The sequence below is a fragment of the Arthrobacter rhizophilus genome, assembly GCF_026241105.1.
Taxonomy (GTDB): domain Bacteria; phylum Actinomycetota; class Actinomycetes; order Actinomycetales; family Micrococcaceae; genus Arthrobacter.
Window position 1 is genome coordinate 1 of sequence record NZ_JAPFFT010000018.1, and the last position, 56939, is coordinate 56939.

The 56939-nt window shown below is 64.2% G+C and carries 53 protein-coding genes (1 of these 53 running past the window's edge); 30 read left to right on the forward strand and 23 right to left on the reverse strand.

Annotated features, from left to right (window positions below):
* Positions 1-99 precede the first annotated feature (99 nt).
* Together OOZ51_RS15005 and OOZ51_RS15010 are read left to right on the forward strand one after the other, a co-directional pair.
* Complete coding sequence (locus tag OOZ51_RS15005) at positions 100-579, forward strand: hypothetical protein (protein WP_265980591.1); 480 nt, start codon at positions 100-102, stop codon at positions 577-579.
* Complete coding sequence (locus OOZ51_RS15010; RefSeq protein WP_265980592.1) at positions 557-823, forward strand: DUF7218 family protein; 267 nt, start codon at positions 557-559, stop codon at positions 821-823. The genes OOZ51_RS15005 and OOZ51_RS15010 overlap by 23 nt, the downstream gene beginning before the upstream one ends.
* Before the next feature lie 153 nt (positions 824-976).
* Here OOZ51_RS15010 and ku read toward each other — a convergent pair whose 3' ends face one another.
* Entirely contained in the window at positions 977-1849 is an 873-nt protein-coding gene (gene ku, locus OOZ51_RS15015; RefSeq protein ID WP_265980593.1) for a non-homologous end joining protein Ku, read from the reverse strand.
* A gap of 38 nt (positions 1850-1887) precedes the next feature.
* Here ku and OOZ51_RS15020 point away from each other — a divergent pair, with 38 nt between their 5' ends.
* Positions 1888-4521 (forward strand): ATP-dependent DNA ligase, encoded by a 2634-nt coding sequence (locus OOZ51_RS15020; protein WP_265980594.1) that lies wholly within the window; start codon positions 1888-1890, stop codon positions 4519-4521.
* A 91-nt stretch (positions 4522-4612) separates the two neighbouring features.
* Here the strand turns inward: OOZ51_RS15020 and OOZ51_RS15025 are convergent, their stop codons facing one another.
* Positions 4613-4873 carry a hypothetical protein gene (locus tag OOZ51_RS15025; RefSeq protein ID WP_265980595.1) on the reverse strand — a complete coding sequence of 87 codons (261 nt, stop codon included), beginning with the start codon at positions 4871-4873 and terminating at the stop codon, positions 4613-4615.
* 72 nt (positions 4874-4945) lie between these two features.
* On the reverse strand, positions 4946-5173 hold the full coding sequence (locus tag OOZ51_RS15030; protein ID WP_265980596.1) for a hypothetical protein: 228 nt from the start codon (positions 5171-5173) through the stop codon (positions 4946-4948).
* 484 nt (positions 5174-5657) lie between these two features.
* Here OOZ51_RS15030 and OOZ51_RS15035 point away from each other — a divergent pair, with 484 nt between their 5' ends.
* The 7 genes from OOZ51_RS15035 to OOZ51_RS15065 all read left to right on the forward strand — a co-directional run bounded on the left by OOZ51_RS15035 (position 5658) and on the right by OOZ51_RS15065 (position 16633).
* Positions 5658-6461, forward strand: a complete 804-nt coding sequence (locus OOZ51_RS15035; protein ID WP_265980597.1) for a putative protein N(5)-glutamine methyltransferase — start codon at positions 5658-5660, stop codon at positions 6459-6461.
* 254 nt (positions 6462-6715) lie between these two features.
* On the forward strand, positions 6716-8302 hold the full coding sequence (locus OOZ51_RS15040) for an MFS transporter (protein ID WP_265980598.1): 1587 nt from the start codon (positions 6716-6718) through the stop codon (positions 8300-8302).
* Between the two features lie 90 nt (positions 8303-8392).
* Complete coding sequence (locus OOZ51_RS15045; RefSeq protein WP_265980599.1) at positions 8393-12103, forward strand: nitrate reductase subunit alpha; 3711 nt, start codon at positions 8393-8395, stop codon at positions 12101-12103.
* Positions 12103-13812, forward strand: a complete 1710-nt coding sequence (gene narH, locus OOZ51_RS15050; protein ID WP_265980600.1) for a nitrate reductase subunit beta — start codon at positions 12103-12105, stop codon at positions 13810-13812. The genes OOZ51_RS15045 and narH overlap by 1 nt, the downstream gene beginning before the upstream one ends.
* Complete coding sequence (narJ, locus tag OOZ51_RS15055) at positions 13809-14429, forward strand: nitrate reductase molybdenum cofactor assembly chaperone (protein WP_265980601.1); 621 nt, start codon at positions 13809-13811, stop codon at positions 14427-14429. Before narH ends, narJ begins: the two co-directional genes overlap by 4 nt.
* Before the next feature lies 1 nt (position 14430).
* Complete coding sequence (gene narI, locus OOZ51_RS15060; protein ID WP_265980602.1) at positions 14431-15288, forward strand: respiratory nitrate reductase subunit gamma; 858 nt, start codon at positions 14431-14433, stop codon at positions 15286-15288.
* A 61-nt stretch (positions 15289-15349) separates the two neighbouring features.
* Positions 15350-16633, forward strand: a complete 1284-nt coding sequence (locus tag OOZ51_RS15065) for an MFS transporter (RefSeq protein ID WP_323054762.1) — start codon at positions 15350-15352, stop codon at positions 16631-16633.
* Between the two features lie 62 nt (positions 16634-16695).
* Here the strand turns inward: OOZ51_RS15065 and OOZ51_RS15070 are convergent, their stop codons facing one another.
* Complete coding sequence (locus tag OOZ51_RS15070; RefSeq protein WP_265980603.1) at positions 16696-17208, reverse strand: hypothetical protein; 513 nt, start codon at positions 17206-17208, stop codon at positions 16696-16698.
* 167 nt (positions 17209-17375) lie between these two features.
* On the opposite strand from OOZ51_RS15070, the gene OOZ51_RS15075 reads away from it, so the two are divergent.
* Genes OOZ51_RS15075 through OOZ51_RS15085 form a run of 3 tightly spaced genes read left to right on the forward strand, consistent with a single transcriptional unit; the run spans position 17376 to position 19840 of the window.
* On the forward strand, positions 17376-18065 hold the full coding sequence (locus OOZ51_RS15075) for a response regulator transcription factor (RefSeq protein ID WP_265980604.1): 690 nt from the start codon (positions 17376-17378) through the stop codon (positions 18063-18065).
* Positions 18062-19429 (forward strand): sensor histidine kinase, encoded by a 1368-nt coding sequence (locus OOZ51_RS15080; protein ID WP_265980605.1) that lies wholly within the window; start codon positions 18062-18064, stop codon positions 19427-19429. The genes OOZ51_RS15075 and OOZ51_RS15080 overlap by 4 nt, the downstream gene beginning before the upstream one ends.
* 9 nt (positions 19430-19438) lie before the next feature.
* Complete coding sequence (locus tag OOZ51_RS15085; protein ID WP_265980606.1) at positions 19439-19840, forward strand: VOC family protein; 402 nt, start codon at positions 19439-19441, stop codon at positions 19838-19840.
* Positions 19841-19855: 15 nt separating this feature from the next.
* Here the strand turns inward: OOZ51_RS15085 and OOZ51_RS15090 are convergent, their stop codons facing one another.
* From OOZ51_RS15090 to OOZ51_RS15105, 4 genes are read right to left on the reverse strand one after another with little or no spacing between them, the layout of a single operon-like run.
* Positions 19856-20320: a Clp protease N-terminal domain-containing protein gene (locus tag OOZ51_RS15090; RefSeq protein WP_265980607.1), complete on the reverse strand. Its 465-nt coding sequence runs from the start codon at positions 20318-20320 to the stop codon at positions 19856-19858.
* A gap of 7 nt (positions 20321-20327) precedes the next feature.
* Positions 20328-20531, reverse strand: coding sequence for an RNA polymerase sigma factor sigma-70 region 4 domain-containing protein (locus tag OOZ51_RS15095; protein ID WP_265980608.1), 204 nt, complete (start codon positions 20529-20531; stop codon positions 20328-20330).
* Positions 20532-20562: 31 nt separating this feature from the next.
* Positions 20563-21105 (reverse strand): GNAT family N-acetyltransferase, encoded by a 543-nt coding sequence (locus tag OOZ51_RS15100; protein WP_265980609.1) that lies wholly within the window; start codon positions 21103-21105, stop codon positions 20563-20565.
* On the reverse strand, positions 21102-21557 hold the full coding sequence (locus OOZ51_RS15105) for an SRPBCC family protein (protein WP_265980610.1): 456 nt from the start codon (positions 21555-21557) through the stop codon (positions 21102-21104). Before OOZ51_RS15105 ends, OOZ51_RS15100 begins: the two co-directional genes overlap by 4 nt.
* Positions 21558-21721: 164 nt before the next feature.
* On the opposite strand from OOZ51_RS15105, the gene OOZ51_RS15110 reads away from it, so the two are divergent.
* Positions 21722-22786: an FUSC family protein gene (locus OOZ51_RS15110; protein ID WP_265980611.1), complete on the forward strand. Its 1065-nt coding sequence runs from the start codon at positions 21722-21724 to the stop codon at positions 22784-22786.
* Here OOZ51_RS15110 and OOZ51_RS15115 read toward each other — a convergent pair.
* The 7 genes from OOZ51_RS15115 to OOZ51_RS15145 all read right to left on the reverse strand — a co-directional run bounded on the left by OOZ51_RS15115 (position 22752) and on the right by OOZ51_RS15145 (position 30747).
* Entirely contained in the window at positions 22752-23528 is a 777-nt protein-coding gene (locus OOZ51_RS15115) for an SDR family NAD(P)-dependent oxidoreductase (protein WP_265980612.1), read from the reverse strand. The two genes, OOZ51_RS15110 and OOZ51_RS15115, sit on opposite strands and share 35 nt — an antisense overlap.
* 328 nt (positions 23529-23856) lie before the next feature.
* On the reverse strand, positions 23857-24237 hold the full coding sequence (locus tag OOZ51_RS15120; RefSeq protein ID WP_265980613.1) for a hypothetical protein: 381 nt from the start codon (positions 24235-24237) through the stop codon (positions 23857-23859).
* 318 nt (positions 24238-24555) lie between these two features.
* Positions 24556-26226 carry a sigma-70 family RNA polymerase sigma factor gene (locus tag OOZ51_RS15125; protein WP_265980614.1) on the reverse strand — a complete coding sequence of 557 codons (1671 nt, stop codon included), beginning with the start codon at positions 26224-26226 and terminating at the stop codon, positions 24556-24558.
* A gap of 65 nt (positions 26227-26291) precedes the next feature.
* Entirely contained in the window at positions 26292-26648 is a 357-nt protein-coding gene (locus OOZ51_RS15130; protein ID WP_265980615.1) for a GNAT family N-acetyltransferase, read from the reverse strand.
* The gene (locus OOZ51_RS15135) at positions 26645-27991 is read right to left on the reverse strand and encodes an acyltransferase family protein (protein WP_265980616.1); all 1347 of its coding nucleotides are present in this window, start codon (positions 27989-27991) and stop codon (positions 26645-26647) included. The genes OOZ51_RS15130 and OOZ51_RS15135 overlap by 4 nt, the downstream gene beginning before the upstream one ends.
* A 144-nt stretch (positions 27992-28135) precedes the next feature.
* A complete protein-coding gene (locus OOZ51_RS15140; protein ID WP_265980617.1) occupies positions 28136-29332 on the reverse strand; it encodes an amidohydrolase in 1197 nt (398 codons plus the stop codon).
* Positions 29329-30747 (reverse strand): MFS transporter, encoded by a 1419-nt coding sequence (locus OOZ51_RS15145; protein WP_265980618.1) that lies wholly within the window; start codon positions 30745-30747, stop codon positions 29329-29331. The genes OOZ51_RS15140 and OOZ51_RS15145 overlap by 4 nt, the downstream gene beginning before the upstream one ends.
* 148 nt (positions 30748-30895) lie before the next feature.
* Here OOZ51_RS15145 and OOZ51_RS15150 point away from each other — a divergent pair, with 148 nt between their 5' ends.
* Both OOZ51_RS15150 and OOZ51_RS15155 read left to right on the forward strand, forming a co-directional pair.
* The gene (locus OOZ51_RS15150; RefSeq protein WP_265980619.1) at positions 30896-31897 is read left to right on the forward strand and encodes an Lrp/AsnC family transcriptional regulator; all 1002 of its coding nucleotides are present in this window, start codon (positions 30896-30898) and stop codon (positions 31895-31897) included.
* A gap of 305 nt (positions 31898-32202) precedes the next feature.
* Complete coding sequence (locus OOZ51_RS15155; protein WP_416346389.1) at positions 32203-35094, forward strand: aminotransferase class I/II-fold pyridoxal phosphate-dependent enzyme; 2892 nt, start codon at positions 32203-32205, stop codon at positions 35092-35094.
* A 238-nt stretch (positions 35095-35332) separates the two neighbouring features.
* Here OOZ51_RS15155 and OOZ51_RS15160 read toward each other — a convergent pair whose 3' ends face one another.
* From OOZ51_RS15160 to OOZ51_RS15170, 3 genes are read right to left on the reverse strand one after another with little or no spacing between them, the layout of a single operon-like run.
* Positions 35333-35725: a DUF1304 domain-containing protein gene (locus OOZ51_RS15160; protein ID WP_265980620.1), complete on the reverse strand. Its 393-nt coding sequence runs from the start codon at positions 35723-35725 to the stop codon at positions 35333-35335.
* 35 nt (positions 35726-35760) lie between these two features.
* Positions 35761-36660, reverse strand: a complete 900-nt coding sequence (locus OOZ51_RS15165; protein ID WP_265980621.1) for an NAD(P)-dependent oxidoreductase — start codon at positions 36658-36660, stop codon at positions 35761-35763.
* Positions 36661-36683: 23 nt separating this feature from the next.
* On the reverse strand, positions 36684-38186 hold the full coding sequence (locus OOZ51_RS15170) for a four-carbon acid sugar kinase family protein (protein WP_265980622.1): 1503 nt from the start codon (positions 38184-38186) through the stop codon (positions 36684-36686).
* A gap of 130 nt (positions 38187-38316) precedes the next feature.
* Here OOZ51_RS15170 and OOZ51_RS15175 point away from each other — a divergent pair, with 130 nt between their 5' ends.
* Both OOZ51_RS15175 and OOZ51_RS15180 read left to right on the forward strand, forming a co-directional pair.
* Positions 38317-39138: an alpha/beta fold hydrolase gene (locus OOZ51_RS15175; RefSeq protein ID WP_265980623.1), complete on the forward strand. Its 822-nt coding sequence runs from the start codon at positions 38317-38319 to the stop codon at positions 39136-39138.
* Between the two features lie 28 nt (positions 39139-39166).
* Positions 39167-39868 carry a FadR/GntR family transcriptional regulator gene (locus OOZ51_RS15180; RefSeq protein WP_265980624.1) on the forward strand — a complete coding sequence of 234 codons (702 nt, stop codon included), beginning with the start codon at positions 39167-39169 and terminating at the stop codon, positions 39866-39868.
* 179 nt (positions 39869-40047) lie between these two features.
* On the opposite strand, the gene OOZ51_RS15185 is transcribed toward OOZ51_RS15180, so the two are convergent.
* Positions 40048-40932: a LysR family transcriptional regulator gene (locus OOZ51_RS15185; RefSeq protein ID WP_265980625.1), complete on the reverse strand. Its 885-nt coding sequence runs from the start codon at positions 40930-40932 to the stop codon at positions 40048-40050.
* 127 nt (positions 40933-41059) lie between these two features.
* On the opposite strand from OOZ51_RS15185, the gene OOZ51_RS15190 reads away from it, so the two are divergent.
* From OOZ51_RS15190 to OOZ51_RS15220, 7 genes are all read left to right on the forward strand, one after another.
* Positions 41060-42511, forward strand: a complete 1452-nt coding sequence (locus tag OOZ51_RS15190) for an aldehyde dehydrogenase family protein (RefSeq protein ID WP_265980626.1) — start codon at positions 41060-41062, stop codon at positions 42509-42511.
* 2 nt (positions 42512-42513) lie between these two features.
* Complete coding sequence (locus OOZ51_RS15195) at positions 42514-44232, forward strand: hypothetical protein (RefSeq protein WP_265980627.1); 1719 nt, start codon at positions 42514-42516, stop codon at positions 44230-44232.
* Positions 44229-45221, forward strand: a complete 993-nt coding sequence (locus tag OOZ51_RS15200) for a membrane dipeptidase (protein WP_265980628.1) — start codon at positions 44229-44231, stop codon at positions 45219-45221. Before OOZ51_RS15195 ends, OOZ51_RS15200 begins: the two co-directional genes overlap by 4 nt.
* The gene (locus tag OOZ51_RS15205) at positions 45214-45957 is read left to right on the forward strand and encodes a hypothetical protein (protein WP_265980629.1); all 744 of its coding nucleotides are present in this window, start codon (positions 45214-45216) and stop codon (positions 45955-45957) included. Before OOZ51_RS15200 ends, OOZ51_RS15205 begins: the two co-directional genes overlap by 8 nt.
* 8 nt (positions 45958-45965) lie before the next feature.
* Positions 45966-46334 carry a RidA family protein gene (locus OOZ51_RS15210; RefSeq protein ID WP_265980630.1) on the forward strand — a complete coding sequence of 123 codons (369 nt, stop codon included), beginning with the start codon at positions 45966-45968 and terminating at the stop codon, positions 46332-46334.
* Positions 46335-46367: 33 nt separating this feature from the next.
* Complete coding sequence (locus OOZ51_RS15215; RefSeq protein WP_265980631.1) at positions 46368-47756, forward strand: MFS transporter; 1389 nt, start codon at positions 46368-46370, stop codon at positions 47754-47756.
* A 265-nt stretch (positions 47757-48021) separates the two neighbouring features.
* Entirely contained in the window at positions 48022-48231 is a 210-nt protein-coding gene (locus OOZ51_RS15220; RefSeq protein WP_265980632.1) for a dodecin, read from the forward strand.
* Between the two features lie 94 nt (positions 48232-48325).
* Here the strand turns inward: OOZ51_RS15220 and OOZ51_RS15225 are convergent, their stop codons facing one another.
* The 3 genes from OOZ51_RS15225 to OOZ51_RS15235 all read right to left on the reverse strand — a co-directional run bounded on the left by OOZ51_RS15225 (position 48326) and on the right by OOZ51_RS15235 (position 49849).
* Positions 48326-48598, reverse strand: a complete 273-nt coding sequence (locus OOZ51_RS15225; protein WP_265980633.1) for a hypothetical protein — start codon at positions 48596-48598, stop codon at positions 48326-48328.
* Positions 48595-48801, reverse strand: a complete 207-nt coding sequence (locus tag OOZ51_RS15230; protein ID WP_265980634.1) for a hypothetical protein — start codon at positions 48799-48801, stop codon at positions 48595-48597. The genes OOZ51_RS15225 and OOZ51_RS15230 overlap by 4 nt, the downstream gene beginning before the upstream one ends.
* Positions 48802-48946: 145 nt before the next feature.
* Entirely contained in the window at positions 48947-49849 is a 903-nt protein-coding gene (locus tag OOZ51_RS15235) for a helix-turn-helix transcriptional regulator (RefSeq protein WP_265980635.1), read from the reverse strand.
* 165 nt (positions 49850-50014) lie between these two features.
* On the opposite strand from OOZ51_RS15235, the gene OOZ51_RS15240 reads away from it, so the two are divergent.
* From OOZ51_RS15240 to OOZ51_RS15260, 5 genes are read left to right on the forward strand one after another with little or no spacing between them, the layout of a single operon-like run.
* A complete protein-coding gene (locus OOZ51_RS15240) occupies positions 50015-50860 on the forward strand; it encodes an aldo/keto reductase (RefSeq protein ID WP_265980636.1) in 846 nt (281 codons plus the stop codon).
* Between the two features lie 47 nt (positions 50861-50907).
* Positions 50908-51879, forward strand: coding sequence for an aldo/keto reductase (locus OOZ51_RS15245; protein WP_265980637.1), 972 nt, complete (start codon positions 50908-50910; stop codon positions 51877-51879).
* Positions 51876-52880: an NAD-dependent epimerase/dehydratase family protein gene (locus OOZ51_RS15250; RefSeq protein ID WP_265980638.1), complete on the forward strand. Its 1005-nt coding sequence runs from the start codon at positions 51876-51878 to the stop codon at positions 52878-52880. Before OOZ51_RS15245 ends, OOZ51_RS15250 begins: the two co-directional genes overlap by 4 nt.
* Positions 52881-52899: 19 nt before the next feature.
* Positions 52900-53730, forward strand: coding sequence for an aldo/keto reductase (locus OOZ51_RS15255; protein WP_265980639.1), 831 nt, complete (start codon positions 52900-52902; stop codon positions 53728-53730).
* A gap of 35 nt (positions 53731-53765) precedes the next feature.
* Positions 53766-54836 carry a lactonase family protein gene (locus OOZ51_RS15260; RefSeq protein WP_265980640.1) on the forward strand — a complete coding sequence of 357 codons (1071 nt, stop codon included), beginning with the start codon at positions 53766-53768 and terminating at the stop codon, positions 54834-54836.
* Positions 54837-54913: 77 nt separating this feature from the next.
* On the opposite strand, the gene malQ is transcribed toward OOZ51_RS15260, so the two are convergent.
* Positions 54914-56939, reverse strand: partial view of a 4-alpha-glucanotransferase gene (gene malQ, locus OOZ51_RS15265; RefSeq protein WP_265980641.1) — the 3' portion only. The gene runs 185 nt beyond the window's last position; 2026 of the gene's 2211 nt are visible here — the last part of the coding sequence; its start codon lies off the right edge, out of view — the gene reads right to left on this strand; its stop codon occupies positions 54914-54916.

Below are 56939 nucleotides of genomic sequence, written 5' to 3' on the forward strand. Positions count from 1 at the left end.
CCCAAACCCCACGCACTCCATACACCACCACCACCCCCCCCGCCCGCGCGCCCCCCCCCGCGGCGCCCCCCCCACTTTCCGGTCCAAGGGGTTAGGTCAATGCCGACTATCTCTGACCCGATTGTCCCCGCCGGCGCACCGCGTCCCCGGGCTGAACGAATCTGGTGCGGCACTTGCGGCACCAATGAGCACGTGATTCTTGATTCCATAGAGCCCCTCAAATCGCCGATGGCAGAGCTCGTGGATATCGCCTACATTTGCGCAGAATGCGACACTGCTTATGCCCATTCGGCTACATTCCAGGACGTCGCGGAGATCCTGAACCAGCGTGGAACGGTATCGGATGTGCTCCAATTCGGCGGCGAATACATCCATTGCGGCGAACCCATGAAAATTTCGGGAACCGGATTCCACAGCGTGTATGCGCCGATGTCCACCGAGGACCCCGCGATAGATCTTCTCGACGTGTACCTGGCGACAAAGGTGTTGCAATGCCGCTGCGGGTTCCGGATGGAGCTCCCCCTCATAGCCGGGACCTCGACCGAAGGAGGAACGCATGCCAAGCAAGAAGAATCCTAGCCTCAAAGATCCGGAACTCTACGAAACCCTCCGCGAGGACGGCACCTCCAAGGAAAAGGCCGCCAGGATCTCGAATGCCGCTGCCAAGGTGGGCCGCAAGGAAATCGGCCGGCGGGGCGGCACCTCGGGCGACTATGAGGACTGGACAGTGCCCCAACTCAAGTCCCGAGCCAAGGAACTGGGCCTCACAGGCTACTCAAGCAAGAAGAAGGCCGAACTCATCTCGGCCCTTCGAAACCACTAGGCCATCCACCGGACATGCTCTCCGCCCGGACCCAGGAATGGACATATTCGCATTATGTCCATTCCTCGCCTCGCACGAGGGACATGTCCACTGTTCCTCGGAGCGCCCAGAGGGACATGTCCAGTGCTCGCTGGAGCGCACGACGGCGCCGCGTCAGGCTTTCTTGACCCGCGCCCTGGGCTTGCTGGCCGCTTTGGCCGTCCCGACGTCGTCGGACTCCTCGCTGCCGGGGGATCCTTTGCCGCGCTTCTTCTCAAGGCTCCGCTTGAGGGCCTCCATGAGGTCGATGACCTCGCCGCCCACGCCTTCGCTTACTGTCACGCCGAACGTCTCCTCGGTGTCGATGGAGTCGCCCTTTTCGAGTTTGGCCGCGATGAGTTGGCGCAGTTGCACCTGGTAATTGTCGGTGTATTGCTCGGGCTCGAAGTCGCGCGCCATGGAGTCCACCAGGGCCGAGGACATCTCCAGCTCCTTGTCCGAGATCTTGACGTCGGTCTCCAGCGACGGGAAGTTGGCTTCACGTACCTCGTCGTCCCAGAGCAGGGATTGCAGCATCAGGACGTCCCCCCGCACGCGCAGGGCCCCCAGCCTGGTCTTCTGCCGGAGGGCGTACTGCACAATGGCCACGCGCTCGGTGTCCTGGAGGGTGCGCAGAAGCAGCATGTAGGCCTTGGGCGACTTGGAATCCGGCTCCAGGTAGTAGGGCCGCTCGTACATGATGGGGTCCAACTGCTCGGCCGGGACGAACTCCACTACCTCGATTTCGCGGCTGTTCTCCGCGGGCAGGGACTTCAAATCCGCGGAGGACAGCACCACCGTGCGGCCTTCCTCTTCGTAGGCCTTGTCGATATCCTCGTAATCCACAACAGAGGCGCAGATTTCGCACTTCCGTTGGTAACGGATGCGGCCTCCGTCTTTGTTGTGGACTTGGTGAAGACTGACATCGTGGTCCTCGGTGGCGCTGTAGAGCTTGACGGGCACGTTGACCAGCCCGAACGCGATAGAACCCTTCCATATGGCCCTCATGCACTAAGTGAACATCACAACTCGGCGGAGGTGAAGAGGTGGCAACCAGCCAAAAGGAACGCGTCAACGTTGAAGGCCATGAACTGACGCTCACCAACCTGGGCAAAATCATCTACCCGGAGACTGGCACCACCAAGGCCGAAGTGCTCGAGTACTACGCAGCCGTGGCACCGTTCCTGATCCCCGCCGCCGCCAACCGGCCCGCCACGCGTAAGCGTTGGGTGCACGGCGTAGGGACCACGGAGGACCCCGGGCAGATGTTCTTCCAGAAGAACCTGGACCACTCCACCCCGTCCTGGGTTCCGCGCGTCACCATCCAGCACCGGGACCACAGCAACGTTTACCCCCTCGTCAACAACCTCGCCACACTGACCTGGCTGGCCCAGATAGCCGCCTTGGAGATCCACGTGCCGCAATGGCAGGTGGACGCCGACGGAACCATGTTGCCGCCGGACCGCCTCGTCCTTGACCTCGACCCCGGCCCGGGCACAGGCCTCGCCGAATGCGTTGAAGTGGCCAAGCTGGCGCGCAGCATCCTGCAGGACATCGGGCTTGATCCCGTCCCTGTGACGAGCGGCAGCAAAGGGATCCACCTCTACGCCGGGCTGGATGGCACGCGCAAATGGGAGCAGGTTTCAGCGTTCGCACACGAATTGGCGCGATCGCTCGAGGCGGACCACCCTGACCTGGTGGTCAGCGATATGAAGAAGACCCTGCGCAACGGCAAGGTCTTGGTGGACTGGAGCCAGAACAGCGGAAACAAGACCACAATCGTCCCGTACTCCCTTCGCGGACGCGCGCACCCAATGGTGGCCGCACCGCGGACATGGCGGGAACTCACCTCAGCAAAGCTTGAGCATCTGGACTTCACAGCTGTCATGAAGCGCGTCAAAGAGGGGAAGGACCCTTTCGCCGGGGTGGCGTCCGGGAGCTCCGGGCACTCGCCCGTGCACGCGACCATCGGATCCAGAGACAAGAACGACGACGACGGCTCCCCCGGCGCGGCCGGCGCCAGAACCGCCGCTGGAGGCACCGGAGCCAGAACCGGGCTTGGAGGCACCGCCGTCGGAGGCATCGCTGTGAACCCGCGGTTGGCCAGCTACTTGGACAAGCGCGATCCGCAGCGGACACCGGAACCGTTTCCCGCCGTCGAACACCAACCGGGGTGGCGCCCGCTCCAGGCCGATGCGGAACCCAATCCCCCCGGCGGAATCTTCGTCATCCAGGAACATCATGCCCGCCGCTTCCACCTGGATTTCCGGCTGGAACACAACGGCGTCTTGGCGTCGTGGGCCTTGCCACGTGGGGTGCCGGACACTCCGGCCAAGAACCACCTCGCGGTGCGCACGGAAGACCACCCGATGGAGTATGCGCAGTTCGCGGGCATCATTCCAAAGGGCGAATACGGTGCCGGGACTGTCAGCATCTGGGACAGCGGCGTGTTCGAATGCGAAAAATGGCGCGACGGCAAAGAAGTGATCGCTACCCTCACCGGCAAGCCCGGCGGCGGATTGCACGGCATCCGCCGTTTTGCGCTCATCCACACTGGGGAGTCGCCATCGCAATGGCTGATCCACCTGATGAAGGACAAACCGGGCCACCGGACCCTGCTGTTGCCTGATGCCCCGTCGCGTTCGAGCGGCACTCCCAGCTACGCGCCCATGCTCGCAACCTCCGGGACTGCGGCCGATGTTTCCTCCGGCGACTGGTTGTTTGAGCTCAAATGGGACGGCTTCCGCGCCATCGTTTCAGGTTCGGGTGGCAAGATCAGGCTGACCAGCCGCTCCGGGGTCGACATGACCCCCACCTACCCCGAGCTATCGGATCCGCAGTACTGGCCGGACCACGACTTCGTGGCAGACGGCGAAATCGTGGCACTCAGCAAGAACGGCCGGCCCAGTTTCGAGTTGCTCCAGAAGCGGATGAACCTCTTCAAACCCGGCGACGTCGGACGCGCCCGGGCTGCGGTCCCCGTGCAGCTCATGCTGTTCGATCTCCTGTACGACGCCGGATCCCGCAGCAGCGCCGACAAAGGCGGCAGCGCCGAAAAAGGCGGCAGCGCCGAAAAAGGCGGCAGCGCCGACCTCACCTCCCTGCCGCTCGGCGAGCGCCGGGACCGGCTGGCGGCCTTCCATGCCGGGCTGACTGCCGCGGGCTCCCCCATCCATGTATCCGAAGTGTTGGAGCACGATCTTGCCGACATTCTGGCCAGCGCCGCGGAGCTCGGATTGGAGGGGGTCATGGCCAAGCGCGCGGATAGCCGGTACCAGTCGGGGCGGCGCAGCAGGTCCTGGATCAAGCTCAAGTTGGAACGCACGCAGGAAGTGGTGGTGGGTGGTTGGCGGCCCGGCGCCGGGGCGAGGCTCGGGACCATTGGCGCGTTGCTGGTGGGGATCCCCGACGGCGACAAGCTGCGCTACGCCGGCCGCGTCGGCACCGGTTTCAAGGACTGGCAACTCCGCGACATCCTGCAGCGCTTGGAGCGGCTCGACCGCCAGGATTCCCCCTTCCATGACATCCCGGCCGAGGACGCCGCCACCGCCCATTGGGTTGCCCCCGAGCTCGTAGGAGAGGTGACGTTCGGCGATTGGACCGGCACCGAGAGGATGCGGCATCCCGTCTGGCGGGGGTGGCGCCCGGACAAGTCCCCCGACGACGTCCAGCGCGGCTAGGCGCGGCTAGGCCAGCCATGACACGGAAAATGCCCTGCGCCACCAGAATTCCGGTCTCGCAGGGCATTTTCCGTGTCGCGGGCGAATATTTCTAAGAGGAGTGCGGCATCTGGGGACGGCTGGTGCGGTGGACCGCGGTGACCGCCGCTTGCTGGCCGACGCGGCCGTGGCTGGCTCCGCGGTCCTTAGGATGCTTGGTCTTGCCGCTACCGTCCGGCCAGGCCGCCCCTTGGGTTGAGCCCAGCGTGACGGCCACAGTTGCCGGGGCCGGCATGGGCGCCATATCCATGGACTCGACCAGGTGGCTGGCTACCTCGGAGTTGATTTGTTGCGCAACGCGCTTCGCAGCCATTGTTCTTCCTTTCTGCGTTGAAACGAAGGGATTTTCCATACTAGGTGGGAGCGGTCCGCTTGTCTGCAGGATCTACCAACGGACTTTCTTCTCGGACTTGGCCAGCTTGCCACTCGCTTGAGTGGGCTTGTGTCCTTTTCCGGTGCTTTGCCAGCTGTTCCCTGCCCCGCCACGGGACTTGCTGGCCAGCATCTCCTTCTGGGCGTCAGTCAGTTTCGATCTGACACCGGCAGCCGGGGTGTCAGTTTCCTGCTCGGCGGGTTCCTGCCCGGCGTCGGTTTCCGGTGTGTTGGGTGTCATGCAGTGGACTCCTTAAAGCTCTTGATTTGCCGGAGGAGGTCTCGGGACGCGACGTCCTCTGCGGGGTCCAAATAGCAACAGTTACAGGAACGGCGCGGAGGCGAAGCCTCAACAGGCGTGGATTTTTGTCGGTTCAAACTCAACGGCGTCGGATCAACGTCCGCAGTGGCGTAGCCAGCATCTGCGACGAACCAGGACCCGCTGGTCTATTCAAAAATCAGTGTTCCCATACACCCACCCTAAACACTCCGGACCGGGTTTGTGAACCCTGACTTTCCCGGAGCGCGTTTCACGCATGGCCTCCATGTCGGCTCTGGGCTAGCATGGCATTTCAAGCGACTCGCGACGTGTCCCTAGCCGAGTCCTTACGCCAGGAGGTGAGACCCATCAAAGCAGCAATCCACGGGTGCTCCCTCCCGATCCCACGGCGAGCCTGAACTAGGTGGCCCGGAGAGCACCCCTCGGTATCCCGAAAGGCTCTCCCATGTCAGCACCCACGTTCCACCCCTCCCACTCCGCCGTGACATCTCGGCTCCGTTCCGCCGGTTGCGTCTTCGCTGAAGACGAAGCCCGGCTCCTGATCGACGCCGCGCACACTCCCGAGGAACTCGACCGGATGGTCGACCAACGGGTTTCAGGGCTGCCCCTCGAACACCTCCTCGGCTGGGCTGAATTCTGCGGCCAACACCTTGCCGTGGACCCGGGAGTCTTCGTCCCCCGCCGCCGCACGGAGTACCTCGCCCAGGAGGCGGCCCGCATCGCCCGGCCGGGCGCCGTCGTCGTCGATCTTTGCTGTGGTTCGGGTGCCGTGGGCGCCGCGGTGGCCGCCGCGGTGGGCGGCGTCGAACTGCACGCCGCCGACGTCGACCCAGTTGCGGTCCGCTGCGCGGCTCACAACGTCGGGCCGGCAGGCGGAGAAGTGCATGAAGGCGATCTCTATTCAGCCCTGCCGGTCTCTCTTCGCGGTCGCGTGGACGTCCTAGTGGCCAACGCTCCTTACGTCCCTACGGACGCGATCAGGATGATGCCGCCGGAGGCCCGGCTGTATGAACCGCTCATGGCGCTCGACGGCGGCGCAGACGGACTGGACGTGCAGCGCCGGATCGCTGGGGAGGCGCCGTTGTGGCTGGCTCCCGGGGGTAACCTGCTGATCGAAACGAGCGTCCGGCAAGCCCCGACGACCGCGGCCCTGTTTGAGCTCGCCGGATTGACCGCCAAAGTAGTCCATTCCGACCAATTCGACGCCACGGTGGTGCTCGGAAAACTACAGGAATCTCACCGGAAATGATCAGCAAACTGTGCTTTTCATGGTCCTGGCCCAAATAATTTGGTAACGAAGTCCCGGAACACGCCAAATCCGCGTGATTCCGGGGCTGTAGAGGGCAAATGGATGTAAGGCATTTGCGCCGAAAATGGGCCGGAATAGCCTCGAAATTCGGAGTCCGGCTCTCCATTTCGGCCAATTTCGCGTAAAATTGAAACCCTGCCCAGAGCGGAGCAGCTGTATGTCGCAAGCAAATGATCTCCCTAGGAGAAACCCAAATGCCCACAGACCGAAGCATTACCGACTCTTCAGCAGGCGCTAGGAACGCCGCTGCAACGAGCAATACCGCAACACGCGGTGTCTCAAAATTGAAACTTCCAACACGCCGTCGACTCAAGGTATCCGACGTCAACGTCGTAAACCAGCCCATGCTGAAAAAAGCACTCGGCGGCACGATCGTCGGTAACACCATGGAATGGTACGACGTCGGCGTGTTCGGCTACCTCATCACCACCATGGGGCCCGTCTTCCTGCCCGAGGCCGACAAGTCCGTGCAGACCCTGTTCCTGCTGGGAACATTCGCCGCAACTTTCGTGGCCCGTCCCCTCGGCGGCGTAATCTTCGGCTGGCTGGGTGACAAGGTGGGCCGCCAAAAGGTGCTCGCCACGACACTCCTGTTGATGGCGGCGAGCACCTTCGCCGTCGGACTCCTGCCTGGATACGCCCAAATCGGCATCTGGGCAGCTGTGCTGCTCGTCACCCTGAAGCTCGTCCAGGGTTTCTCCACGGGCGGCGAATACGCCGGCGCCACCACGTTCGTGAGCGAATACGCTCCGGACAAGCGCCGTGGATTCTTCGCGAGCTTCCTTGATATGGGCTCATACATCGGCTTCGCCCTCGGCGCGGCCTTCGTATCCGTCCTGCAGCTCACCATCGGCCAATCGGCCATGGAGGACTGGGGCTGGCGCTTGCCGTTCCTCCTCGCGGGACCGCTCGGCGTCATCGCCGTGTACTTCCGTAGCAAGATCGAGGAATCCCCCCAGTTCCAAGCCACTCTGGATGCCCAGGAAGCCCTCGCCGCGGACGCAGCGGCGGGCGATGCCGCAGTAGCCAAGGGCCCCATCGGCATCGTCAAGGCTTACTGGCGCCAGATTATCCTCGCCATGATCCTCGCCGCAGCCGCCAACACCGTGGGCTACATGCTGACTTCCTACATGCCCACCTACCTGACCGAGTCCAAGGGCTACGACCCCGTTCACGGCACTCTGCTGACCATTCCCGTGTTGGTCATCATGGCCGTCTGCATCCCGCTGACCGGCAAGCTCTCCGACCGCATTGGCCGCCGGCCCGTGCTGTGGATCGGCGCCATCAGCACGGTCGTCTTCGCCGTTCCGGCATTCCTGCTGATCGGACTCGGTGGCATTTGGTCTACCCTTGCCGGTTTGGCCCTGGTCGCGTTCCCCGTCACGTTCTACGTGGCCAACCTCGCCTCGGCACTGCCGGCACTGTTCCCGACGTCGAGCCGTTACGGCGGCATGGGTATCGCCTACAACTTCTCCGTGGCGATCTTCGGCGGTACTACGCCGTTCATTGTCGCTGCCTTGATCAAGGCATCGGGCGACGACATGATGCCGGCTTACTACCTCATGGGCACGTCCGTGGTTGGCGCAATCGCCATCTACTTCCTGCGTGAATCTGCGCAGCGCCCACTCCCCGGTTCCATGCCCAGCGTGGACACCCCGGCGGAGGCTCACGAGCTGGTGGCCACTCAGGACACCAACCCTTTGATCGACCTGGACGAGATGCCGTTCGATGACGGCACCCTCGTAGCAGCGGAGCCGGACCGGGACCACGTCCCGGCCTAGTCCCCGGCTTTCCGAAGGCTGTCCCGCATTGGAGGTCTAGGGCCGTTCGGCCCTATCCATGGGTGGAAATCGCAATTTAGGCTCGAAGGCATGACTGCCGAACCTCATGCGGGGTTAGATGGACCCGCATCAGATGCAATGTTGAAGCTGGCCCGGTTTTTCACCAAATGGGACCAGACCGACGACGGCAGGGCAGTCTTCAGGGAGGGCGGGCGCAGTGGCGATATTTTCTATCGGGACAGGTGGAGCCATGACAAGGTGGTTCGTTCCACGCACGGGGTGAACTGCACGGGCTCCTGTTCCTGGAAGGTGTACGTCAAGGACGGCATCATCACCTGGGAGTCACAGCAGACCGATTACCCCTCCGTGGGGCCGGATAGCCCGGAATACGAGCCCAGGGGCTGCCCCCGCGGGGCCGCGTTCTCCTGGTACACCTATTCGCCTACGCGCGTCCGCTTCCCCTACGCCCGGGGCGTCCTCGTCGAAATGTACCGCGAAGCGAAGGCCAGGCTCGGCGACCCGGTGCTGGCCTTCGCCGACGTTGTAGGGGACCCGGAACGCCGCCGCCGCTACCAGCAGGCCCGCGGCAAGGGTGGGCTGGTGCGGGTGTCCTGGCAGGAAGCCATCGAAATCGCCGCCGCCGCACACGTCAACACCATCAAGACTTACGGCCCGGACCGCTGCTCCGGCTTCTCTCCGATCCCGGCGATGTCCATGGTCTCCCATGCCGTCGGGACCCGGTTCATCCAGCTGATCGGCGGGGTGATGACGTCCTTCTACGACTGGTACGCCGACCTGCCCGTTGCCAGTCCGCAGGTGTTCGGGGACCAGACCGACGTCCCGGAATCCGGTGACTGGTGGGACGCCGGCTACCTCATGATGTGGGGCTCCAACGTCCCCGTTACCAGGACCCCGGACGCGCACTGGATGGCGGAGGTGCGGTACCGAGGCACCAAGGTGGTGACCGTCAGCCCCGATTATGCGGACAACACCAAGTTCGCGGACGAATGGCTTCCGGCACAGGCGGGAACAGACGCCGCCCTGGCCATGGCCATGGGGCACGTCATGCTCAAGGAATTCTTCATCGAGCGTGAGGTGCCTTTCTTTTCCGACTACGTCCGTCAATACACGGACCTGCCGTTCCTGGTCCGGCTCGAACGGCGCGACGACGGCTCCCTCACGCCCTCGAAGTTCCTCACCGCCAAGGACCTCCCGCTGGAGTCCGGGGCTGAGGACGCAGCGTTCCGCACCGTGCTGTTCGACAAGAAGACCGGCCTGCCAGCCGTGCCGAACGGCTCCTTGGGGTTCCGTTACTCCGGAAGTGGCGAGGGCAAGTGGAATCTGGACCTTGAAGGCATCGAGCCCGCGCTGTCCCTGCGTGAGGTCTCGGCCCAAAGCGCCGAAATCCTACTGCCTTGCTTCGAGGACGCGGGGGGCGCCGGCAGCGTGCTCCGCCGCGGCGTGCCCGTCATGGAGGTCGAGGGCCAACTGGTCACCACCGTGTTCGACCTCATGCTGGCCCAGTACGGTGTCGGCCGCGAAGGGCTCCCGGGAGAATGGGCCGCAGGCTACGACGACGCCTCTACGCCCTACACCCCGGCATGGCAGGAGGAGATCACGTCCGTCCCGGCGCAGGCCTGCATCCGGGTGGCCCGCGAGTTTGCCCGTAACGCCGAGGAGTCCAAGGGCCGCTCGATGATCATCATGGGCGCCGGAATCTGCCAATGGTTCCACGGCGACACGACCTACCGGGCGGTGCTGGCCCTCGTGATGCTGACCGGCTGCATGGGCCGGAACGGCGGCGGCTGGGCGCACTACGTGGGCCAGGAAAAGACCCGCCCTGCGACCGGCTGGGTGTCCCTGGCCAACGCGCTGGACTGGTCCCGGCCGCCGCGGACCATGATCGGCACCGGCTACTGGTACATGCACACGGACCAGTGGCGCCAGGACGGCTACTCCGCGGACGCGCTGAAATCCCCGCTCTCCACCGGAGCCCTCGACGGCATGCACACCGCGGACGCTCTGGCCCAGTCCGCTCGGCTCGGCTGGATGCCGTTCTACCCGCAGTTCGACCGGAATCCGCTGGACCTCGCTGACGAGGCGGAGGCCGCCGTCGCCGCCGGCACCGCGAAGGACACCCCCGGCTACATCGCTGACGCGCTCAAGAACCGGACCCTGAACCCGGCGATCGAGGACGTGGATGCCCCGGAGAACTGGCCACGAACCCTCGTGTTGTGGCGCTCAAACCTGTTCGGTTCCTCCGCCAAGGGCAACGAGTACTTCCTCCGCAACCTGCTGGGCACCCACAACAACGTCCTGGGCAAGGACCACGCCGAAGGGCTCAAGCCCAAGGACGTGAAATGGCATGAGCAGGCGCCCGAAGGAAAGCTGGACTTGCTGGTCTCCGCCGACTTCCGGATGACCTCCACTACGCTGCTGTCCGACGTCGTGTTCCCGGCCGCCACCTGGTACGAGAAGCACGATCTGTCCTCCACTGACATGCACCCCTTTGTGCACGCCTTCACCCCTGCGATCGACCCGCCGTGGGAGACCAAGACCGACTTCGACACTTTCCACTTGCTGGCCCAGGAGTTCTCCCGGATGGCGAAAACCCACCTGGGCGTCCGCCGGGACCTGGTCAGCGTGCCGATGCAGCACGACACTCCGGGCCAGCTCGCCCAGCCCGGCGGGATCGTACGGGACTGGCGGGACACGTCCATACCGGCGGTGCCAGGCCAGAACATGCCCATTTTTTCTGTTGTCGAGAGGGACTACACGGCCATCGCGGACAAGCTGGCCGCCGTCGGGCCGCTGGCCGACAAGCTGGGCTTCACGGTCAAGAACGTCACCTACGAACTTGCCGGTCCTCTGAAGCGGCTCAGCCACGCCAACGGCGTCATGCTCGGCGGCGCCGCGGACGGCCGCCCCGCAATCGACACGGACGCGAAAATGGCCGAGGCCATCCTGGCATTTTCCGGCACTACCAACGGCGCGCTGTCGGTGCAGGGCTTCAAGGACCTGGAAATCCGCACCGGCCGGAAACTCGCGGACCTTTCAGAGGGCTCCGAGGAAAAATTCATCACCTTCGCCCAGACCCAGGCCGGCCCGGTCCCCGTGATCACCTCGCCGGAATGGTCCGGCTCCGAAACCGGCGGCCGCCGCTACGCCCCGTTCACCATCAACGTGGAGCGGCTCAAGCCCTGGCACACCCTCACCGGGCGGATGCACTTCTTCCTGGACCACGACTGGATGATCGACATCGGCGAGGCCCTGCCGATCTACCGGCCGCCCCTGGACATGCACCGCCTCTTCGGCGAACCCAAACTCGGCCAGGACGGGGCCATGGAAGTGGTGGTCCGCTACCTGACACCGCACTCCAAATGGTCCATCCATTCCGAATACCAGGACAACCTGCTGATGCTCTCGCTGTCCCGCGGCGGGCCCACTGTCTGGATGAGCCCTTCGGACGCCGGCGCCATCGAAGTCAAGGACAACGACTGGGTGGAATGCGTCAACACCAACGGGGTTCTTGTGGCCAGGGCCGTGGTCAGCCACCGGATGCCTGCGGGAGTGGTCTACGTCCACCACGCGCAGGAACGCACCATCGACGTACCGAAGTCCGAGGCGACGGGACGGCGCGGTGGCATCCACAACTCCGTGACACGGCTGCTGGTCAAGCCCTCGCACCTGATCGGCGGCTACGGCCAACAGACCTACGCATTCAACTACCTTGGCCCCACCGGGAACCAACGTGACATGGTTGCCACCGTCCGCCGTCGTTCACAGGAGGTGCAGTACTGATGCGTGTCATGGCTCAAATGGGCATGGTCATGAACCTGGACAAATGCATCGGCTGCCACACCTGTTCCGTGACCTGCAAACAGGCATGGACCAACCGTGCAGGCACCGAATACGTCTGGTTCAACAACGTCGAAACACGTCCCGGGCAAGGGTATCCGCGTCGCTACGAGGACCAGGAGAAGTGGCAGGGCGGCTGGGAGTTGAACAAGCGCGGCAGACTGGTGCTCAAAGCCGGCGGCCGGGTGAAGAAGCTCCTAGGGATCTTCGCGAGCCCGGTCCAGCCCGAGCTCAAGGACTACTACGAGCCGTGGACCTACGATTACAAGACCCTCGTGGACGCACCGCTTGGCGACGATTTCCCGGTGGCCCGGCCCAAATCCCTCATCACCGGCGAGGACACCAAGATCACCTGGTCCGCGAACTGGGACGATGACCTCGGCGGAGCCCCCGAAATGGGCCATCTGGATCCGATCGTAGAGAAAGTCCGTCGGGAGTCCGAGGACAAGATCAAGTTCGCCTACGAACAGACCTTCATGTTCTACCTGCCCCGGATCTGTGAGCACTGCCTGAACCCTTCCTGTATGGCCTCCTGTCCCTCGGGTGCCATCTACAAACGGGTGGAGGACGGGATTGTCCTGGTGGACCAGGACAAGTGCCGCGGCTGGCGGCAGTGCGTCACCGGCTGCCCGTACAAGAAGATCTACTTCAACCACAAAACTGGCAAGGCCGAGAAGTGCACGTTCTGCTACCCACGGGTCGAGGTGGGGCTGCCGACGGTCTGCTCGGAGACCTGCGTGGGGAGGCTGCGGTATCTGGGGTTGTTCCTGTACGACGCCGACTCCGTCACCGCGGCGGCGTCCGTCACGGACCCCCAGGAGCTCTACGATGCGCAGATGGACGTGCTGCTGGATCCGAACGATCCCGCCGTCCAGGCCGAGGCCCGGGCCCAAGGCATCCCCGAGGACTGGATCGACGCCGCCCGGCGCTCGCCGGTCTACGCCCTGGCCAAGGTGTACAAAGTGGCCCTGCCCTTACACCCCGAATACAGGACCATGCCGATGGTCTGGTACGTTCCCCCGCTGTCCCCGGTGGTGGACCTGCTGCGGGACCAGGGGCACGACGGCGAGGACGCCGGCAACCTGTTCGGCGCCATCGATGCACTGCGCATCCCGGTGGAATACCTTGCGGAGCTCTTCACCGCCGGGGACTCCGACCGGGTCACCGCGGTGCTGAAGAAACTCGCGGCCATGCGCTCCTACATGCGCGGCATCAGCATGGGCAACGACCCCGACGATTCCATCCCGGAAGCCGTTGGCATGGACGGGCAGACGATGTACGAGATGTACAGGCTGATGGCGATCGCAAAGTACGAGGAGCGCTACGTCATCCCCAAGGCCCATGTGGAACAGGCCCACGACCTCGAGGAGATGGGCTGCTCGCTGGACTTCGAAGGCGGCCCGGGCATGCAGGATTCCTCGCCGTTCGGCGAAGCCAGCGGCAAGCCCGTTCCAGTGGCGGTGGAAACCTTCAATGCCCTGCGGGACCGGCAAACCTCCGGCTCGGCGCCCGGCCAAACGACCCTGCGCGGCAGGGTGAACCTGCTGAATTGGGACGGCACGGGGGCTCCGGACGGGCTCTTCCCCGAGAAACCATTCCCCGTGAAGCCCGGCGGCCTCGCGGAGACCCCGACGGTCGGTGAACAACCATGATCCGGAACCAGCAAGTCGTCTACCTCGCGGCGGCCTGGTGCTTGTCCTACCCGGATGAGGAACTGATCGGCCGAGTGCCGCTCATGCGCTCCGCGCTGGCCGAGTTCCCCGGGGCCGTGGCGGATTTCGCGGAAGTCCTGGACCGGCTGGAGTCCACGCCGCCCATGGAGATCCAGGCGCACTATGTGCGCGAGTTCGACCTCGGCAGGCGCCATGCCCTGCATCTGTCCTATTGGACGGACGGGGACACCCGGCGCCGTGGTGAAGTGCTGGGCAGCTTCAAGAAGGTATACCGCCGGAGCGACATCTTGGTGGACACCCACGGTGAACTGCCGGATTACCTCCCGATGGTCCTCGAATATGCGGCCGTGGTGGACATGGCAGCGGGCCGGGATCTGCTTATCCGGTACCGGGCCAGCCTGGAGATGCTCCGCTTCGGCCTGCTCCGGGACGAACTCCCGCATGCACGGATCCTGCAGGCCATCTGCGCCACGCTTCCGGGGAAGTCCCCGGCGGACGAGCAGGCCGTCATGCGGATGGCCGGGTACGGGCCGCCCACCGAAGCCGTGGGGTTGGACCCCTACGATCCCCGCCTGCTGCCCGTGAAGGGAGCCTGAGATGAACCCGTCTGCGGAGGGCACCGCCATGCTTGCCAGCGCCCCCCTGGACATCTTGCTCTGGGGAGCCTTGCCGTACGTCATGGTGGTGGTGCTGGTTGGCGGGCTGGTGTGGCGCTACAAGTACGACCAATTCGGCTGGACCACTCGGTCCTCGCAACTCTACGAATCCCGGCTGCTGCGCATCGCCTCCCCGCTGTTCCATTTCGGTTTGCTGGCCGTGATCGCTGGCCACTTCTTCGGCTTGGTCATTCCGATGGCGTGGACCCAGGCCGTGGGGATGAGCCAGGAGTTCTACCATTTCAACGCCTTGCTTGTGGGCGGGGTCGCCGGCGTCGGGACCCTAGGCGGGATCGTCTTGCTGATCTACCGTCGGCGCACCACCGGACCGGTGTTCATGGCCACCACCAAGAACGACAAAACCATGTACGTGGTGCTGACCGCCGCGATCCTTTTCGGTCTGTGGACCACTCTGGCAAGCGTCTTCGAAGGCGAGCACGGCCACAACTACCGCGAAACGGTTGCCCCGTGGTTCCGGTCCCTCTTCATCTTCCAGCCGGACATCGCCGCCATGGCCACGGCGCCGTTCTCCTTCCACCTGCACACGCTCGTGGGCATGGCTCTCTTTGTGATCTGGCCGTTCACCCGGCTGGTCCATGCCTTCACGGCGCCGTTCCACTATCTTTTCCGCCCTTACATCGTCTACCGCTCACGGGACCGGGACGGCAGCCGGACAGGCGGCATGGGCAGGGCAGGCGCCCGCGGCGGACGGAGCTCCACGGCACGGACGTCAAGAACAGCCGCCCGCCGCGGTTGGTCCGCCGTCGGAACCCGGGACCGGGACACCCGGAACCGCTGACCTGCACCCGTAAGCGCCGCCGGAGTAAACCGGGCCGCTGAACCACTTTGAGGAGGGAACCGTGGCCGGAACTCAGCCGCACACGATGTCCGCACCCGCCGACCGGACGCTCAACCTAGTACTCGCCACCTCGGCTTCGGTGATTTGTTTTTGGGCGTGGAACTCCGTGGCCACCCTGGGGTCCTTCTACACTCTGAACCTGCATCTCAATCCGGCCGCCACGGGCGTGCTGGTGGCCATGCCCGTGTTTGTAGGCTCGCTCGGCCGGATCGTGGTGGGCACGCTGACGGACCGGTACGGCGGCCGTGCCATGTTCACGTTTGTCCTGCTGGCCGCCATCCTGCCCATATTGCTGGTGGCCGTGGGCGGAACCCTCAACTCATTTGCCGCGGTCCTCGGCGCAGGTCTGCTTCTCGGCGTGGCCGGGACTGTCTTCGCCGTGGGGATCCCGTTCGTGAGCGGCTGGTACGAACCCTCCCGGAGGGGCTTTGCCACCGGGGTATTCGGGGCCGGAATGGGCGGAACGGCCCTCGCCGCGTTCCTAAACCCGCGGCTCGTGGCCTGGATCGGGTATTTCCCGACGCACCTCGTGATCGCGGCGCTCCTGGCGGGCATGGCCGCCCTCATCTGGTTCCTCATGAAGGAATCACCCGACTGGAGCCGCAATAGCGCGCCCGTCATTCCCAAGCTCATGGACGCCGCCAGGAACCCGGTCACGTGGAAGATGTGTTTCCTCTACGCCGTCGTCTTCGGCGGGTTCGTGTCATTCGCGACCTACCTGCCAACGTACCTCCGCGATGTCTACAGCTTCGATCCGAACGGGGCGGGGGCCCGCACAGCCGGATTCGCCCTGGCCGCCGTCCTGGCGCGGCCCCTGGGCGGCGTGCTCGCGGACAAGCTGGGTCCCAAGCCAGTGGTGATCGCGTCGCTTGCCGGCGTCGCGCTACTCGCCTGGGTGGTGAACCTGCAGCCCGACGGCGAAGTCCCGGCCGGCCTGACGTTCGTGGCGATGGCGGCCGCCCTGGGTCTGGGCGCCGGCGGGGTTTTCGCGTGGGTAGGCGTGCTGGCGCCACAAGGAAAGGTGGGCAGCATCACCGGCCTCGTCAGCGCGGCGGGCGGCCTGGGCGGCTACTTCCCACCGCTGGTGATGGGCGCAACGTACCAGGCCGCTACCCACAGCTACTCGATCGGCTTGCTGCTTCTGGTGTTCACGGCCCTTGTTGCCTTGGCCTTCACCGTCTTCGCCGTGAGGGGCAGAACCAAGGCGGCGACAGCACCGAAAGATCCTTCAATCCCTTCAAACAATGGCGGGCCACCGCCACCGGCTACGACAAACGCGCCCTGACCTGACGCGCCACCGTTGCACTTTGCACCGTCCTCATCTGGCGGTAATAAGGACACGCCCCACTAGGCCTTGCGGTCAACCTTCTGCTCCTGTATCCGCTTTGCCTCCGCCTGGATCTTCGCACCGTAGTCGCCGCTCAGTGCGGTGTCCTTGATGTGGGTGGCTTTAGCGACCCGATCGCCGGCCGCGGCGTCCTTCAGCGCCTTCAGGTCCGCCTGCAATGCAGCCGGAAGCTTTGCGGCGAGCTTCGGACGCTTGTCCAGGATAAAGGTGGCGATCTTCGCGGCGCGTTGGCCGTAGTTGGGCTTGCTGCTGTCACCGTTCACAAAGAACCGCAGGGCGGCCGCCAAAGGGTGCCGCGCCAAGGCCGTCTTGGCTGCCGCCGCAGCCGTCGCCTTGGGCTGGGAGGTGGCTGCCGCCGTCGTGCTTGGTGCGTTAGTGGAGGTGGCCGCGTTTGCGGCAAGCACCCCACCACCCAGCAATAGGCCAGCGGCAAGAACGCCGACGACGGCGGTCCGGGCCTTGCTGCCCTTGCGCCGCTGAGTTGGGGTGCTGGAGAATGCGTTGTTGTCCATGGTCAGTGTCCTTTGTTCCGGCCGGCGGCCCATCCACCAGCGCTCTTCACAACACTCTTATCCGACGGCATGAACTGATTGTTCGGCCAATGTTCGAGGAATGTAAAACGTCGCCGTCAGCGGCCAAGGACACTCCGGGGAGTCCGCGCGTGCTGTTGAATGGACCCATGGAGGACAGCCGAGGATTGGTGCTGATTGCCGAGGATGAACAGGCAATCGCCGATATCCAGCGCCTGTACCTGAGTCGCGCGGGTTTCGGCGTTCACGTGGAGCGCGATGGGATTTCTGCGCTGGCACAGATCAGGCGTCTCAAGCCGGTCGCGGTGATCCTCGACGTCGGGCTGCCCGGTATGGACGGGGTCGAACTCTGCCGGCAGCTGCGGCAGGCCGAGGACTGGACACCCATCCTGTTCGTGACCGCCCGAGACGAGGAAGTGGACCGCGTCCTTGGCCTGGAATTGGGCGCCGACGACTATCTCACCAAGCCGTTCTCACCCTCCGAACTCGTGGCCCGGGTCAAGGCGGTCCTCCGTCGGACGGAAGGCACCCTTCGGCCCAAACCGCTGGTGCTGGGCAACATCGAACTGGATCCGTTGAACCGGACCGCTCGCGCGGGCACCACGGAACTCACCCTGACGGCTACGGAGTTCGATCTCCTCGCCTATCTCATGGCCCGGCCCGGCCGCGTGTTTTCCCGTGAGCAGCTGCTTTCTGCCGTGTGGGGGCAGGCCAGTTATGCCGCTGGACGGACCGTGGACGTGCACATCGCGCAGCTCCGCGCCAAGCTCGGCGAGCACTCACCCATCGCGACGAGCCGCGGCGTCGGGTACTCAGCGATCGCCGGGGGCGCCCGGTGAGGCGCTGGTTCGGCACACTGGCCGGGCGCACGACGGCGGTGATCGCCGCCGTCGCGACCGTCGCCGTCGTTCTCGCTGGCCTTCTGGCCGCCCAGCTGGTGAACGCCACAGCCGTGGACGAAGCCAAGAAGTATCTCGCGGTCGAGGCCGATTCGCTCAGCAAACAAACGAGCCTCGGAAGCCTGCAGGACCTTCGCGCAGATCTGCTTACCCATGGCGCGAGGCTCGCGCAAATCGGTTCCGATGGCCGCGTGACGGGCGGCGGAGCCAGGCTGGTGGATGCGAAGACTGTATCGGATGTTCTGGCCGGAAAGCCGGTATCCAGGACCGTCGACGGTCCGCAGAACACTGTGGTCCTGGAGGCCCGGCCCTTGGCGGCCGGCGGTGGCGTAGTGCTGGCGCAGCCCGTGTCCGAAATCCGTGCGGCCGCCGCTCCCCTGCTGAGCCGCATGCTGCTCGCCCTCGCGGCCTGCCTCGTGTTCTCCATTGTCGCGGGCGGCCTGCTGGCGCAGTGGCTCAGCCGGCCGTTGGTGCGTACGGCCCAATCGGCCCATCGGCTCGCAGCCGGTGAACGTTCCGTGCCTGTGGCCCCCGGCGGACCGGCCGAAGTGATGGAGGTTTCGCGGGCCTTGGCCGCCCTCGACGGAGCGCTCCGGACCAGCGAGGGGCGCCAACGCGAATTCCTGCTCTCAATTTCGCACGAAATCCGGACGCCCCTCACGGCCCTTCGAGGCTACGCCGAGGCCCTGGCGGATGGTGTGGTCAGCGGAGACGACGTAAGCGGCGTCGGGCGGACCCTAGTTGCCGAAACCAATCGGCTGGACCGATTCGTCCGCGATCTCCTGGAATTGGCACGGCTTGAATCCGACGATTTCCGCGTGGAACTGCAACCCGTGGACGCATCCTTGATCCTGCGCGAGAGCTGGCAGGCTTGGCAGGCTGTGTTCCTCCAAAACGGGATCACCGGACGGCTCGAACTGCCCTCAGGGCCTTTGCTGGTCCGTAGCGATGGCCAGCGGTTGCGCCAAGTGGTGGACGGGCTGCTGGAAAACGCCCTGCGGGTGACTCCCGGGGGCTCTCCCGTTGTGCTCGCCGCATACCCCGCCGGCGGCGCGCTCACCGTGGAAGTGCGCGACGGCGGACCGGGGCTCACGGAGGCGGATGCCGCCGTCGCGTTTGAACGCGGTGCGCTCTTTGCCAGATACAGCGGCGAACGGCCCGTAGGCAGCGGGTTGGGATTGTCCATTGCCGCAAGGATCGTGCAGCGGCTTGGTGGGCGCATCAGCGTGCGGACAGCACCGGAGGGCGGCGCGGCGTTCGTGGTGGAGTTGCCCGCCATTCCGGCTGACTCCAAGCAAACGTAGACTCTGCGCATGGCTGAAGTTCCAGTGGGTTCGTTGCACCACGTAGAGATTTGGGTACCGCAAATCGACCGGGCTCAGGAGGAGTGGGGCTGGCTGCTGGCGGAGATGGGCTACGAACAATTCCAGGACTGGCCCGATGGCTGCAGTTGGAAACTCGGAGCCACGTACATCGTGATCGAACAGTCCGCGGCGCTCACCGGCAGCACGCACCGCAGGACGGAGCCCGGGCTCAACCACCTCGCGTTCCATGCAGGTACCCGGGAGAACGTGGACCGGCTCCGGGAACTCGGTGCCGATTCCGGCTGGTACGAGATGTTCGAGAGCAAATATCCCCACGCGGGCGGCCCCGACCATTATGCCGCCTATCTGGTGAACACCGACGGCTACGAGGTTGAACTGGTTGCTGGCTAGGGGGCCGGAGGGCCGCTATGACTCCGGGTTCTGGAGCCGGACTTTCAAGGCAGCCGTATCCACGCCCAACTTGTTGAGCAGGACCGCGGCCGGGTCGGGTTGCTGCCGCTCCAGCAGCGCGAGCAGCAGGTGCCGCGTGGTGATTCTGCGGGCTTTCTCCCGGGTGGTCAGTATCAAGGAGTCCTGAATGACCGAGCGGGCGGCCGAGGTGAACGTGGTCCGGCTGCTTCCCTTCGGCGCATTTAGCGGACCGAAGTCCCCCAGCGTGATGCCAACGGATTCCAGGGCCTCCTGGTCGAGGGCATCGAGCTGGGCGCGGGCAGACTCCAGGTCGGTCTCCAGAGTCCGGCAGCTTTCGGGGTCGTGGAGCAATCCCAGCAGCAAATGGTCCGTGCCGATTCTGCGGTCCCCACGGCGTTTGGCTTCCTCGGCACCAGCATGGACAGCGGTTCTCGCTTCGCCCGCAAATCGTTCAAACATGGCAAACTCACTTTCCGTATTTGGCGTGGACCGACTGCCGGGAGACGCCCAAGGCATCGCCAATCTGCTCCCACGACCAGCCCTGCTCCCTAGAGAGAGCCACGTTAGTGGCCTCCACCTTTTCGGCCAGACGATGCAAGGCACCGACGGCGCGAAGGCCAATTGCCGGGTCTGTCGCCGGGATGTGGGAAGTCAGCTCATCACCATTCATGGTGTCAGTTTGAACTGACACCATGAGTCTGTCAACACAGACTGACAGATTCTTCGTGGCTGAGAATTGACCTGACCCGCCGTCGCATGGCGATCCTCGGCCACCGGCTCAAGCCCACCAAGCCCTCGCACTCCACGATGCCGCGCAGCCCGTTGTCGAGCATGTCCGGATCCAGCTCCTCGAAACCAAGCCGGCGATAGTAGGGCGCATTCCACGCAACATCACGGAAGGTGGTCAGGGTCAGCCACGCCAACCCCTCGGCGTGTGCCCACTTTTCGGCGGCATCAAGCAACTCACTCCCGAGGCCTCGCCGCGCATGCGAAGGATGGACACTCAGTTGCTCCACATGCGCGTTGCCATCCAGGTACTCAAGCAGGAGATAGGCCACCGGGACGTCCGATGCGTCGGCAAACACCAACGCACCGCCGCGCGTTTGGAAGAGTGCCAACTCAGTGACGGTCAACGGCTCGTCATCAGCGATTGCGTCCATTCCGCAAGACCGGAAGATCTCGCCCGCAGCGAATTCGATCCCGCGCAACCGTTCCAACTCGTCCACGCGGGCCGCCCTGATCATGCGGCGGCCGCGTTGCTGGCGAGGTATCGATTGCGCTGTTCAATGAGGTTCCGCAGATATCTGCCAAGAACCGCTTTCTCCGCAAGCCGGCCCACGACGCCGAAGGGCGCCGCGAACTCGACGCGATCGATCATGAGCGTCCCGCCGTCGTCGGGAATGAACTCATGGACGTGCCGGAAGAAGCGGAAGGGACCGCGCACTTGCTCATCGGTGAAGGATTCGGGGAAGTGAAACTGGGTGATGCGGCTGCTCATCCGCAAGGGTACGGCGAAATGCCAAGCCTGCCAGGTGACTTCGTCCCCTTCGGACAGCAGTCCGGACACCACGCCGGCCACGGCACGTTCCCGGGACTTGGCCATGGAACCGACGTGCGCTTCGACGTTCCGCGCGAGGTCAAATAGCTCGCCGGGCTCGCGTTGGACGTGGGTGTGGCAGGTGAACGACACGGTCATGCTTCGATCCTGCCACTGTTTTCGAACCTGTTTCAGCGCCGATCAGCAATCTTCCTTCGAAACACTCAGCAATGTTGTGACCCAGCTAATGGCGCGGATCTTGAGGTGCTGATAACTTCCGATGGTCGGCAGAAATGATTGGTGGTGTCCCGTTGCGATCAATCATGGCCCATGCCCGCGCCCTTCATACCGTTCCGCCGGCAAGCAACGATCACCTGGCTGCGGTCCGGGTCGCGCTGAGCGTCGCAGTGCCCGCACTCGCGCTCCTGGCTCTTGGCCGGCCCGACCTCATCATCTACGCCGTGTTCGGCGCCCTGACCGGCATGTACGGCCGTGCCGAGTCGCACCAACTGCGGCTCAAGCACCAAGCGCAAGCCGCCGCCGTGCTCTTGGCCGGCGTCTCCGTGGGCACCTTCTTGTCCGTCTCCCATATCCATTCATGGGGATTGGTAGCTGTGGAGGCGCTCCTGGCAGGCGTAGGTTCGCTGTTCTCGGACAAGGTACGGCTCAAGCCCAACGGCCCCTTCTTCGGAATCCTGGCGCTAGGCGCATGCGCTTCCGTTCCGGCGACAATCCCCTTCTTTGCTGCGGTCCTGATCTGCGCAGCTTCGGCGGCGTTCTCCATGGTGGTTGGCTTTGCCGGATGGCTCTTGCACCGGACCTGGGAACGCGGCGCCACCCGGGACATTCCGGCATTTAGCATGCAGCTGCGTCAAGCAGCCGGGGTCCACGCGGCCCGGTATGTGCTCGCCGTCGGCGTGGCTGGCGCCTGCGGAGTTCTCACGGGCAGCGGCCACCCGCACTGGGCCATGGCTGCCGCCGCTGTGCCGCTTGCCGGGGCCGACATGCCCAGCCGGCTACACCGCGGCATCCACCGCATCGTGGGGACGTTCCTCGGATTGGCGATTGTCGCCGTCGTGCTCTTTCCCGGACCGCTGTCCCCGCTGCAGTATTTCCCGGGACAAACCGCGCTCATCCTGGCCCTGATGGTGATCGGCTTCCAGTTCCCCACCGAGTTGTTCATGGCACGGCACTACGGCTGGGCCATGGTGTTCTTCACACCGGTCATCCTGCTCATGACCCAACTGGCGGCCCCCGCAGATCCTGGGGTGCTGGTCTTGGAACGCGGGGTGGAGACTTTCGTCGGCGCCGTGATCGGGATTGCTGTGGCGGTGCTGGTCCAGGCGCCCCGGCTTACTTCGCGGGGCGGCGGGGCGGACCTGCCGTAAGCTTCGCCGGCAGGACGCGCGCGACGGCGGTGATCACCTTGTAGCGCTTCGTCGGGATGGATATCCCCTTACCCCGCTCGTTGTCTTCCAGCCCTTCCCGGACAACGCGCTCTGCCCTCAGCCAAAGAAAGCGCGGAGCTACCGATTTGTCCATGCCCATGCGATCGTGGAATTCCGTGTGGGTGAAGCCCGGGCACACCGCCGTGACCTTCACCCCGTTGCCTGCATAGGCAAGGTTGGCCCAGCGGCTGAAGCTGACCTGCCAGGCCTTAGCCGCCGAGTAACTGCCGCGGTTCGCGAAGGCAGCAACGCTGGCGACGTTGATGATCCGGCCGGCCCGGCGGGCCAGCATGACTTCAAGGGCCGCGTGGCACAGCTCCAGAGGCGTCTGGACATGCAAACGCAAATGCCGTTTTTCGTCTTCCAGATCGTTCTTCTCGAAGGACTTCAGGAGACCAATGCCGGCATTGTTGACCAGCACGTCCACCGGCCGCGAAGCATCCCGCAACCGGTCCGCCACAGCCGCAACCCCGACGTCGGAGGTCAGGTCGGCGGGCAATACCTCCACCGAGATACTGAAGTCCCGTTCAAGCACCTCCGCGGTAGCCCGCAGTCGGCCTTCGTCGCGGGCTACGAGGACGAGGTGGTGGCCGGATTCGGCCAGTTGGCGGGCGAATTCCGCCCCAAGCCCGGCGGTGGCACCGGTGACCAAGGCTGTGAGTTCGTTGGCACGAGTTGTCATGCGCCCAGACTAGTCCCGTCGGGCGGGGTGAATGTGCGTTTTACTGCCATCTTTCCGGCGGGCTGTCGCAAGAAGTCGTGGTGGCGGCGGACCTGATGATTCCCGCGCGTCCCACACAAAACGGACTCAATTTTTCGATAACGGCCAGCGAACGGCCAGCGAACGGCCACCCACTTAAATAAGTGGGTGTTGTTCGCGATTCGTGACGCGAAAAGTGAAACTAATTTTCGAGAGGCCAGATTGACCCCAAATGTTCCTGGTGAAAGGCGTTGGCCAAGGTCTTCGTGATGATGCGCGGTCCGCTGTATTGGCCAGGGGCGACGTTGACTTAGGACTTCGGTTTGTGGAGTTCACGAAGGTGTGAACCGAGGTCTTCGGTGAAAATCGCTGCCGGCGGCTTGGCTTCGCCTGCTCCCAGCCACATCACCACAAGGTTCCCGGACATGGCAACCACCCCGGACACTCCGGCGGCCCGCAGCGCCCAGCCTTGAACGGCAGCGCCGTCGATTCGGATCACAACCGGTTCTGAGCTTGCCCGATCGAGGGCGGCGGCGAGCTGAGCTTCGTCCTCCGTCATGAGTTGCCAACGACCGAACGGAGACAGTTCTGCCGCCAGGAACGCCGCCAACCGGGCAGACCCTTGCCGGCCCGATACTGCCGGCTTCAACGTCACCAGGCACTCCGGTGCCTCGCCGGTCCGCTCTGTCACCGATCACTTCGAAATTCGTGACGACCACGGTACCGTGGCGGTTCGGCCGCGGGGCGGAGACGGAGAGCGGACGTACTCCCGGAGACGATGAACGCGCCGCGTACAAGCCGAACTCCTCCGACACGGCCAAAACTATTGCACGACGTGCGGCCCGACCTGCATCAGGGACGCTGGCCCGTACATTGATCCTCCCATGATTTGATTGTGCACCCGGGAAGGCCTCACGTGCGGGACCGGCACTACCGTCAGGGAATCCGGGCCGCCATGCCGACTTCGACTCATAGGAGTCACAGGCATCAGGCGCGGTGTCCGGCGTGTCTAGTGGAAAGTGTTGGTGAATGTCGTCGGTGCGATGCGCTGTCCGCTGAATTGATAGCTCAGGGTGGCGTGATCGGCGCCGCTGGAGATCATGGCGTCCAGCGTGAAGTCGAGGCTGTGGGGGTCGATGGATGACGTCGTGCAGCGGATATAGCCAGACGACTGGTCCGGGCAAGTCCAGCCGGCTGGCGCCAGGAGTTTCCCGGGGACGAATGCTGCCTCGGGTGAAAGGCTGAAGAGCGTTTCGCCCGTGCTCGGCGTGCCATCGCCCTGCAGCGAGAAGGCCACGTCGATCTGACGCTCGGGCTGCCCTGTGCCTGGCTGACTGCCGAAGGAAGCCGAGACGGTTTGCTGGGGCGGCGCCGTGGTGGAAGGTTGCGGAATCGGAGTTGCGATGACCGTTGGGGAGTGTTGTGGAACGGGGGGTGTGACAACCGCTGCGGAGCTGATCGCCTTGGCTGTCTTCTGCGTCACGGGCACTGCCGCGGGTGCGGTCCTCTGAGGGATCGGCGCGGCAACGGGCGCGGGCGCGGGCGCGGGCGCGGCAACGGGCGCGGGCGCGGGAGGCTCGGGCGCCGCTATGGCGGGCGGGTCCGACGTCGGGACCGGGCTTGGCAAGGGTGCCGACAGTGTCGGCGCGACTTCCGGCACCGACCTAATGGCCGCCGTCGCGCTGCTCGCAGCATCGGCTGCGACGATAGGCGCAGTCTGTCCGAGCCTTAGGAAGACCCCCGCGATCGCGAGGCCGGCCAAGACCAGCGCGGCGACTGCCATCTTCCAGATGACACTCCCCGGCCGCTTTCCGGCTGCCGTCGGATCGCCGACTCCGGGGGTCAGCGCCTCCGGGGGAAGGAAACCGCCAGCCACCGCCGGCGTGAAGACCACCCCGGCCACCAGCGGGAAGACAGCTGCCCGCATGCCTGCCTGGACGTCGTTGAGTTCCACCAGCACGGCCGTGCACTTCGGACAGGTCTCCAAATGGGCCTCGACCTTTTCGCGCGACGTACGTTTCAAGCCGTCGCGGGCATACTTTCCGAGCTGGCTTGAATACTCGAAGCATGAGTCGTCACTGGCCAGGCTGATGTGATTCTGCAAATAGGCCTGCCGAAGTCCCTCACGGGCCCGGATCGCAAGCGACGAGACTCCGTTCGGGCTCAATCCGATGAACGGCGCGGCTGCGGCAGGCTTCAGTCCTTCGATGTCTACGTGCCAGAGCACGGCCTGCCAGCGCTCCGGAAGAGAGGTGAAGGCCTTCGCCATGGTGCTGGACTCAAAGGCCTCAAGGACCCCGTCCGCGTCAACGGCAATGGTGTCCAAGCTGGACTCGTCCCCCACGGCCAGTGTTCGCCTGGCCTTCCGGTTCCGGTCGTGGGCAATTCGCCGCACGGCGGTCAGGAGATAGGAACGGAAGAATTGGTCCGGGCCCTTGCCTTCGGTGAGGGCTTGGAAAATCGAGGCGAATGCCTCGGAAACGACGTCGTCGGCGTCACTGACATTGTCCGTTTGGGTGCGGGCAACATACTGGGCAGCTGCCGCGTGTCGCCGGTAGAGGACATCGAACGCGGACGCGTCACCCCCACGCACCATCGCCATAATTTCGGGGTCGCCGTGGGTCTCTGCATCCCAGGACGGGCGCGAGCCACGCGACCCAAAGTCAGAATCCTGCTCCATAGCAATCCAGTGTGACAGCAGTTTGCATGTGACTTGAACCTACGCCGGTCCCGGCTGTGCCCTGACTATTCGTTGTCCGGCTCCCCCACCGGCGGTTCCGGCGGCCAATCGACGTCGAGCTCGTAGCCCTCATGATTGCGCAGATAGGCGGCGATGAACGGGCAATGCGGAATGATCCGCTTGCCGGAGGCCACTACATCGTCCAGGGCAAAGTGCGCCAAGACCTTGGCCAGTCCGCGGCCCTTGAACTGCGGGCGGGTCTCGGTGTGCAGGAAGTCGATGTGGCCAGGCTTGTCCATGAACTGGGAGATCACGGCCACTTCACCGTCAACCAGAAGCTCGTAGCGGTGGAATTTGTCGTTCCTGACCGTTGTGACGTCCGGGCTGAACGACTCTGCGGTTGAATCCGTGAACTCAGTCATGAGTCGAGATTGGCACGTAAACCGTGCTCTGGCAATGGCACCGTGGGGGCATCGGGAACCGCCGGGGGAAGGACTCCGGCCGGCACCCGTCCCAGCAGCAGGACCGCGAGCGCGAAACACGCCGCGCCCCCACCGAGAAGCGTCAGCGTCAGTCCGTTAAGGACTGCGTCCACCACCGGGATGAAGACCACGACGCCGGCAGTCACCACCGCGGCGTGCGCCCTGCCGCGCGCGTGGACGGCCGCCGTCGGGCGCTCTTCGAGCCTGCCGCACAGCAACAGGACCGGTAACAAAAGTACGACGACGGCGAGCAGCACCACAGGGCGAGCCCACCACCATTCGGCGGTACCGGCCGCCGGCTTGGGCAAATCCGTGAGCAGAAGCAGTCCGGATAAAGCTGCAAGCAGAGGCAAATGCCACAAATAAACGGTCATGGACCGCCGGCCCGCCACAGCCACCACCCAGCGGATCCAACGCACCCGCGCCACCCATTCCAGGCCCGGGCGCAGTACCTGCAGGGTGGCGGCCTGCGACAGGCCGAGGAGCAGCATGCAGAAGTTGGGCGGATTCAGGTCCACGATCATGTTCCCGGAGTAGACCCCAATTCCGGTCAGGAAGCCTAGCAGCAGGTTGCTGCCGACAATCAACCCCACGAACCAGCCCCGGCTGCGTCCAGCGAAGATGCCGTCGGCAATGAAGAAGCCGAATTGCTGGACCGCGCACCAGACAAAGAGCATGTTGACGAAGGCGAGCATCGGAAAAGCGCCGCGCAGGGAGTCGAGGGTGATCACCGCGGCCACCAGTCCGCTGAGGGTCAACCAGGGGGAATGTCCGTGCAGGCGGGCCAGCAAGGGAACACTGAGTTGAGTAGCAAGGTAAGCGGCCAGGAACCACAGGGGCATGCCCGCGCCGGTGGCGATGAGCTGGACCACCTGCGGGTCGACACCAAGGAGCAGCGCTGCCCACAGCCCCACGAACATCGAGGCCAGCAGCGCAGTTGCCGGACGGATGAGGCGCAAGAGCCGCAGTTGCGCGTACTCGACGCCGGTGCCTCCGCGCGCATGGAGCCGACGCCATGATCCCAGCCCGGTGATGCCTCCGACGACGAAGAACAACGGCATCACCTGCAGCACCCACAGCACGGGTTCGAACCAACGCTGTTCCATGAGCGTATTTTCGGTGGTGACGGTGCCGTCCGGGTGCAGGACCGGACTGACCATCATGCAGTGCGCGAGCACCACCAGGACGAGGCAGAAGAATCGGGCGAGGTCGATCACAGGATCACGTGAACGGCCGAGCGTAGCCCGGTCCGCGGATGCCCTCTGTTGCCTCAAGAATCCCATTGCGCTCCCTTGCGATCTGCTGAGTCCATTGTCCGCCCGCTCGACGGCGGGAACCATAGCGGACGGACAGTGTGAATTCGTGGGTGCGGGCCGTGGGCTGCGTTCCGGAACGCGGCTGTGGAGCCGCACCCACGATCTCGGCGTTTAGCGACGCACGGTCAGCAGCCGTTCCCGTTGCCGCGAATCGCTGGCAGCCGCACTGGCGGCCAGGGCCAAGCCGAATGCGCCGTCCAGGACTGCCTGGTCCGCGGAAGCTGAAGAGCCGTGGGCAGCAAACTCGGCGGTGTGGTGGGCGGCGCCGCCCACGTCGTAGCCGAGCAGCGGGTGGATGCTTGGAACCAGTTGCGAGACGTTGCCCATGTCCGTGGAAGCCACTGGTTCTTCGTTGAACGCAACAGCCCTCCCCCTGGTCGACATCGCGTCCCGGTAGGCCTCGGAAAGGAACCGGTCCTGCCTGAGTTCAGCGTATGCATTGCCCGTGGAGGTAACCTTGAGCGTGCTCCCGCTGGCAAGTGCTCCCGCCTCCAGGCATCGCCGCACGCGTTCCTCGATGACGCGCAGATTCTTGATGCTGGGCGAACGCATTTCCACGCTTGCCTGGGCCCGCTCCGGTATGACGTTGACGGCACTCCCGCCTTCCGTCACGATCAGCGAAACTACGGAGCCGGGCGGAAGCTGCTGCCGCGCCAAGGCAATGGCCGTCTGCGCAATCACCAGCGCGTCGAGGGCATTGACCCCCTCGGATGGAGCAGCTGCGGCGTGTGCCGGACGGCCCTCGTAAAGCACATCCCACATACACATGGCCAAGGATGAGCCTCCGATGACGTCCTCCCCGCCGGCGTGGGCCATCATTGCCAGGGATACGTCGTCGAAGAACCCTTCGCCAATGAGGTCGACCTTACCCCCGCTTGTTTCCTCCGCAGGAGTACCGAGCACCTTGACGGTGATCCGGAGCTCGTCGGCTACGGAAGCGAGTGCAAGTGCCGCCCCCACAGCGCAGGCGGCATTCACGTTGTGTCCGCACGCATGCCCGATGTTCGGCAAGGCGTCGTATTCAACACACAGCGCGACCACCAGTTCCCCGGTCCCGAATCGTGCGCTGAACGAAGCCGGGAGAAGCGGTTGCGGGCTGTCAAAGCTGAATCCCGCGCTCCGGAGCAGCCGGCTAACACGCTTGGCGGCCCGGAATTCCTGGCCGCTAAGCTCTGGATCTGCGTGGATCGCGTGGCTCAGGCCAAGGATTTCCGGCGCCCACCTTTCCAGCACGGCAGAGACGCCGCGTTCGACGGCGGTCGAAGGGACCGTGGGGGGCGTTGCGGTTTCCAGGGAGGCGGCCTTCACGCGCCCACCCCCGCTGCTTGGCGCTTCGGGTAGCGGGCGGCTGCTGCCGCAGCGATCAGGGCAGCGACGGCTAGCGTAATCCAGATGGACAGCAGCCCGCCCTCGCTGATGTGCCCGGACTGGACTGAGGACGAAGAGATAAGCTTCACGACGGCGGCACCCACGGCGATTCCGACGGACAGCGCCAGCTCGTTGAGGCCGGCCGCCGTCGAGGTTTCCTCGAGCGGAACGCCCTCCACAGACAGTGCCCGGGTCCCTGCCTGGTACATGCCCAGGCTCAGGTTGAACATGGCAAATCCCGCGCAGTACCCGGCCAGGGAGCCGTGCGCAACTGCCATGACCAGGAAGCCGCCCGCCAACAGGAGGCCAGCGAATACCAGGGTGGCCCGTTCGCCGAACAGGCTGAGTGCCCTTGAGGTCAGGAGCGAGGAAAGCAGCGAGAGTACCGATGCCACCGCTAGGACGATCGCGATCATGAGGGGGCTCAGCGCGAAGCCGTAGCCTGTCTTGTCCGGGTTCGAATACAGGAAGATGCCGTTGGTGCCGAAGTAGCTGATCGAGGCAAACCCGAAGAAGAACGTGGCGAGCGAGACCGTCCGAATGCGCGGGATCGCAAGCATGCGAAGGTCCATAAAACGCTTCCCGTTGATGTTGCGAGCGTCCAGGACCACCCAGTAGGCCAACAATGCGAGGCCGAGGATTCCGGAGCCGAGCGTCTTGGGGTCCAACCAACCCCAGTCCGGACCCATCGAAAGGGCCACAACAAAGCCGATCAGCCCGAGGGAACATGCCAAGAGCGGCACTAGGGCGAGTCCCTCGCGGGTGGGGGTACCGGCGTCGGGCAGGACGAAGGAACAAACCAGGGCCACAACCGCAAAAGGCACCGCTACCCAGAAACCGAGGGTGGGATCGTCGACGCCGATGATCCCGGCAAGCAGCCCGCCGGCGCCCACCATGATCATGAGCATGCCGATCATCACGCTGACGCCGGTGCGGGTCTGCGCGGGGCTGCTCACCCGCAGGATGCCCATCATGAGCGGAATGAATCCAACCACGCACGTGAGCATGACGACGCCGATTGTCACCGTCCACAGCGACGGCCACAAAGCCATCATGACGACGCCGGCAGCGACTACCGCCGTCGACCAGCGGAGTACGAGCCTGTAGCCGTAGCTGTCGCCGAGCCGCGAGATGATCGGCGTGAGCACCGCGAAACTCACGTTTGAGATGAGGAAAATGCCGTTGATGGTGGGGTCGTCGATCGAGAAGGTCGGTCCTAAGGCGGGGAGGATCGGGTTCAGGTAACCCTGGGTGACTCCGCTAAGTGATTCGATCAGGGCCATCGCCACGATCATTCCAGTGATGGTCCGGCGAGCGATGGCCGCCGTCGCTGGAGGTGCTGTCCTGCTTGCCATGTGCTTCCTTGGGTGTTGGGAGGGCTTCTTTGCCCGGTCTTTGGATGCGAGTGGGGTGATTCGAGTCACAACATTAGGCCCGCCGTTTACACTGGCTAGGAATTTGTTTAAAATCATCTAAGAATCTTGAAATTTGAAGGAATCAGCCATGATCTCCGAGACTGACCTCGAAATCGTCAATGCGCTGCAGATCAATCCCCGTGCCGATTGGAGCCGCGTTGGGGGGGTCCTCGGCCTGTCCGGGCCTACCGTCGCACGCCGCTGGAACGCCCTCGCCGAGCAGGGACTAGCGTGGATCACCCCGGCCCCGGGGGCGCGCTATTTGAGTGCAGGCTGGTCGGCGTTCATCAGCCTTTCTTCGCTTCCGAGCGAAAACGAAGCCCTGGTCCAAAAGCTGTGCGAGGAGCCGGCATTCGGCACCGTGTCCCTCGTGTCCGGCTCCCACGATCTCTTCGTGGACTGTTTCGCCTCGAGCCACGAGGAACTCATGGATATCGTCACCGGTTCCTTCGCGGGACTGCCCGGCGTCACCCACCGCGAGGTCGTTTTCGTCACCAAGCTGTACCGGCAGGCCTCCGACTGGCGCAGCGGAACCCTGGAGCCGGCGCGGGCCCGGCTCATGTCGGCAGAGCCTCTGACCGCACCGGCCGCCTATGCTCCGGACAGGCTTGATGCGTCCTTGCTGGAGGAGCTCGCCCAGGACGGGCGGGCGAGCTGGGCGGAACTGGGAGCGGCCTGCGGCATTTCCCCTCAGACGGCACGACGGCGGGTGGAGCGGTTCCTCGCGTCCGGCTACATGACGCTGAGGTGCGACACGTCCGCATCGGCCCAACAAGGGCTGAGGGAAGTGAGCCTGATCCTCAACGTGCCCGCACACTTCCTGGACGGCGTCGGGCGCTACTTCGCACCCCTGCCGAATTGCAGGCTCAGCGCCCAAGTATTGGGTGCCCAGAACCTGTTGGTCACGCTGTGGGTCCGCGACTACCTGGAGGTCCAGGGCCATGAGCGGGAACTCGCGGAGCGGGCACCAGGGAGTGCCGTGATCTCCCGTCAAGCCGTGGTGCGCAACTACAAACGCCTCGGCCACGTGTTGGACGAGTCCGGACGCAGCCGCAGCGTCGTCCCGTTGCCGCTGTGGCGTGAGGCGTAGCAACTCGGCTCGCTGGGCGCGCCGACTTTGTGGGGGGCGCGCCCACACGCTCGCTCACCTATGACCCAAAACTCCCCAACGCTCGCTCACCTATGACCGGAAAAGCCGCAACCCTCCTGCAGATGATGATCCGCAGGAGGGTTGCGGGTTTTGGCCCCAAAGGTGAGCGAGGGTCCGGTTCCGGGAGCATCCCGCGGTTCGCCTGCATCTGGAAACCCAGACGGCAACCCCGACAATTGCCCTGCGGTGCGGCGGATCCCGGCGTTTAGTAGAGAGTGCTATCAATCCATGACAAAGGAGTCATCGTGGCACGCGCCAATTTAGCGACAGTGCAATCAGCCCCATTTCCCCTCCCCTCAGCCTCCTCCGTTGCCCATGGCACGGCGATCGGCCTCGGCCCTGAACCGACAGCAAAACCACATGCCTCCGACGATTCAGAGGCCGGCGGCGAAGTCCCCAGCAGTGCCTGGCGGGTGCGGGCGGATGCTTGGGAGTTCCTTGGCTACGCCGTCAAGCAGCTGGCTGCCCCTAGCGCGAAGCCAGCGGCGGGCGCCCGCTTTGCGCTGGAGCCGCGGGAACTGCCACGCGAGGTTCGAAAGTTGCTGCCGTTGCTGGAATCGCTCGAAATGTATTGGGCGTCTCCGGGCCCGCAGTATGTCACGGAACTGCGGCGAACCTTGGAAACCGGGGAATACCCCGAGGCACTGGGCCTCATAGAACCGGTCGCGCGGCGCGTTGCGGGCCATAACCAGCACGCCCCGGAACCGTCCGCGGACGGTGAACGCGAGGCGGACAGGATTGAAGAACCCGCCGATGGGCGGAAGCGGTTCGAAGTCCTGGTGATCGACGACGTCTCCGATGTGGACCGTGAAGCCCTCCAAGCAGAACTTCTCAACCAGCGGCGCCCCGCCGACGCCTTCAACTACGAGCTGGTGTTCGTCCCTAGTTTCGAGGACGCCATAGTGGCCGTCCTCCTCAACCCCGACATCCAAGCGTGTGTCCTGCGGCCCGGATTTGTCCTCAACAGCACGCAACGCCTGGGCCGGGACATGCGCGGTTTCCTGGACGGGTTCTTGGGCGGTTCGCTCCCCGAGCGCCCCTTGGACCGCATCCTGAGCCTGGCGGAGAAACTGGGTCAACTCCGCCCCGAAGTTGACCTCTACTTGGTAGCTGGAGTGGGGATCGAGGGACTCGCGGGTTCCTTGACCCGCCGATTCCGCCGGATATTCCGCCGCCAGGACGGGCTGGAGCTCCATTTGTCCTTGCTGGCGGGCGTCGCTGAACGATATGAGGCGCCGTTCTTCCACGCGGTCCAGCAATACAGCCGGAAACCCGCCGGTGTTTTCCATGCGCTGCCGGTGTCCCGGGGAGGATCAGTTATCCATTCAAAGTGGATCAACGATCTGGGCGAGTTCTATGGCCTCAATCTGCTTCTGGCAGAAACTTCGGCCACGTCCGGCGGGCTCGATTCGCTCTTGGATCCGCATGGGTCCCTCAAACAGGCCCAGAAGCTGGCGGCCCGGGCATTCGGTGCCCAAAAATCGCTGTTTGTCACCAACGGAACCTCAACAGCCAACAAGATCGTGCACCAATCGATTCTTGCGCCCGGAGATGTAGTCCTGGTGGACCGGAACTGCCACAAATCGCACCACTATGCCCTCATGCTGGCTGGCGCGCAGGTCTCCTATTTGGACGCCTACCCGTTGAACGATTTCTCGTTCTATGGAGCAGTTCCCTTGGAGAGCATCAAACGGATGCTCTTGGACTACCGCCGGTCTGGCAGGCTTCACGAGGTCAAGATGCTCGCCCTCACCAACTGCACCTTCGACGGCATCGTCTACGACGTCGAACGGGTCATGGAAGAGTGCCTGGCCATCAAACCGGACTTGGTATTCCTGTGGGACGAGGCGTGGTTCGCGTTCGCGGGCTTCCACCACATCTACCGCCGTCGCACTGCCATGGCCTCGGCACGGTCGCTTGAGGCAAAGTTCTCGGATCCGGCCTACGCCCGGCGCCATGCCGAACAGTTGCGCGCGCTGGACGCGGCAGGCGCGGCGGCCGGCGGTGGCCAAGCGGCCGGCGAGCCCGACGACGGCGGCCCGGGTTCCGGCGTCGGGCCCGTGAGCGATGAACTGCTACTCAAGACGAGGCTGTTGCCCGATCCGGCGAAGGCCCGCCTGAGGGTCTACTCGACCCAGTCGACCCACAAGACCCTGACTTCGCTCCGCCAAGGGTCCATGATCCATATCCATGACCAGGATTTCGGCCAGTTGAACGAGGAGAGCTTCCGGGAGGCGTACATGACCCACACCTCCACCTCGCCCAACTACCAAATCCTTGCCTCCCTTGATATGGGACGGCGGCAGGTCGAGTTCGAAGGCTACGAACTGGTGCAACGGCAGGCCGACCTCGCCGTCAGCATCGCCCAGGCCGTGGCCAGGCATCCCCTGCTGAAGAAGTACTTCCGCGTGCTCGGCACCAGGGACCTCATTCCGGCGCAATACCGCGAAACCAGCCGGCAAATGCCCCTGCGGGACGGACTGGCCGCGATGTCGGAGGCTTGGGAGCGGGACGAGTTCGTCGTCGATCCGAGCCGTTTGACCCTGCACATCGGCCTCACCGGCGTGGACGGGGACACTTTCAAGCACGACTACCTGATGGACAAGTACGGGATCCAGGTCAATAAGACGTCACGGAACAGCGTGCTGTTCATGACCAACATCGGAACCTCGCGGAGTGCCGTCGCCTACCTCGTCGAGGTTCTGGTCAAGCTGGCCGAAACCTTCGAAGACGAGCAATCCGGGCTGAGTGGCTTGGGCAAGCGGGCCCGCAATGCCCGCGTTGCCGCGCTGACCGGCACGCCCCCACCCCTGCCGGATTTCAGTCGCTTCGCCGAGCGATTCCGCAAAGACGCACAAACTCCCGATGGCAACATGCGCGCAGCTTACTTCGAGAGCTACAAAGCCGGTTCCTGCGAGTACTTCAGTGCGGCCGAACTCGCACGCAAGGTCGCCGTGGGCGAAGAAATGGTGTCCGCGTCTTTCGTCACCCCCTACCCGCCCGGATTCCCCGTCTTGGTTCCCGGGCAGGTCATCACGGAGGAGATCCTGGCCTTCATGTCGGCACTGGATACGCGGGAGATCCACGGCTTCAATGCCGAGCTAGGATTCCGGGTCCTGACGGGCAAACCCTCGTAGCCAGACTCCACAGGCAATGTCGACGACGGCCGGACACGGGTCCGGGTTAGCCCGCCAACCGCCGTCGTACTTCATCAAACGCTCGTGCAGATTTCGACCCCAATCCACCGACCCTCCATCACTTTTAGGGCAAATACCGTCAACGCTCGCGCACAAGACGTGAGCGAGGGTCACCCCAAAGGCATATAAGTGAGCGAGCGACGGGCCTGGAGGGCACATACGTGAGCGAGCGTTCCGCTTAGCCGAGCGCAACGGCCAGAATGCCGAGCACGACGGCGAGTAGCGGCGTCGTGCCCTGAAGAACCGCGGCGCGGAGGTACTTTTTGCCGCTCAAGGCAAGCACGATTGCCGCCAGCAGCATGGAGCCGCACGAGCTGAAGACGAGGGTCCAACCCACCTGCGGGTGACCGAGCGCGACCACCGCGATCCCGGCGAGCGCGCCAATGGCGAGGAAAAGGTTGTAGAAGCCCTGGTTGTACGCGAGGGGCTTGGTGGTTTCGGCGTCGGCTTGGGACGAGACGCTGAAACGCTTCCACGTGGCTGGGCGAGTCCAAGTGATGGACTCCATGCTGAAGATGTAGACGTGCAGCAAACCGGCAATGAGGGCAAAAAGCAAGGAGGCCAGGATCATGTGCTGATCCTAGCCTCCGTGTGTTTCGGGAGGGGTTAGTTTGAGCGCCTGGTGGGCGCGACGACCTTGATAACTGCGGAGTCGTCGGCGGCGGCGAGGCCTTGGGCCTGGCCGAGGAGGTAGAGCTGTTCGGCAGCGGCGGCAACGGGTGCGGCCAGGCCGGCGGCGCGGGTGGCCTTGCCGACGATGCCCATGTCCTTGACGAAGATATCCAGGCGGCTGAGGACCTCGGCGCCTTCCTCGTTGTATGCCTCGAGGATTCGGGGGCCGCGGTTGGACAGCATGAACGAGCCGGCGGCACCTGCTTCCAGGGCGGCGAGGGTCTTCGCCTGATCCAATCCGAGGGCGTCAGCGAGTGCCATTGCCTCGGCGGCAGCGGCGATGTGGACACCGCAGAGGAGCTGGTTGACGGTCTTCAGAGCCTGGCCGTCACCGGGTTTGTCGCCCACGATGCTCAGGGTGGAGGCCAACAGTTCCAGCGCGGGGCGTGCTTTTTCGCGGGCGGCCGGCGTCGCGCCAACCACGATCAGGAGGTCGCCCTCGCCGGCACGCTTGGGGCCGCCGGAAAGGGGCGCGTCAACGAGTTCGACGCCGTACTCCGCCAGGCGGGCCACAGTGGCCGGAATCGCTTCAGTACCGACAGTGCTGCCGAGGATCACGACGGCGCCCGGCTTGAGCACCGGCGCGACGCCGTTGGCGCCGAAGAGGACGTCGTCGAGCTGTTCGCCGTTGCGCACGGCAAGGAGCAGGGCATCGGCGCCTTCCGACGCTTCACGGGCCGAAGCGAAGGTGCGGATTCCGGCGTCGGCGGCGAGCTTCAGCCTCGATTCGGCGATGTCGAAGCCGTGGACAGTCAGCTGGGTTGCCAGGCGGGTGGCCATCGGCAGGCCCATGGCGCCAAGGCCGAGGACGGCGACGGTGTAGTTGCTGGTCATGGTGTTCTCCATTGAATTCAGTGTTAGAAAGTGTTGCTGAGCTTGCGCGTGACCTGCGCCAGGGATTCGTCATCGCCCACGTTGCCGGCGAAGACGATGTACGGGATGCCCTTCGCGGGTCCGTCCACCGGCTCCCACAGGGAGACGATGCCGGGCAGCATAGGGCCGCGAACAATCGCGTGGCGGATTTCCAGGCCGTGCGCGGCCACATCCGAGGACGTGATCCCACCCTTGGCGATGACGAAGCGCGGCGGGAAGGCCTTGAGCGTCCGGTTCACGATCGCCACGACGGCGGCAGAGACGGTGCGGGCAATCTGCAGGCTCGCCGCGGCGTCGTCGGTCTTGATGAGCAGGCGGCTCGTGTGGACAATCACGTCGCCGCTGTGGAGGGCGTCGACGACGGCGGCGACCGTTTCGTCGAGATAGGCTTCCGCGCCGCCGACGAGAAGCCTCTCGACGTCGATCTCGACGATGCGGGCAGCTCTGTGCTGGGCGGTCAGGACGTTGAGCTGGCGCGTGGTGAGGCCGACATGGGAGCCAACAACAATGAGGCCCCCGGCTGTGGAGGGAGTGTTGCCTTCGTAGGCTTCCTCGCCGCTGAGTGCCTCGCGGATTTCCTGGCCGATGCGGCCGCGGACGAACGGCGGGCCGACGCGGTAAAGCAGCTTCTTGCCGCGGCGTTCGGCCTCTTCGAGTCCAAGGGCGAGTGCACGGAGGTCGTTCTCGGTGACAATGTCCGCGACGATCGGCGTGGATTTGGTAGCCGGTTCGATGGCATCGGCGATGGCCTTCGCGGAGAGCTCGGGATCTCCGGCGGATCCGTTCGCAGCGGCAGCGCCGGCGCGGATGATGTTCAGGTCGAGGACGATCACATCGCTGGCCGGGAAGCGGCCCTGCGACTTTTCCTCCACATATTTGGCCATCTCGGAGTTGGCGAACCCGAAGCTCGCATCCTTGGCGAACTCGGTCTCGGCAACCGGGGTGAGCTTGCCGGCGTCGTCCCCGGTGCCGCGCATGTAGTGCACGCCGCCAATGGTGACCCGTCCCGCGTCGGGAAACGCCGGGACTATCACGACGCCGTCGGTCGCTTCTCCGGTCACGTCGGCGACGGTGGCTGCAATGACGTTCGGTTCCAGCGGATAGTGGCCGCGGAGGGTGGAATCGGAGCGGCTGACAAATCCGAGGCGAACATCCTTGGCGGCTGCGGCGACGGCGTTGCGGACGATTTCCTCGTTGCGGGCAGCGGCCTCAACCGGGTCCAGGCTGCGGGTGTTGGTCAGCACGTACACCGCGGGCTGGGACTTGCTTTCCGCGATGTGGGCGAACGCCCACGCGAAATCGGCGACCTCCCAGCGGGTAAGAACCGGCAGGTTGGCGACTGACTGGGTGCCCGTGGGGTCGTCGTCGAGGACTACCAGGACGCGGGGCGAGTTTGCGGAAGACGCTGCTACGGCGTCGGCAACCAGCTGCGCGGGGATCTGGACTTCAGCCGGGAAGGCGGCCAGAACATCGGCTTCAAGGGTCACTGTGCACTCCGTCGTGGGAAATCTCTGGTTCTGAACGTAAATGTAAGATGTCAGACATCTAATATTTGAATGCTAGTGTGACACACCCACTTTCGGCTGTGCAAGTGTCAGTCGTCACTATGCTTGGCGCATGCTTCAAGAGCCTCCCGCCGTCGCGGCGCTGCACGTGGACATGCGCCATCCAACGGCCGCCATCACGACGCCGGCCCTCCAGTCCCAGCCTCCCGTCCTGTTGCTGCACGGCTGGGCCTCGACGTCCGCTTATTGGGAGCCGCTCGCCGCCGAATTGCTCGACGCCGGGCGTTCAGTGTGGATCGTCGATTTGCCTGGGTATCACCGCGGCGATGCATTGCCTCCGGGCTTCGAGTGGACGCTTGAGTCGGCGGCGGCTTCCGTTGCGGCCATCGCCGCCCGGAACCCCTCGCCGGTCCACATCGCGGGCCACTCCATGGGCGGCAGCGTGGCGCTGACACTGGCCGCAAAGCATCCGGAGTTGGTGGCGAGTGTGGCCCTGATCGGCATGGTGCCGGCCCCGCCGAACGATGCCTTCAAGTCGATGCTCGAATCCCAGCTCGGCCAAGGCTTCATTGACGACGCGACGCGCGCTAAATGCATGAAAGCCTGGTTTGGGGCGTTGCTTACGGAGGACGAACGGCTGCTGAGCCGCGGATTCGAGCTCCCGTTTGAGGTTCTGGGGCCTAGCGGCCTCGCGGCAATGGCGGGCGTGGCTGCGGATGTCCCCGAAAAGGTGACCGTGCCGACCCTAGTGATTGCCGGCGTCGGGGACCGCTTACGCTCGCTGGACCAGGCGGAAGCCTTCGTAGCGGCCAGTCCCATGCGAAGGCTGGCGGCCATCCCGAACGCCGGGCACAGCCTCCATTGGGAGCAGCCGCATGCTTGTGCGGTGGCGCTCGGCGCGTTTTGGGACGAAAGCCGGCAACCCTCGGCGTAAGATGTCAGACATCTAAGAACGGAGCACCATGGCACGCAAGTCGCTGGTCGGCGTCGTAGCTGACGAGCTACTGGACCGCATCGTCGCGGGCGAATTTCCGCCGGGCACTGTGGTTCCCGGCGAACTTGAGTTGAGCGCAAAGCATGAGGTCAGCCGCATGACCGTGCGCGAGGCGATGAAAACCCTCGAGGCGCAGCGAATCCTGAGCGTCGAGCGTGGCCGGGGAACGTTCGTCAATCCCCTGAACCGCTGGGCTTCCCTTGAAGCGGTATTGCGTGCGGTTTCGGAAGGAAAGAACGACGCCGCAGCGGCCGTCCAGCTCATCGAGCTGCGGCGCATGCTCGAGACCGGCGCCTGCGAACTCGCCGCCTCACGGGTCTCCCCCGAGGAAATCGACCAGCTGCAGGTTCATGTGTCCGCCATGCAGAAAGCCCACGATTCCAATGATGTGAGCGCGTTCGTCGAGGCGGACCTCGGGTTCCACGATGTCATCCTGCATGCTTCCGGCAACGTGTTCGTGGCCGTGCTCTTCGAACCCCTGCACCGCGTCTTGGAAGCCCGGCGCACCCAGACCTCGCAAATCCCCGACATCCAGCGGCACGCGATCGGACATCACCGGGCCATCCTGAAAGCCCTCGAAGCCGGAGACTCTCCCCGCGCCCGCGAGGCCATGGACGCGCACATGCAGCAAACCCTGGACGACCTCAAGACGTACGTCCTGGAGGCGTAAGTTCCCTGAACGCCCGCTCACATATGCAGGCCGATTCCCCAACCCTCCTGCACCTATATGGGCCGATTCCCCAACCCTCCTGCAGATCATGAAGTCGTCCCGTACTTTGACCTGATAGGTGAGCAAGTATCGGCCGGGGGGTTCCAACCGGAGGGCGGACCCTTCAATCCAAAAGTTACTCACATGAGCCCGTCGAGGCAGGCTGCCCTGAGTTTGCTCACAAGGGGCGACTCCGACATCTCTGCGCTGCAGATCAAACTGACCTTCGATATGGCATTCGAGTCCTCGATGTCCAGGTAAGTCAGGCCGGGAATAGCAAATGCCTTGAGGGAATCGGGAACAACCGCGACGCCGAGCCTCGCAGCCACGAGGCCCAGGATTGTGGGGAACTGAACCGCCTCCTGAGCGATGTCGAACTCTACGTCTGAGGAATGGAGTAGCGCGGCGATGTGGTCGAACAGCCGCGAGATGCGGTTTCTCGGGAAGGCGATGAACTTCTCCCCCGCCAATTCTCCCAAACTCACCGAGGAGCGGGCGGCCAGCCGATGATCCACGGCCACCGCAACTACCAGGGGCTCATTCCGCAGAAGGGTCTGGGATATGCCAGGACCAGCCCTGACCTCCCTCGCGATTCCAGCGTCCAGGTTTCCCGCGGCGATGAGGTCCATCTGCTCATCCGTGGTTACTTCCCTGAGATCAAGTTCGATACCTGGCCACTCGGACCGGAGGTACCTGACGACAGGTGGGATTGCCGAAATTGCGGCCGACGAGACGAAGCCCAGCCGAAGCCGTCCGATTTCGCCGTTTCGTGCCTGACGCAGGGCCGCGGCCATTGCTTCGTATTGGGTCAGGACTTTCCTGGCATGGGTCAAAAGCAGTTCGCCATCAGCGGTGAGCTGGACATTGCGCGAATTGCGCACGAAGAGCTGCACTTTGCATTCCTCTTCGAGTTTTCGAATCTGTTGGCTGAGGGGAGGCTGCGCCATATGCAGGCGCTCAGCAGCGCGATTGAAATGCAATTCCTCGGCCACCGCGACGAACAGTTCAAGGCGTCGAAGGTTCATGGAACAAGACTAAACAGATATTGATGTTCGTCAAATAGATACTTCAGTGGCCGGGCCGCGAGGTCTACCGTTGATCGTGAGGACAGTCACACATCAACAAGCAGCAAGAGGTTAGAGAATGCCCGTAATGACCGAGCCCGCCAGTAGCTTCATCAACGGCGCCTGGGTAGAAGGCGCCGGGGCCATCACCTACCGTTTCAACCCGGCAGCGCCGACCGAAGCGGTTACCGCATACCGTCAAGCAGGTTCCGAGGATCTGGCAAAGGCAATGCAAGCCGCAACTGAGGCTGCGCCAGCTTGGGACCGGCTCGGAATTCTGGCCAGGGGTCGCATCCTGTCAGCTGCGGCGCGGCTGATCCGCGAACGGGCCGAAGAGATCGCTAGGACGATGACGGCAGAGCACGGCAAGACACTGGCAGAATCGCGGATGGAGGTCGACGCCTCGGCTGACACGTTTGACTACCACGCCGGCTCTGCTCGTAACCCGGTCGGCACTGAATACCCTTCCAGCCACCTTGACGAGCGCATCGTTACAGTCCGTAGGCCTTTAGGCATCATCGGTGTAATCACGCCATGGAATTTCCCCTTGCAGATCCCGGCCTGGAAAATCGCTCCAGCCTTGCTGCATGGAAACACGGTGGTTTGGAAGTCTGCAAGCAACACCCCCGGCGTCTCTGTCCTCCTGATGGACATCCTTGCGAAAGCAGGCGTTCCCGCGGGCGTCGCGAACCTACTCCTAGGACCAGGTTCGCTCGGTTCTGAACTCGTCTCGCATCCGAAGATCGCCGGGGTGACATTCACGGGGTCCGTCCCCGTGGGCCACCAGATCCGCTCTATCGTCTGTGGTCGCGGCGCGAAGCTTCAAATGGAACTCGGAGGGCACAATGCGACGCTCGTTCTCCCTGACGCCGACCCGGAACTGGCCGCCAGCAGTGCGGTCAACGCAGCCATGGGGTCTACCGGCCAGAAATGCACCGCAACCCGCCGGATTATTCTCGTCGGCGACGGGCATGAGGAATTCCTTAAAAGGTTGACGGAGAAGGTCGCTGCCCTGGCTGTGGGCCCGGGCACGGATCCATCGGTGCAGATTGGCCCGGTTGTGTCGGCTTCGGCACGGGACGAGATCACATCTGCGATCAGCCAAGCCCTCTCCGAAGGCGGGCAGATCATTGCCCAGGCCGCGGTTCCGGACTCGGACGGATGCTATGTTCCGCCCACTGTCCTGACCGGGCCGGCATCTTTGACTATCTGCCATGAAGAGGTGTTCGGACCCGTTGTGACAGTCCTGCGGGCTTCCACCCTGGATGATGCTATCGCGTTGGCGAACAGCACCGACTTCGGGCTGACAGCTGCGGTCTTCACAAGCGATGAACGTGCTGCCCGAAAATGCGTCACCTATCTGGACGCCGGGCTGGTGAAGATCAATGCGCCGTCCACTGGATCGGAACTGCACGCACCATTCGGCGGAATGAAAGATTCAACATTCGCCGGGCCCCGTGAACAGAACAGTGAAGCCGCCGCAGCCTTCTTCACACATGAAAAGACTGCCTACCTGCGCCTCGCGCCCGAAAAGGCATGATCATGACACTTCAGGACCACCGAGTCGTACCCAAGCTACGGCCCCCGCACGAGGTTCTCTCCGGCACCGACATGAACGGAGCCTGGGCCACACGTCACAGCTTCGCCCGCACCTTCCTCCGTCGCGCAGCAGCCCGGAGATGGTCCGTAACCAGGACCCGCCTCGAATTCGACGCCGAGGGCTGCGGTACGGCGGTCTACACCGTGGATGCCGAAGGCCGGAAGCTGAGCTTCATCGCCTTTTCCCGCACTTTGGATGAAAGCGAACGCACGGATCGTGTTATCGCTGATGCTTGGGACGTCACGGCCGCCCTCATCGACGGCGATCTCAACCCGGAACGGGAAGCGGACTTGCGGCGCAATGTCCCTATCCAGGAACGTGGCCGCGTTGACCCTGACACGATCATCCTTACGAGGGCCAATCGCAGTGCCCGCTTCTTCGACTACGTCAGCGATTGCCTGGCCGCCGGCGACCAGCCAGATGTCGGTTTCATCGGGCCCAGCCCGTACCTCATTCGAAGCACCGCGTTCTACGGCAACGGAAAATTCGGCCTGAAGGAGTTCTCCGACTTCCCTGCGGACCACCCGCTAGCCGTCCCATACCGCTCCCAAATGCTCACCGCCTGGCTGCTGCGCGAGCTCAGTATGGACATGGTGGAGCACGTCGCCCGCGAAAAGGCCTTGCAACGCGGCACGACAGCCGCCTCCCTCGACGCCGAGTGGGGCAAGTATCTGGGACTGGGCAACGCAACTGGCCTGGGCATGGTGCCCTTCGTTATCAACCATCCCGGCTATCTGGACGTGTGGTGCCGGTTGCGGGAGGTTCCACTCGCCGCAGGTCTCGGCCAGGACTATCGCCCCAACCATCCTGATCTCGCACGCGTTGCGGAACTGCTCAGACAGGCGGACCGCTACCTTGCAGAGAAACACGCACTCGAAACTGCCCCGTTCCTGCCCACCGAAGCGATTAGGCCCCAACTACAACAACTCCTGGCGGAGTTGCAGACACACATTTCCACCGGGTCCGAGCCTGCCCGAGTGCTCGATCGCCTCCACGACCTCGCGACGGCCCTCAGCCCGGAAGCCCGTGGACTCTTCGCCTCCATCGTCATTGAACTGCGCTCAGACTTTGACGATGCCGCGGAGGCCCTCCTCACAGTTCCCGACGCCACATGGTTCGACACTGCGATGCACTGCTGGGAGCTGAAGCAGTTGCTCGACACGAATTATGGCTGGGTCCGCGCCTACGACTTCGCGGATCCGGAACGCGCAAGCTACTACTGGTTCTCCTCCGAAGCCAATGAAGAACCCCGTCGGGCACTACGCGCTGATCGCCACCCTGGCACAGTGGAACACTGCACTGACATCGCTCGCCGGATCAGCGCCCTCACGGAAGACCTGGAAAGGTTTCCGGCACACCGCAGCATCACGGAGTTTCTCCTGGCCCACCCCGGGCACCGCTTTGCCGCAGCCCGTATTCAGCAAACCCGGCCTTACTACTACGGAGAACTGCGGGACAACCTCATTGACGCCGAGTTCCTGCCCTTGAGCACCCAACGTTTTCAGCTGGCCACGTACGGGATGAACAACTTCAGCCCCCAATCCACCGACTGGCTACGCGTCACGCTGTTCAGCGGAGCTCCCCGGGTAGTGGACATCAACCACGGCACCGACGCCGATGATTGGCTCTTCCCCACCGCACCGAAGGAGCCGGCACGATGAGTCTTCATGAGCGGCTTACCGTCGTCGATGGACTCCAGATCAGCAATTGGGACCGTTCTGTCCTGGAGGAACTTCGCACTGGCGGCGTCAGCGCCGTCAACGCCACCTGCGCCGTCTGGGAAAACGCCGCCGATACCCTCCGGTCGGTAGGCCAGTGGCTGGAACTCGCGAACCGCAACAAGGATCTTGTGTTCCTTGCAGAAAGCGGGGAGGACATCGACAAAGCGAAGCGGCAGAACAGAATTGCCGTGTTCCTGGGATTCCAGAACACAAGCCCTTTCGAAGATGACTACCGAAACGTGGAGCTCTTCCATCGGCTCGGCGTCCGGATAGCCCAACTGACTTACAACAACCAAAACCTTCTCGGTGGCGGGTGCTTTGAGTCCAACGATGCCGGCCTCACCCGGTATGGCCGCGTAGTTGTGGAGGAGATGAATCGGGTGGGAATGCTCATCGACCTTTCGCACGTAGGGTACAGGACCAGTCGTGAAGCCATCGAGGCCTCATCGGTCCCGGTCTCCATCACCCATTCCAACCCTCTCTGGTTCTATGACACACCCCGCAACAAGCCCCACGAGGTCATCCAGCCCCTCGTCGAGCGGGGCGGTGTCATCGGTTGCTGCCTGTACCCGACTGTCAGCGGCGGGGAGCAGGTCACCCTCGAAAGTTTCTGCAGCATGGTCTCGCGAATGGTCGACTTGTACGGCCCCGCCAGCATTGGTATCGGAAGTGACTGCACAAGAGGCTGGAACCAGGAATTTGTCGGCTGGCTCCGCAATGGCCGGTGGCAGCCCCTTCATCCAGAAGACGCTCCCACTTGGCCGGTGTGGCCGAACTGGTTCAGCGGTCCCCTGGATTTCCCCCGGCTCACGGAGGGTTTGTCGTCGGCCGGCCTGACCGACGACACCATCGGCGCTGTCATGGGTGGCAACTGGAGCCGGCTATTCACCGAAGTCATGGACACCACGAAGGAACACGCGCATGTCTGACACCATCGCCCAGACGGCACACGAAGCCGGCCCACCGGCCCGGACGATTTCCATCCAACCACGCGAAATCAAGGAGGCAGCCTACAGGGCTCTTTGTGCGGCAGGCGCGGACCCCGCCGAAGCCCAGGAGGGGGCCTTCGCGATTCTCCGCGCGGAATCCGACAACCACAACGGACTCGGTCAGCTCAAGGCATTGATCGACGCGGACTGGGAAACACCGTCCCAGCCCGCGACGGCGGCCCCCGCCTTCTGGGACTGCGGAAACCTGACGGACCTCGTCACCACCCGCCAACCCGGGCTGCGCACAGCCCTGCAGCTCATGGACTGTGCCTTGGACTCCGGCGCGGACGAAATCTCCGCGGCTCGAACCAGCAGTCCTTGCATCCCAGCCCAGCTCTGGAACGACCTGCTGATCCGGCGCTCAGCTTCGTTGCAAAGGACAATCATTCTGGCCACATCCACGGCAGGCACCGAAAAAGGGGAAACTGCCCGAATTGAATACCGGACCCTCACCGGCCAAGGAGTCATCACCAGTCAGGAGCCTCCCCACAGAGTGATCAATTCGCTTCCCGACGGACATCAAGACGGAGAGATGACGAGCATCATCGTGCTGCCAACTACTTCTCCCCTAGATCCGAAGACAAGTTCCATTCCCACCAAGCCCCTGAAAGTCAGCGAACAAGAATGGCAGAAGATGTACCAGTTGTCCCGGAAATTCCTGGTGCCGGACACATGAATACCATAGTGAGAACCCAGTTCACAGACGGCAATCCCCGGCCTTACTCCGCCTCCGCAGCAATCGGCGGTCTCGTCTTCATGTGCGGCCAAGTACCGTCCCGCGACGACGGAACCGTACCAGCTGACATGCCTGGCCAGGTTATCCAGGCTTTCGACAACCTGGAAGCGGCCCTCAATCGCGCGGGGTCGAGTCTCTCACATCTTCTCAAACTCACCGTTTTCCTGGCCGACCTCGACGAGTTTGATCAGTACAACGCCGCCTATCTCACAAGGCTCAGCGGCTACCCTCTGCCTCCCCGCACCACCGTTCAGGTAGCGAGGTTCAGGGGCGAGAAGCGCATCGAAGTCGATGCCATCGCAACAACAACAGCGTGACCGTATGAACGTACGGATCTGCTGGGGTATCCAATGACGCTATCCCCTTCCCGGATCGGAACCATCATGCTCCTCCCAACCAAAACCACCGAGGTTACCCTTGACTCGGCGCCACTCAATTCGTTCCACAAACGCCTTACCCTTTTCAGTTCAGGGGGTCCGTTCCTCGACGGATATATCCTCGCCATCATCGGCATCGCTTTGGTGCAAGTCATTCCCGCCTGGCATATGAATGACTGGTGGAACGGTCTCATCGGCGCCTCAGCGCTGATCGGCGTCTTCCTCGGCGGCTTGATCTTCGGAAACCTGACCGACAAAATCGGGCGCAAACTTATGTACACGATCGACCTCATTGCCATCATCGTGTTCTCCATCGCCCAGTTTTTCGTTCAGGAACCGTGGCAGCTGTTCGTCCTGCGGCTCATGATCGGCATCGCGGTGGGCGCCGACTATCCCATCGCAACCGCTCTCGTCGCAGAATTTGTCCCAAAGAATTGGCGTGCCCGCCTCCTTGGCGGCCTCAATGCCATGTGGTTTGTCGGGGCGACAGTAGCCGCCTTCATCGGTTATTGGCTTCTGTCCTTCGAGGACGGGTGGCGATGGATGTTGCTGTCCTCTGCCGTTCCCGCACTGCTGATCCTCATCGCAAGGGCCACCATCCCTGAATCTCCCCATTGGCTCGTCGGGAAGGGCCGTCACGAGGAAGCCCTCGATATCCTCAAGAAGACCATCGGCGAGGGCGCGACGCTGGACGGAATCACGGCACACGATCCGAACGCCGCCAAGCTCAGCACCGCGAAAGCCTTCCGGCTGGTGCTGACCGGCGGCTATCTGAATCGAGTCGTCTTCATCTCAATTTTCTGGACTTGCACCATCGTCACGCTGTTCTCGATCTACGCCTTCGGTCCACAGATCCTCGCGCTGTTCAACCTCCAGTCTGGTGACGAGGCGAACATCGGCTACGGACTGATCAACCTGTTCTTCCTCGTTGGCAACATCGTCGCTCTCCTGGTCGTGGACAAACTCGGCCGGCGGCCAGTCCTGATTTGGGGCTTCGTCCTCTCCGGCGTCGGGCTCCTTTTCCTCGCAGTGTTCCCGAACGCACCGCTCGCCCTGATCGCTCTGGCCTTCGCCTTCTACGCGATCTTCAACGGCGGACCTTCAATTCTCGAATGGATCTACCCCAACGAACTCTTCCCGACCAAAGTCCGGGCGACCGCCGTCGGCCTTTGCACGGGAACCAGCAGGGTTGGAGCCGCCATCGGCACGTTCGCTACTCCGCTAGCACTGACACATCTCGGTCTCTCCGGGACCATGTGGATCGCGGCGGGCATCGCACTCATCGGCGCAGCAGTCAGCTACTTCATGGCTCCCGAGACCAAGGGCCAGAACCTCGAAGAAGCAGCCTCCCTTCACATGTGACGTCCGAAGCCGCTGCCAACCGGGGAACAAATCCGCAGTGGGAGCAGCCAGTTTCAAGAAGGACTGGCTGCTCCCGCAGATCACTTGAGCGAGCGTTCGGCCATCCGGCCTCATACGTGAGCGAGCGTGCGCCGGGGACAAGCCATAGGTGAGCGAGCGTCGGCAGGGACCGACCCCTAGTCCCCCGGCCCTGCGTCGGCTAGTCTGCTTTCACGGCCTGCCAGGCCCGCAGTTCAGGCATCAAGGACGATCATGAGGAGCAAGAATGGCTGACCACACATATAGCGTTTCCGAAATTGTTGGAACCTCGTCCGAAGGCGTCGACGCCGCCATCAAGAACGGGATCGCGGCTGCCAGCCAGACCCTCCGCAATCTCGACTGGTTCGAGGTGAAGGAAATCCGCGGCCACCTAAGCGAGGGCGCCGTTGGCGACTGGCAGGTAACTATCAAGCTTGGCTTCCGCTTGGAGCGTTAGAAACCGAGAGCGTTAGGCCCTACAAAGACCAAAACGACGATGGCCGTCAGCCTTTCTGTGGAAAGGCTGACGGCCATCAGTTGCGAGGCTGGACTCACCCGCGGGTCCAGACTTGGACGGGGTCACCGCCACAGAGGAGTCGCCGGCCACGGCCGGCAAATTCGATCCACAGGAATTCGTGGTCGGACGAAACTTCGTCCACCAGCCCAGCGTCGAAGCCCCACTTCTCTTCGTAGATCCAAACGGTCTCGCCGCGGGTGAGTTCGGACCACTTCGACGGCGGCAGGTTCAGTGACGCTCCAGCGGGCCGCTGGGCCGACGTCGTGAAGTGGCTTGGACCCCAAGCCCCTATGGTTTCGGGACTCATCGGGATTCAGCGAGCAGGTACTGGCGATGCCACACTGTTGCCGCGCCATTGTGGGACGGGAAGACGTGGCCCTCGAAAAAGGTGTGCACGACGTGGGGTTCGCCTTCAGGGCTCCACTGACCGGATGCCGGGCAATGCGAGCCTGTGGATCCCGCGGACCCGGCGGTGGCTACCCGTTCCCGCAGCAGCGCGATGCGTTTCATCGTTGAATTCCATCCTTGATATGCGAAAAGGTCTGGATTCAGCCTAGAACGCCATACAAGGGCCGCCCAATGGGCACATAGACAGAATCATGCCAATTCACTATGCAGCAGCACAGTGACATGGAGCACATTTTGCTGAAACCCCTCAGCCCCCGCTTGTCGCCTGCCGCTCGGAGAGCTCCGGGCTCGTCGCCGTTCCCGCACCAAGCGCCGTTCCCGCACCAAAGCTGCCCAGCAGCTTGAGCGCATCGTCCGACGGCGAACCCGCCTTTGCGGAATAGACGCGCAGGACTTGGTCCGGGTCCTGCGGCAGGGCCAGATTCTCGAAGTTGAGCTCAATGTCCCCAACTGCGGGGTGATGCAAGCGGACGGTGCCTGCCGAACGGGCCGCCACGCGATGCCCTGCCCACCATTGGCGGAAATGTTCGCTATTGACAGCGAGCTCGCCCACCAACTGGTTGGCTTGGGGATCATCAGGGTGGCGTCCGGTGTCCGCCCGCAGGGATCCAGCAGCTTCCGCGGCCACGGTCTTCCAGTCCCGGAACAGTTCCCGCGCCTGTGGATCCAGGATCAGCCAACGCGTGAGGTTTCGCTCGGCGGGAGGCATGGCGGGGAAATCGGCAAACAGCAAAACCGCCATGCCGTTGGCGCCAAGGACGTCGCTCCGCCGGCCGAGCAAGAGCGCGGGAACGTCGCCCACAGCATCCAGGAGTTGGCGCAGCGCGGGCCGCACACGCGTAGTGGGAGCCGGTGCTTTGGCGCTCTCCGCACAGTGCTCTAGGAGGTCCATCATGTGCGTGTGCTCGCTCGAGTCCAGGCGAAGAGCCCGCGACACTGATTCAAGGACCGCCCGGGAAGGATGGATGTGGCGGCCCTGTTCGAGGCGTGTGTAGTAGTCGGTGCTGACATCGGCCAAGTGGGCGATCTCTTCCCTGCGCAGCCCGGGGACGCGGCGCGCGCTGGACGCTTCCGGCAACCCTGCATCCTCCGGCGACATCCGGGCACGCATGGCTTTGAGGAATCTTCCAAACTCGGCGCTTTGACCCATGCCCCCATTCTTCCCTTCCGGAGGATCCGTTTCTACGGCCAAGGGTAGGACTGCGAGTCCTAGGAAAAACAGGGGGCGGCAAAACTACTGATTGTTGTGCCGAAAGTGCATAGGCTCGAGAAAGCCAGTCAGGCAATCCACCCAACAGAGACGAAAGGGCCGGACATGTCCAACGCTCAGAATTCAACCGTTCCCGGGCTCGTCCTGAACAACTCGGTCACCATCCCGCAGCTCGGCTTCGGCGTCTTCCAGGTCCCGCCTGCCGAAACCCAGAAGGCCGTGGAGGACGCCCTTGAAGCCGGATACAGGCACATCGACACAGCCGCGGCGTACCGGAACGAATCCGGCGTCGGTGCCGCGATCAAGGCCTCCGGCATCTCCCGGGAAGAACTCTTCATCACCACCAAACTCCGCAACGGCGAGCAAGGCCGGGCAGCATCAGCGTTCAACCACAGCCGTCGCGAACTTGGCCTCGACGTCATCGACCTCTACTTGATCCACTGGCCGGTGCCGTCCCAAGGCCTCTTCGTGGACGCGTGGAAGGCACTGGAAAAGATCCACGCCGACGGCGGCGCCCGGGCAATCGGCGTCTCCAACTTCCTGCCCGATCACCTCGACACGCTTCTGGCGACCGCCGACGTCGTACCCGCCGTCAACCAGATCGAACTGCACCCGACGTTCCAGCAGCGAGAGCTGGCGGCGAAGAGCCGCTCGCACGGGATTGCAGTCGAGGCCTATAGCCCGCTTGGCCAGGGAGCGGACCTGGGGTCTGCCACGGTCACGGACCTTGCCGAAAAGCATCGGGCCACCCCGGCGCAGATCGTGCTGGCCTGGCACCTCGGAACCGGCAACATCGTCATCCCCAAGTCCGTCCACCCGGAGCGGATCCGCCAGAACCTCGCAGCCGCATCGTTGCAGCTCACCCCGGAGGAACTGGCAGCAATCAGCGCGCTCGACGCCGGTGCCCGCCTCGGTGCCGACCCCGCCGTCGCGTCCTTCAGCCAGATGTAAAACGCTCACCAGGAACAAAACCCACCACAGCGTAAGGAACCCAAACCATGCAGTACACCCACTTGGGCCGCTCAGGCCTTAGCGTCTCCCGCCTGTGCCTCGGAACCATGAACTTCGGCCCGCAGACGGAGGAATCCGCCGCCCACGCAATTATGGATTCCGCCCTGGACTCCGGCATCAACTTCTTCGACACGGCCAACGTCTACGGCGGCCACGACAACCGCGGCTGGACCGAGGAAATCATCGGCCGCTGGTTTGCCAAGGGCGGCGAGCGCCGCGAACGCGTCGTCCTGGCCACCAAGCTCTACGGCACGATGACGGAACGCCCCAACGAGTCCAAGCTGTCCGCCCTCAACATCCGTCGAGCCTTGGACGCCAGCCTGAAGCGACTGCAAACCGACTACATCGACGTTTACCAGTTCCACCACGTGGACCGGAACACGCCGTGGGACGAGATCTGGCAGGCTATCGAGGTTGCTGTCCAGCAGGGCAAAATCCTGTATTCCGGCAGCAGCAACTTCGCCGGCTGGCACATCGCCCAGGCCCAGGAAGCGGCGGCGCGGCGCAGCTACAACGGACTCGTGAGCGAGCAGTCCATCTACAACCTGCTCACCCGCAACGTCGAACTGGAGGTCATCCCGGCGGCCCAGCAGTACGGCCTCGGGCTGATCCCGTGGTCGCCGCTTCACGGCGGGCTGTTGGGCGGGGTTCTGAAGAAAGAGCGCGACGGCGTCCGGCGCCTTGAGGGGCGTGCGGCCGAGACCCTGAAAAAGCACGAAGAGCAGATCCGCCAGTATGAGGACCTCGCCGACGACCTTGGCCACGAGCCGGGCGATGTGGCGCTGGCCTGGTTGCTGCACCAGCCGGCCGTGACCGCACCGATCGTGGGTCCGCGCACGCAGGAGCAGTTGGACGCTGCCATCAGGGCTTTGGATGTCACCCTCGACGCCGATGCGCTCAAGCGGCTCGACGACATCTTCCCGGGCCACCGGACCGCGCCGGAAGACTACGCGTGGTGACTTCAGCCCCATTGCGCCTGCTGTTCATCGGCGGGACCGGGACCATCAGCGCGGCGGCGGCGAAGCTCGCCGTCGCGCTGGGTCACCGGCTCACGGTCCTCAACCGCGGACTGACCTCGGACAGGGCCCTACCGGCAGAAACCGAACTGCTCCGGGCCGATATCCGCAACGCCGCCGAGGTGTCGGAGGTGCTGAACGGACGCGAGTTCGACGTCGTCGCGGACTTCATCTCTTTCACCCCAGAGCACGTCTCGGCCGCGATCGAGCTGTTCCGGGGCCGGACCGGTCAGTACGTGTTCATCAGCTCGGCGTCGGCCTACCAAAAGCCGCCCGCCCACTTGCCGATCCTTGAGTCGACCCCGTTAAGAAACCCGTTCTGGAAGTACTCGCAGGACAAGATCGCGTGCGAGGACCTCCTCGTGCGGGCCTATCGGGAAGAGGGATTCCCCGTCACCATCGTCCGGCCCTCGCATACCTATGACCGCGCTCGGATCGCCTTGCTGGGCGGTTGGACGGACATCCATCGCATGCGGGAGGGGCTGCCGGTGATCGTCCACGGTGACGGTACCTCGCTATGGACCCTCACCCACACGGATGACTTTGCGGTGGCCTTCGTGGGACTCCTCGGCCGGCCGCAGGCTGTGGGGGAAAGCTACACCATCACCTCGGACGAAGCGCTCCCCTGGGACCAGGTCTACCGGCTCTTCGCCACGGCAGCAGGGGCCCCGGAACCCGAACTGGTGCACATCGCCTCGGAGACCATTGCCGCGCACTACCCGGAGCTTGGGCCCGGGCTTCTGGGGGACAGGTCCCACTCCGTGGTGTTCGACAACACCAAGGTCAAAACCCTGGTGCCTTGGTATCGGGCAGAAATCCCGTTCGCCGCAGGCGCGCGGGAGATCGTCCGGTGGCATGATGAACATCCAGGCATCAAGCACGTGGACCAGGACTTCATGAAACTCAGTGACCAACTGGTCCAATGGGCACGGAGGCCGATTTAGGAACCGAAAGGACAGGACCATGGCACTTGCTCCGACCGTCAGGCTCAATGACGGCAACGCCATTCCGCAGATCGGCCTCGGAACCTGGCCGCTCGACGACGCCGAGGTAGCCGCGGCGGTGGTGTCCGCCGTCGAACTTGGCTACCGGCATGTCGACACGGCCTACCGCTACGGTAACGAGGCCGGCGTCGGGCAAGGCGTGCGGGACTGCGGCATCCCGCGCGAGGAACTGTTCATCACCACCAAGCTGGACGGCACCTACCAAGGCCGCGATCGCGCCGTGGATGGGCTTGAGAGCTCCCTCAAACGCCTCGGGCTGGACTACGTGGACCTCTTGCTGATCCATTGGCCGCTCCCCCAACGGAACGAGTTCATCTCCACCTGGGAGACTTTCGAGCGGCTCCAGGCCGAGGGGAAGGCGCGATCGATCGGTGTGTCCAACTTCAAGCCCTCGCACCTCGAGCGGCTTCTGGAGGAAACCTCGGTGGTGCCTGCCGTCAACCAAATCCAGATCTCACCATCCATCACGCGGATCGACGAGCGGGCCTTCAACGGCAACCACGGCATCGCAACGGAGTCGTACAGCCCGTTGGGAGCCGGGCGGGATCTCCTGAATGCTCCGGTCCTGGCCGCGATCGCGCGGAAACACGGAAAGACCCCCGGACAGGTTGTGCTGCGCTGGCACGTCCAGGAAGGTCTCGTGGCCATCCCGAAGTCCGCTAATCCGCTGCGCATGAAGGAAAACCTCGACGTGTTCGGCTTTGCCTTGGACCATGAAGACATGTCGGCGATCGCCACGTTGGACGCTGGTGCCGACGCCGGCGTCGACTCGGACGTGCAAGGACACTGACGCAGGTTTACTCCATCACCAACACTGAGGACGGCATGGCAGAAAACATCGACGGAACGCTCACCTGGGCGGGCTCCTACACAGCCGACAGCAACGGGAACGGAACGGGCATTGGTGCCATTGCCGCCGGTGATTACGGAAGCGTTAGTTGGCTGGGCACCGCCGTCGAAGCGCCGTCGCCGTCGTTCCTTGCCGTACACCCCACCCTGCCCGTGGTCTATGCGGTAGCCGAGGCCGCTCAAACGGTCCGCGCGTACCGAAGGACTGGGCCCTTCGGCCTCGAGCCTCTGGGCGAAGCCTGGCCCGCGGGCGCCGCCGCCTGCCACGTCGCCGTGGACCCGGACGGCCGCTTCATCGTGGTTGCCTGCTGGGGTGATGGCAACGTTCTGCTCTACGGGCTCGACGACGACGGCGGCATCACCTCGCGCTTTGCCGCTCCACCGGCGAAGGATCCGCACGCGGGCGTCGACGGCGGCATCGACATCGCCACGGGCGGCACACGGGTGAGCCGCGCCCACGCGAGCCTCATGCTCAACGACGGCCGGATCATGACCACGGACCTCGGCTTCGACCTCGTGCGGGTGTGGAACTACTTCCCCGACACCGGCTTGCTCCCCGACCACCAAGTCGCTCTCCCTATGGGCAGCGGCCCGCGGCACTTGGTCCAGCACCCCTCCGCGGATGCCGTATTCATCGTGACCGAGTACTCCATCGAAGTGGCGCTGCTGCTCCCCGGCGCGGACGGCCGCTTTGTGCTCCACAGTCGCGGTCCTGCGACGGCCGGCGGCGCTTCCGACGGCGATGCAGCCGCCGAAATCGCGCTGTCCCCGAACAATCGCTTCGTCTACACGGGCATCCGCGGCTCCAACCGGATCTCGGTGCTGGCCGTCGAAGGCAGCGGAACCCGGCTCCGCCCCGTAGCTGACGTGCCCAGCGGAGGAGCCTGGCCCCGCCACCATCTGGTCCGCGACGGCTGGCTCCACGTGGCGCACGAGCGTTCCAACCAAGTCACCACGTTCGCACTGGACCCCGCCACCGGCATCCCGGGCGAGGTCCTGGACCAGTTGGCAACGGGCTCGCCGACGGCCTTGGTCGCGGCGCACTAACCCGGCTAATCCACACGTGAGGTCTCGCCCCTTTCGCGCGCCCAAAGGGGCGAGACCTCACGACTCGATGGTGGTGACTAGCCCCGCACTGCCTCGTCAACAGCCGCCAGCAAGGAATTGAACCGCGGATTCGCGTCGAGGTCATCAATCAGCACCGCACGGCCGCGTTCGTCGGCTAGTGGCACCTGCCAGTTGGGATAGACCTCGGAGGTCGTGCCCGGCTGATTCTGCACCCTCCGTTCCCCCACGGCATCCACCAGCGCAACGCCCAACAACACTGAAGGTGCGTGTGCCAGCAGCCGATGCAACGCCTCGATGACCTGTTCCTCCCCAAGCGTCGGAGCTCCGTCGGCTCCGCCGCCGCGGGGAGGCAGCAGGCCGCGTTCGCGCAGCAACCCCATCATCTTGTCCAAGGTGGCCTCGTGCTCGGCCCGTTCCTCGGCCACGCTTCGTTCAAGCAAGCCCAGCTGGCCTCGGAGTTCCACGTGGTCGCCGGCGAGATACCCGGCGGTCGGCGGCAGGTCGTGGGTGTTGACGCTCGCGAGGGCCTGCGTTCGGTACAGTTCGGGCGGCAGGGGCGAGTCGCCGTCGTACTCGAACCACAGGATCGATGTGCCCAAGATGCCGCGCGCCGCAAGGTAGTCCCGAACCCAAGGTTCGAAGACGCCCAAGTCTTCGCCGATGACCACAGCGCCGGCACGGTGGGCTTCAAGGGCCAGGATGCCGATGAGGGCCTCGTGGTCGTAGCGGACGTAGGCGCCGTCGCGAGCGGAGTTGCCGGCGGGCACCCACCACAAGCGGAACAGCCCAAGGATGTGGTCCACACGGATTCCGCCCGCGTGGCGAAGGACGGTGGAGAGCATCGCGCGCAAAGGCGCGTAGCCCGCCTCGGCCAAACGGACTGGGTGCCACGGCGGCTGGTTCCAGTTCTGGCCGAGCTGGTTGTACATGTCCGGCGGTGCGCCCACGCTGACTCCCGGCGCGAAGCTGCTGCGCAAAGTCCAGGCATCGGCGCTGCTGAGGTCCGCGCCGACGGCGAGATCGTGGACCACTCCCAGCCGCATGCCGGAACGCTTCGCCGCGGCCTGGGCCGATTCGAGCTGCTCATCACAGATCCACTGAAGCCAACGGTGGAAACCAATCCGATCGGCCAAAGCCTGACGCATCGACTCAACTTTGGGCGAGCCGAGCGTGGCGGTGGGGTCCTGCCAGAAGGGGTCGTCCGGCGATCGGTCCTCGCGGATGGCGCACCAAAGCGCAAAATCGTCCAAGCCCGGGCCGGCCTCACGGCAGAATTCCTCGAAGGAGCGCTGCCGGGCCGGAGAAAGCTTGACCGTGTGAAGGAGTTCCAGGGCAGCGAGCTTGGCGGCGAAGATCTGGTCCCGGTCGAGCCGTTCCGCGTCCTTGTTGAGCGCATGGACGTGATCCAACAGCCGATCCACCGTGGCGCGCTTCCGGGCCTTCACATATGCCAATTCGGGAATGGCTTCCACGCGGATGTAGAGCGGGTTGAAGAATCGCCTGGTTGAGGGAGAATACGGCGACGCTTGGACCGGCGGCACAGGATCCGCAGCATGCAGGGGATTCACCAGGACGTAGTCGGCCCCACGTGCGCCGGCCAAAGACGCCAAATCCGCCAGGTCCGCGAAGTCTCCGATGCCCCACGAGCGCTTGGAGCGTACCGAGTACAGCTGCGTGGCGAGTCCCCAGCCGCGCCGTTCCTCGAGCTGTGCCGCCGTCTGCAATTTGACCGGAACCACGGCGAGCGTGGCGGTGGCCGTCACGCCGTCGGACTCAGCCGTGAGCGAATGCCAACCGAGCGGCAAACCGGCGGGCACCTCAAACGTGGCACGGCCGGTGGGCACGCCGTCTACGTCACGCGGCGGCGCCCAGTCCTCCTGTTGGGCGGCCGCGAGTTCCGTCCCGTTCTCGAGCGAGATCGTCAGGCGCGCCGGCGAACCGTCGCGGACGTGCACGTGTACAGCCGCCGTCGTTCCCTCTTGGACGACGACGGCGGGCGGCAGCGTCCGCCGCCACGGCGCCAGTTCGGCTTCCACAAGGGCAGCCTCGATCTGACTGTTGGAATCCGCTGCTACCCCCAGG

Bases quoted from the DNA above. Each gene is read 5' to 3' on its own strand.
- OOZ51_RS15245 (WP_265980637.1), top strand. From the start codon at position 50,908: ATGCAGTACACCCACTTGGGCCGCTCAGGCCTTAGCGTCTCCCGCCTG.
- OOZ51_RS15195 (WP_265980627.1), top strand. From the start codon at position 42,514: ATGACACTTCAGGACCACCGAGTCGTACCCAAGCTACGGCCCCCGCAC.
- OOZ51_RS15260 (WP_265980640.1), top strand. From the start codon at position 53,766: ATGGCAGAAAACATCGACGGAACGCTCACCTGGGCGGGCTCCTACACA.
- OOZ51_RS15230 (WP_265980634.1), bottom strand. From the start codon at position 48,801: ATGAAACGCATCGCGCTGCTGCGGGAACGGGTAGCCACCGCCGGGTCC.
- ku (WP_265980593.1), bottom strand. From the start codon at position 1,849: ATGAGGGCCATATGGAAGGGTTCTATCGCGTTCGGGCTGGTCAACGTG.
- OOZ51_RS15220 (WP_265980632.1), top strand. From the start codon at position 48,022: ATGGCTGACCACACATATAGCGTTTCCGAAATTGTTGGAACCTCGTCC.
- OOZ51_RS15190 (WP_265980626.1), top strand. From the start codon at position 41,060: ATGACCGAGCCCGCCAGTAGCTTCATCAACGGCGCCTGGGTAGAAGGC.
- OOZ51_RS15075 (WP_265980604.1), top strand. From the start codon at position 17,376: ATGGAGGACAGCCGAGGATTGGTGCTGATTGCCGAGGATGAACAGGCA.
- OOZ51_RS15135 (WP_265980616.1), bottom strand. From the start codon at position 27,991: ATGGGATTCTTGAGGCAACAGAGGGCATCCGCGGACCGGGCTACGCTC.
- OOZ51_RS15205 (WP_265980629.1), top strand. From the start codon at position 45,214: ATGTCTGACACCATCGCCCAGACGGCACACGAAGCCGGCCCACCGGCC.
- OOZ51_RS15255 (WP_265980639.1), top strand. From the start codon at position 52,900: ATGGCACTTGCTCCGACCGTCAGGCTCAATGACGGCAACGCCATTCCG.
- OOZ51_RS15005 (WP_265980591.1), top strand. From the start codon at position 100: ATGCCGACTATCTCTGACCCGATTGTCCCCGCCGGCGCACCGCGTCCC.
- OOZ51_RS15225 (WP_265980633.1), bottom strand. From the start codon at position 48,598: ATGAGTCCCGAAACCATAGGGGCTTGGGGTCCAAGCCACTTCACGACG.
- OOZ51_RS15030 (WP_265980596.1), bottom strand. From the start codon at position 5,173: ATGACACCCAACACACCGGAAACCGACGCCGGGCAGGAACCCGCCGAG.
- OOZ51_RS15150 (WP_265980619.1), top strand. From the start codon at position 30,896: ATGATCTCCGAGACTGACCTCGAAATCGTCAATGCGCTGCAGATCAAT.
- OOZ51_RS15130 (WP_265980615.1), bottom strand. From the start codon at position 26,648: ATGACTGAGTTCACGGATTCAACCGCAGAGTCGTTCAGCCCGGACGTC.
- OOZ51_RS15025 (WP_265980595.1), bottom strand. From the start codon at position 4,873: ATGGCTGCGAAGCGCGTTGCGCAACAAATCAACTCCGAGGTAGCCAGC.
- narH (WP_265980600.1), top strand. From the start codon at position 12,103: ATGCGTGTCATGGCTCAAATGGGCATGGTCATGAACCTGGACAAATGC.
- OOZ51_RS15215 (WP_265980631.1), top strand. From the start codon at position 46,368: ATGACGCTATCCCCTTCCCGGATCGGAACCATCATGCTCCTCCCAACC.
- OOZ51_RS15115 (WP_265980612.1), bottom strand. From the start codon at position 23,528: ATGACAACTCGTGCCAACGAACTCACAGCCTTGGTCACCGGTGCCACC.
- OOZ51_RS15160 (WP_265980620.1), bottom strand. From the start codon at position 35,725: ATGATCCTGGCCTCCTTGCTTTTTGCCCTCATTGCCGGTTTGCTGCAC.
- OOZ51_RS15040 (WP_265980598.1), top strand. From the start codon at position 6,716: ATGCCCACAGACCGAAGCATTACCGACTCTTCAGCAGGCGCTAGGAAC.
- OOZ51_RS15095 (WP_265980608.1), bottom strand. From the start codon at position 20,531: ATGAATGGTGATGAGCTGACTTCCCACATCCCGGCGACAGACCCGGCA.
- OOZ51_RS15200 (WP_265980628.1), top strand. From the start codon at position 44,229: ATGAGTCTTCATGAGCGGCTTACCGTCGTCGATGGACTCCAGATCAGC.
- OOZ51_RS15110 (WP_265980611.1), top strand. From the start codon at position 21,722: ATGGCCCATGCCCGCGCCCTTCATACCGTTCCGCCGGCAAGCAACGAT.
- OOZ51_RS15235 (WP_265980635.1), bottom strand. From the start codon at position 49,849: ATGGGTCAAAGCGCCGAGTTTGGAAGATTCCTCAAAGCCATGCGTGCC.
- OOZ51_RS15100 (WP_265980609.1), bottom strand. From the start codon at position 21,105: ATGATCAGGGCGGCCCGCGTGGACGAGTTGGAACGGTTGCGCGGGATC.
- OOZ51_RS15185 (WP_265980625.1), bottom strand. From the start codon at position 40,932: ATGAACCTTCGACGCCTTGAACTGTTCGTCGCGGTGGCCGAGGAATTG.
- OOZ51_RS15045 (WP_265980599.1), top strand. From the start codon at position 8,393: ATGACTGCCGAACCTCATGCGGGGTTAGATGGACCCGCATCAGATGCA.
- OOZ51_RS15090 (WP_265980607.1), bottom strand. From the start codon at position 20,320: ATGTTTGAACGATTTGCGGGCGAAGCGAGAACCGCTGTCCATGCTGGT.
- OOZ51_RS15035 (WP_265980597.1), top strand. From the start codon at position 5,658: ATGTCAGCACCCACGTTCCACCCCTCCCACTCCGCCGTGACATCTCGG.
- OOZ51_RS15125 (WP_265980614.1), bottom strand. From the start codon at position 26,226: ATGGAGCAGGATTCTGACTTTGGGTCGCGTGGCTCGCGCCCGTCCTGG.
- OOZ51_RS15240 (WP_265980636.1), top strand. From the start codon at position 50,015: ATGTCCAACGCTCAGAATTCAACCGTTCCCGGGCTCGTCCTGAACAAC.
- OOZ51_RS15145 (WP_265980618.1), bottom strand. From the start codon at position 30,747: ATGGCAAGCAGGACAGCACCTCCAGCGACGGCGGCCATCGCTCGCCGG.
- OOZ51_RS15085 (WP_265980606.1), top strand. From the start codon at position 19,439: ATGGCTGAAGTTCCAGTGGGTTCGTTGCACCACGTAGAGATTTGGGTA.
- OOZ51_RS15180 (WP_265980624.1), top strand. From the start codon at position 39,167: ATGGCACGCAAGTCGCTGGTCGGCGTCGTAGCTGACGAGCTACTGGAC.
- OOZ51_RS15165 (WP_265980621.1), bottom strand. From the start codon at position 36,660: ATGACCAGCAACTACACCGTCGCCGTCCTCGGCCTTGGCGCCATGGGC.
- OOZ51_RS15070 (WP_265980603.1), bottom strand. From the start codon at position 17,208: ATGGACAACAACGCATTCTCCAGCACCCCAACTCAGCGGCGCAAGGGC.
- OOZ51_RS15010 (WP_265980592.1), top strand. From the start codon at position 557: ATGCCAAGCAAGAAGAATCCTAGCCTCAAAGATCCGGAACTCTACGAA.
- narJ (WP_265980601.1), top strand. From the start codon at position 13,809: ATGATCCGGAACCAGCAAGTCGTCTACCTCGCGGCGGCCTGGTGCTTG.
- OOZ51_RS15105 (WP_265980610.1), bottom strand. From the start codon at position 21,557: ATGACCGTGTCGTTCACCTGCCACACCCACGTCCAACGCGAGCCCGGC.
- OOZ51_RS15175 (WP_265980623.1), top strand. From the start codon at position 38,317: ATGCTTCAAGAGCCTCCCGCCGTCGCGGCGCTGCACGTGGACATGCGC.
- narI (WP_265980602.1), top strand. From the start codon at position 14,431: ATGAACCCGTCTGCGGAGGGCACCGCCATGCTTGCCAGCGCCCCCCTG.